The organism is Neptunicoccus cionae (genome assembly GCF_002860325.1).
GTDB classification, from domain to species: Bacteria; Pseudomonadota; Alphaproteobacteria; order Rhodobacterales; family Rhodobacteraceae; genus Amylibacter; species Amylibacter lutimaris.
On record NZ_PKOJ01000005.1, the window covers coordinates 227282 to 284952 of the forward strand.

Annotated in this window: 56 protein-coding genes (2 of these 56 running past the window's edge); 13 read left to right on the plus strand and 43 right to left on the minus strand. The window is 56.9% G+C overall.

From position 1 onward, the window contains the following. The 3 genes in view from C0U40_RS13565 to C0U40_RS13575 are tightly spaced (each overlapping or abutting the next) and all read right to left on the minus strand, a layout consistent with a single transcriptional unit that may run on beyond the window. On the minus strand, window positions 1–463 hold the 5' portion of the coding sequence (locus tag C0U40_RS13565) for a hypothetical protein (protein ID WP_101656332.1). It extends 53 nt beyond the left edge of the window; the window shows 463 of its 516 coding nt (coding positions 1–463); the start codon lies at window positions 461–463; its stop codon lies off the left edge, out of view. Further along, window positions 460–741: a rod-binding protein gene (locus C0U40_RS13570; protein ID WP_101656333.1), complete on the minus strand. Its 282-nt coding sequence runs from the start codon at window positions 739–741 to the stop codon at window positions 460–462. The genes C0U40_RS13565 and C0U40_RS13570 overlap by 4 nt, the downstream gene beginning before the upstream one ends. Then, window positions 741–1850 carry a flagellar basal body P-ring protein FlgI gene (locus tag C0U40_RS13575; RefSeq protein WP_101656426.1) on the minus strand — a complete coding sequence of 370 codons (1110 nt, stop codon included), beginning with the start codon at window positions 1848–1850 and terminating at the stop codon, window positions 741–743. The genes C0U40_RS13570 and C0U40_RS13575 overlap by 1 nt, the downstream gene beginning before the upstream one ends. Before the next feature lie 168 nt (window positions 1851–2018). Between C0U40_RS13575 and C0U40_RS13580 the strand changes: the two genes are divergently transcribed. Beyond that, the gene (locus C0U40_RS13580; RefSeq protein ID WP_101656334.1) at window positions 2019–2735 is read left to right on the plus strand and encodes a winged helix-turn-helix domain-containing protein; all 717 of its coding nucleotides are present in this window, start codon (window positions 2019–2021) and stop codon (window positions 2733–2735) included. Window positions 2736–2743: 8 nt separating this feature from the next. Here the strand turns inward: C0U40_RS13580 and C0U40_RS20110 are convergent, their stop codons facing one another. The 5 genes from C0U40_RS20110 to C0U40_RS13605 form a co-directional block, all read right to left on the minus strand. Continuing rightward, a complete protein-coding gene (locus tag C0U40_RS20110; RefSeq protein ID WP_145991940.1) occupies window positions 2744–3217 on the minus strand; it encodes a hypothetical protein in 474 nt (157 codons plus the stop codon). Window positions 3218–3641: 424 nt separating this feature from the next. Further along, on the minus strand, window positions 3642–4421 hold the full coding sequence (locus C0U40_RS13590; protein ID WP_101656336.1) for a GntR family transcriptional regulator: 780 nt from the start codon (window positions 4419–4421) through the stop codon (window positions 3642–3644). Next, window positions 4418–5914, minus strand: a complete 1497-nt coding sequence (locus C0U40_RS13595; protein ID WP_101656337.1) for a tripartite tricarboxylate transporter permease — start codon at window positions 5912–5914, stop codon at window positions 4418–4420. The genes C0U40_RS13590 and C0U40_RS13595 overlap by 4 nt, the downstream gene beginning before the upstream one ends. A gap of 10 nt (window positions 5915–5924) precedes the next feature. Continuing rightward, window positions 5925–6401 carry a tripartite tricarboxylate transporter TctB family protein gene (locus tag C0U40_RS13600; RefSeq protein WP_101656338.1) on the minus strand — a complete coding sequence of 159 codons (477 nt, stop codon included), beginning with the start codon at window positions 6399–6401 and terminating at the stop codon, window positions 5925–5927. Then, complete coding sequence (locus tag C0U40_RS13605; protein WP_101656339.1) at window positions 6398–7318, minus strand: tripartite tricarboxylate transporter substrate binding protein; 921 nt, start codon at window positions 7316–7318, stop codon at window positions 6398–6400. Before C0U40_RS13605 ends, C0U40_RS13600 begins: the two co-directional genes overlap by 4 nt. A gap of 235 nt (window positions 7319–7553) precedes the next feature. Between C0U40_RS13605 and C0U40_RS13610 the strand changes: the two genes are divergently transcribed. The 6 genes from C0U40_RS13610 to C0U40_RS13635 all read left to right on the plus strand — a co-directional run bounded on the left by C0U40_RS13610 (window position 7554) and on the right by C0U40_RS13635 (window position 17149). Further along, a complete protein-coding gene (locus C0U40_RS13610) occupies window positions 7554–9863 on the plus strand; it encodes a DUF3604 domain-containing protein (protein WP_101656340.1) in 2310 nt (769 codons plus the stop codon). 59 nt (window positions 9864–9922) lie between these two features. Then, complete coding sequence (locus C0U40_RS13615) at window positions 9923–11860, plus strand: S9 family peptidase (protein ID WP_101656341.1); 1938 nt, start codon at window positions 9923–9925, stop codon at window positions 11858–11860. Between the two features lie 84 nt (window positions 11861–11944). Then, window positions 11945–13471, plus strand: a complete 1527-nt coding sequence (locus C0U40_RS13620; RefSeq protein ID WP_101656342.1) for an ABC transporter substrate-binding protein — start codon at window positions 11945–11947, stop codon at window positions 13469–13471. A 42-nt stretch (window positions 13472–13513) separates the two neighbouring features. Continuing rightward, a complete protein-coding gene (locus C0U40_RS13625; protein WP_101656343.1) occupies window positions 13514–14434 on the plus strand; it encodes an ABC transporter permease in 921 nt (306 codons plus the stop codon). Window positions 14435–14474: 40 nt separating this feature from the next. Next, the gene (locus C0U40_RS13630; RefSeq protein WP_219619798.1) at window positions 14475–15314 is read left to right on the plus strand and encodes an ABC transporter permease; all 840 of its coding nucleotides are present in this window, start codon (window positions 14475–14477) and stop codon (window positions 15312–15314) included. Further along, window positions 15311–17149 carry an ABC transporter ATP-binding protein gene (locus tag C0U40_RS13635; RefSeq protein ID WP_101656345.1) on the plus strand — a complete coding sequence of 613 codons (1839 nt, stop codon included), beginning with the start codon at window positions 15311–15313 and terminating at the stop codon, window positions 17147–17149. Before C0U40_RS13630 ends, C0U40_RS13635 begins: the two co-directional genes overlap by 4 nt. A gap of 108 nt (window positions 17150–17257) precedes the next feature. Here the strand turns inward: C0U40_RS13635 and dmdD are convergent, their stop codons facing one another. The 12 genes from dmdD to C0U40_RS13695 all read right to left on the minus strand — a co-directional run bounded on the left by dmdD (window position 17258) and on the right by C0U40_RS13695 (window position 28459). Next, on the minus strand, window positions 17258–18067 hold the full coding sequence (gene dmdD, locus C0U40_RS13640; protein WP_101656346.1) for a methylthioacryloyl-CoA hydratase: 810 nt from the start codon (window positions 18065–18067) through the stop codon (window positions 17258–17260). 165 nt (window positions 18068–18232) lie between these two features. Continuing rightward, window positions 18233–18589 (minus strand): cupin domain-containing protein, encoded by a 357-nt coding sequence (locus C0U40_RS13645; protein WP_101656427.1) that lies wholly within the window; start codon window positions 18587–18589, stop codon window positions 18233–18235. Window positions 18590–18602: 13 nt separating this feature from the next. Further along, on the minus strand, window positions 18603–19991 hold the full coding sequence (locus tag C0U40_RS13650; protein ID WP_101656347.1) for an NAD(P)/FAD-dependent oxidoreductase: 1389 nt from the start codon (window positions 19989–19991) through the stop codon (window positions 18603–18605). A gap of 13 nt (window positions 19992–20004) precedes the next feature. Next, window positions 20005–21510, minus strand: a complete 1506-nt coding sequence (locus C0U40_RS13655) for an aldehyde dehydrogenase family protein (protein WP_101656348.1) — start codon at window positions 21508–21510, stop codon at window positions 20005–20007. Between the two features lie 14 nt (window positions 21511–21524). After that, the gene (locus tag C0U40_RS13660; protein WP_101656349.1) at window positions 21525–22559 is read right to left on the minus strand and encodes an aminoglycoside phosphotransferase family protein; all 1035 of its coding nucleotides are present in this window, start codon (window positions 22557–22559) and stop codon (window positions 21525–21527) included. After that, a complete protein-coding gene (locus tag C0U40_RS13665; protein ID WP_180957707.1) occupies window positions 22556–22885 on the minus strand; it encodes a cupin domain-containing protein in 330 nt (109 codons plus the stop codon). The genes C0U40_RS13660 and C0U40_RS13665 overlap by 4 nt, the downstream gene beginning before the upstream one ends. Window positions 22886–22912: 27 nt before the next feature. Next, window positions 22913–23275 carry a cupin domain-containing protein gene (locus tag C0U40_RS13670; RefSeq protein ID WP_101656351.1) on the minus strand — a complete coding sequence of 121 codons (363 nt, stop codon included), beginning with the start codon at window positions 23273–23275 and terminating at the stop codon, window positions 22913–22915. A gap of 2 nt (window positions 23276–23277) precedes the next feature. Continuing rightward, on the minus strand, window positions 23278–24558 hold the full coding sequence (locus C0U40_RS13675) for a nucleotide disphospho-sugar-binding domain-containing protein (protein ID WP_101656352.1): 1281 nt from the start codon (window positions 24556–24558) through the stop codon (window positions 23278–23280). A 53-nt stretch (window positions 24559–24611) separates the two neighbouring features. Next, entirely contained in the window at window positions 24612–25670 is a 1059-nt protein-coding gene (locus tag C0U40_RS13680) for an ABC transporter ATP-binding protein (protein WP_101656353.1), read from the minus strand. Beyond that, window positions 25667–26458, minus strand: a complete 792-nt coding sequence (locus tag C0U40_RS13685; RefSeq protein ID WP_101656354.1) for an ABC transporter permease — start codon at window positions 26456–26458, stop codon at window positions 25667–25669. Before C0U40_RS13685 ends, C0U40_RS13680 begins: the two co-directional genes overlap by 4 nt. A 1-nt stretch (window position 26459) precedes the next feature. After that, window positions 26460–27350 (minus strand): ABC transporter permease, encoded by an 891-nt coding sequence (locus C0U40_RS13690; protein ID WP_286134979.1) that lies wholly within the window; start codon window positions 27348–27350, stop codon window positions 26460–26462. 59 nt (window positions 27351–27409) lie between these two features. Then, a complete protein-coding gene (locus C0U40_RS13695; protein WP_101656355.1) occupies window positions 27410–28459 on the minus strand; it encodes a polyamine ABC transporter substrate-binding protein in 1050 nt (349 codons plus the stop codon). Between the two features lie 200 nt (window positions 28460–28659). Between C0U40_RS13695 and C0U40_RS13700 the strand changes: the two genes are divergently transcribed. The 5 genes from C0U40_RS13700 (at window position 28660) to C0U40_RS13720 (ending at window position 34683) form a co-directional block, all read left to right on the plus strand. Next, window positions 28660–29592: a GntR family transcriptional regulator gene (locus C0U40_RS13700; protein WP_101656356.1), complete on the plus strand. Its 933-nt coding sequence runs from the start codon at window positions 28660–28662 to the stop codon at window positions 29590–29592. Then, window positions 29589–30884 (plus strand): glycosyltransferase, encoded by a 1296-nt coding sequence (locus C0U40_RS13705; protein WP_101656357.1) that lies wholly within the window; start codon window positions 29589–29591, stop codon window positions 30882–30884. The genes C0U40_RS13700 and C0U40_RS13705 overlap by 4 nt, the downstream gene beginning before the upstream one ends. A gap of 266 nt (window positions 30885–31150) precedes the next feature. Further along, complete coding sequence (locus tag C0U40_RS13710) at window positions 31151–31927, plus strand: CmcJ/NvfI family oxidoreductase (RefSeq protein ID WP_101656358.1); 777 nt, start codon at window positions 31151–31153, stop codon at window positions 31925–31927. A gap of 44 nt (window positions 31928–31971) precedes the next feature. Further along, window positions 31972–32754, plus strand: coding sequence for an SDR family NAD(P)-dependent oxidoreductase (locus tag C0U40_RS13715; RefSeq protein WP_101656359.1), 783 nt, complete (start codon window positions 31972–31974; stop codon window positions 32752–32754). A 66-nt stretch (window positions 32755–32820) separates the two neighbouring features. Beyond that, a complete protein-coding gene (locus C0U40_RS13720) occupies window positions 32821–34683 on the plus strand; it encodes a sigma-54-dependent Fis family transcriptional regulator (protein ID WP_101656360.1) in 1863 nt (620 codons plus the stop codon). Between the two features lie 32 nt (window positions 34684–34715). Here C0U40_RS13720 and C0U40_RS13725 read toward each other — a convergent pair whose 3' ends face one another. The 6 genes from C0U40_RS13725 to C0U40_RS13750 form a co-directional block, all read right to left on the minus strand. Continuing rightward, window positions 34716–35018, minus strand: a complete 303-nt coding sequence (locus tag C0U40_RS13725) for a DUF1330 domain-containing protein (protein ID WP_101656361.1) — start codon at window positions 35016–35018, stop codon at window positions 34716–34718. 56 nt (window positions 35019–35074) lie between these two features. Next, entirely contained in the window at window positions 35075–35773 is a 699-nt protein-coding gene (locus tag C0U40_RS13730; protein ID WP_101656362.1) for a lipoyl protein ligase domain-containing protein, read from the minus strand. After that, a complete protein-coding gene (locus C0U40_RS13735; protein WP_101656363.1) occupies window positions 35770–36441 on the minus strand; it encodes a 2-oxo acid dehydrogenase subunit E2 in 672 nt (223 codons plus the stop codon). The genes C0U40_RS13730 and C0U40_RS13735 overlap by 4 nt, the downstream gene beginning before the upstream one ends. Then, a complete protein-coding gene (locus C0U40_RS13740; RefSeq protein ID WP_101656364.1) occupies window positions 36438–36671 on the minus strand; it encodes a biotin/lipoyl-containing protein in 234 nt (77 codons plus the stop codon). Before C0U40_RS13740 ends, C0U40_RS13735 begins: the two co-directional genes overlap by 4 nt. Window positions 36672–36742: 71 nt before the next feature. Then, a complete protein-coding gene (locus tag C0U40_RS13745) occupies window positions 36743–37762 on the minus strand; it encodes an alpha-ketoacid dehydrogenase subunit beta (protein ID WP_101656365.1) in 1020 nt (339 codons plus the stop codon). Between the two features lie 15 nt (window positions 37763–37777). Further along, window positions 37778–38767 carry a thiamine pyrophosphate-dependent dehydrogenase E1 component subunit alpha gene (locus C0U40_RS13750; protein WP_286134980.1) on the minus strand — a complete coding sequence of 330 codons (990 nt, stop codon included), beginning with the start codon at window positions 38765–38767 and terminating at the stop codon, window positions 37778–37780. Window positions 38768–39148: 381 nt separating this feature from the next. Between C0U40_RS13750 and C0U40_RS13755 the strand changes: the two genes are divergently transcribed. Further along, window positions 39149–39994, plus strand: a complete 846-nt coding sequence (locus tag C0U40_RS13755) for an enoyl-CoA hydratase/isomerase family protein (RefSeq protein WP_101656366.1) — start codon at window positions 39149–39151, stop codon at window positions 39992–39994. Between the two features lie 225 nt (window positions 39995–40219). Here C0U40_RS13755 and C0U40_RS13760 read toward each other — a convergent pair whose 3' ends face one another. The 17 genes from C0U40_RS13760 to C0U40_RS13840 all read right to left on the minus strand — a co-directional run. Further along, window positions 40220–41248 (minus strand): phosphotransferase family protein, encoded by a 1029-nt coding sequence (locus C0U40_RS13760; protein WP_286134982.1) that lies wholly within the window; start codon window positions 41246–41248, stop codon window positions 40220–40222. Between the two features lie 44 nt (window positions 41249–41292). Continuing rightward, window positions 41293–42063 (minus strand): SDR family NAD(P)-dependent oxidoreductase, encoded by a 771-nt coding sequence (locus C0U40_RS13765; protein ID WP_101656368.1) that lies wholly within the window; start codon window positions 42061–42063, stop codon window positions 41293–41295. Between the two features lie 39 nt (window positions 42064–42102). Further along, window positions 42103–43191: a CaiB/BaiF CoA transferase family protein gene (locus C0U40_RS13770; RefSeq protein ID WP_101656369.1), complete on the minus strand. Its 1089-nt coding sequence runs from the start codon at window positions 43189–43191 to the stop codon at window positions 42103–42105. Window positions 43192–43200: 9 nt separating this feature from the next. Continuing rightward, window positions 43201–44358, minus strand: coding sequence for an acyl-CoA dehydrogenase family protein (locus C0U40_RS13775; protein WP_180957705.1), 1158 nt, complete (start codon window positions 44356–44358; stop codon window positions 43201–43203). 51 nt (window positions 44359–44409) lie between these two features. Next, entirely contained in the window at window positions 44410–45234 is an 825-nt protein-coding gene (locus C0U40_RS13780; protein ID WP_101656370.1) for an enoyl-CoA hydratase-related protein, read from the minus strand. A 107-nt stretch (window positions 45235–45341) separates the two neighbouring features. Continuing rightward, window positions 45342–46121 carry an SDR family NAD(P)-dependent oxidoreductase gene (locus C0U40_RS13785; RefSeq protein WP_101656371.1) on the minus strand — a complete coding sequence of 260 codons (780 nt, stop codon included), beginning with the start codon at window positions 46119–46121 and terminating at the stop codon, window positions 45342–45344. Window positions 46122–46142: 21 nt separating this feature from the next. Next, on the minus strand, window positions 46143–46904 hold the full coding sequence (locus tag C0U40_RS13790) for an SDR family NAD(P)-dependent oxidoreductase (RefSeq protein ID WP_101656372.1): 762 nt from the start codon (window positions 46902–46904) through the stop codon (window positions 46143–46145). A 96-nt stretch (window positions 46905–47000) separates the two neighbouring features. Beyond that, the gene (locus tag C0U40_RS13795) at window positions 47001–48248 is read right to left on the minus strand and encodes an acetyl-CoA C-acetyltransferase (protein ID WP_101656373.1); all 1248 of its coding nucleotides are present in this window, start codon (window positions 48246–48248) and stop codon (window positions 47001–47003) included. 258 nt (window positions 48249–48506) lie between these two features. Continuing rightward, complete coding sequence (locus tag C0U40_RS13800) at window positions 48507–49811, minus strand: TRAP transporter large permease (RefSeq protein WP_101656374.1); 1305 nt, start codon at window positions 49809–49811, stop codon at window positions 48507–48509. After that, on the minus strand, window positions 49804–50352 hold the full coding sequence (locus C0U40_RS13805) for a TRAP transporter small permease (RefSeq protein WP_101656375.1): 549 nt from the start codon (window positions 50350–50352) through the stop codon (window positions 49804–49806). The genes C0U40_RS13800 and C0U40_RS13805 overlap by 8 nt, the downstream gene beginning before the upstream one ends. A 73-nt stretch (window positions 50353–50425) precedes the next feature. Then, a complete protein-coding gene (locus C0U40_RS13810) occupies window positions 50426–51583 on the minus strand; it encodes a C4-dicarboxylate TRAP transporter substrate-binding protein (RefSeq protein WP_101656376.1) in 1158 nt (385 codons plus the stop codon). A 131-nt stretch (window positions 51584–51714) separates the two neighbouring features. Next, window positions 51715–52875 carry an acetyl-CoA C-acetyltransferase gene (locus C0U40_RS13815; RefSeq protein WP_101656377.1) on the minus strand — a complete coding sequence of 387 codons (1161 nt, stop codon included), beginning with the start codon at window positions 52873–52875 and terminating at the stop codon, window positions 51715–51717. Window positions 52876–52913: 38 nt separating this feature from the next. Beyond that, window positions 52914–53705 (minus strand): enoyl-CoA hydratase-related protein, encoded by a 792-nt coding sequence (locus C0U40_RS13820; protein WP_101656378.1) that lies wholly within the window; start codon window positions 53703–53705, stop codon window positions 52914–52916. A 28-nt stretch (window positions 53706–53733) separates the two neighbouring features. Next, window positions 53734–55074: an acyl-CoA dehydrogenase family protein gene (locus C0U40_RS13825; RefSeq protein ID WP_101656379.1), complete on the minus strand. Its 1341-nt coding sequence runs from the start codon at window positions 55072–55074 to the stop codon at window positions 53734–53736. A 16-nt stretch (window positions 55075–55090) separates the two neighbouring features. Further along, complete coding sequence (locus tag C0U40_RS13830) at window positions 55091–55513, minus strand: DUF6285 domain-containing protein (protein ID WP_101656380.1); 423 nt, start codon at window positions 55511–55513, stop codon at window positions 55091–55093. Beyond that, complete coding sequence (locus C0U40_RS13835) at window positions 55513–56523, minus strand: phosphotransferase family protein (RefSeq protein ID WP_286134985.1); 1011 nt, start codon at window positions 56521–56523, stop codon at window positions 55513–55515. Before C0U40_RS13835 ends, C0U40_RS13830 begins: the two co-directional genes overlap by 1 nt. Next, a protein-coding gene (locus C0U40_RS13840) for a long-chain-fatty-acid--CoA ligase (RefSeq protein WP_101656381.1) crosses the window boundary here: on the minus strand, window positions 56520–57671 show its 3' portion. 417 nt of this gene lie beyond the right edge of the window; the window shows 1152 of its 1569 coding nt (coding positions 418–1569); the start codon falls outside the window, past its right edge — the gene reads right to left on this strand; its stop codon occupies window positions 56520–56522. The genes C0U40_RS13835 and C0U40_RS13840 overlap by 4 nt, the downstream gene beginning before the upstream one ends.

Sequence of the window (57671 nt, forward strand, 5' to 3'; positions counted from 1 at the left end):
GTAACTGTCCGGTTTTATCGTAAACACCTTTCAGACTCTGCCGGCTGCGCAGATGCTCAATCTCGCTCAGGATGGTGCGGGAGGCGTCGGCCATGCCCCGCAAAAGGTGCTCGTTCAGTTCCAGTTGTTCCGCCAGATCGCGTACCAGCTTGCGCAATTGGGCCACGGCGGGAACATCTACAGCCAGAAACGGCTCAACCGCAGGCTGCTTTCGCTCCAGCGTTTCCAGCAGCTTTGCCTTTTCTTCGAAGAAGGAGGCAACAGTCGCTACGTCTTTGGCTTCAAGCGCATCGTTCTCCCGACGCAAAAGGCCGAGCGTGTCCGAAAGCAGCCCCTCGAACCGATGAATATTCTCTTCGTCTTCCTGTGTCAGACCCGCATTATCCGGCCCGCTGCGGGCCTTGCGCTCTCCCAGACGGATACCCAGACGGGAAAGAGCGGATGTGGGGGGCACACCGATCATTTACTATAGACTTTCAACTGGGCCGCAATCGAACGCGCGATCCCTACACCACCGGAGTTTGCCACTTCCTGCGCCATCGCATTGGCCAGCAACCCGCGAAACATCTCTTCCCCGTGCCCGCCTGCCGGATCGGGAATGGCCTGCGCCAGCATCGCTGAAAAGGTGGTTCCCAGATAAGCCGCTTCAAAATCCTGCGCGGCTTTCTCGATGCTTTCCTGTTTTCCCAAATCTTTTGGTTCTGCCCGCAGGGTCTGAAAAAGGGGAATTTGCAAATCCATTATATGATCTCCAGTTCGGCATGCAGCGCGCCGGAAGCTTTGATCGCCTGCAGGATCGAAATAATTTCCTGCGCCCCGATTCCGATCGCATTCAATCCGTCTACCATTTCTCTCAGGCTAACCTGTCCACCGACCAGCGCGAAGCCCGAATTTTTCTGTTCGACCTGAATTTCAGTGCTGGGAACGATTACGGTTTCCCCGATGGAAATAGGCGCGGGCTGGCTGACAAAGGCGCTTTCCGAAACACTTACCGTTAATCCGCCCTGACTGATCGCCACTTCGTCAATGCGCACGTCAGCGCCAATAACAATCGTACCGGATTTGGCATCAATCACAACTTTTGCGGGGGTATCCGGTTGCACCGACAGATTTTCGATTGCCGCCAGCATCTCGGATATATCGCCCTTGCCCATCATGGACACTTCGATCGTTCCCGGATCAAGCGTGACCGCCCGTGCACCTTTGGCCTGCTCATTGATAACGTCTTTTATTCGCAAAGCTGTGGTGAAGTCAGGATTGCGCAGGGCCAGACGTATGCTGGCCATTTCCTGCAAATTAAAATCAATTTCCTTTTCAACAATCGCACCGCTTTCGATACGTGCCACGGTTGGCACACCGCTGGTTACTTCCGCCGCGGCCCCCTGAACCGAAAAGCCCCCGACCACAAGCGCACCCTGCCCGACTGCATAAATTGCACCATCCGCCCCTGACAGAGGCGTGACCAGCAGCGTGCCGCCCCGCAGCGATTCTGCATCACCCAAAGAGGCAACGTTTACGTCGATTTCACTGCCGCGTCGGGCATAGGCCGGCAATTCTGCCGTGACCATAACAGCGGCAACGTTTTTCGTGTTCAGGCCCTCGTCGCTCAGGTTGCCGACGCCCAAGCGGGATAGCATGCCTTCGATTGATTTTCGGGTAAACGGAGAGTTCCGCATACTGTCGCCCGTCCCGTCCAGACCGACGACCAATCCATAGCCGATCAACTGGTTCGCCCGAACGCCCTCAAAGCTGACAATATCCTTCAGCCTCACCTGCGCCTGCGCGCTGGCAGCCGCCAGCGTGAACGCTAAAACGAGAAATAACCTTGCGAGCATTGGGCAGCCATCCATTCCGGTTTCCGCAAATATCAATTCAGGGCTGGCATTCAACCTTCGACCCGAAAAACCCATTAACGGGATAGGGACGGAGATTTCTTTCCGATTGGTCCTGTATTGAAGCCGTTTGCCTTGCTACTGTAGTCTATAGTTATTTTTTCGCAAGTTCCAGAAAGAGACCGGATGCGCGTAATTCTACATGATCCCGACGAAAATCGCAGGTCGTCCTTAATCGCGGCTTTCCGGAAAAACGGGATCACCGCCGAGCATTTACCAGAGGCTGCCATACTTAACGGCAGTTCAGGGCTGGATGAGACTGTTGCGGTCCTTCTTCCGGTTGTTCTGGCCTTTGACGCGAACGACGATGCAAACGCTGCAATTCAGAAATTTCGCAAGTCCGGTGCGAAAAATCCGCTGTTGGTCTTGCAAGGCAATGTCAGCGCAGAGGGACGCGCAAGCATACTGGATGCCGGAGCCGACGATGCACTGAGCAGCCCGTTCAATTCCACAGAGATTACCGCGCGGCTTCGGGCTCTTGCGCGGCGCCAGTTTGGTGTCCGCACACAAGAAGTACAGGCCGGTGATCTGACGGTGTTTCTTGACGGTCGTCATCCGGATCTTGCCGGACAAACCATCAAAATTTCCGCGAGCGAGCAGACGATCCTTCGTATTCTTGCCCTTAATGCAGGTAAAGTCGTCCACCGCGAGGTTCTGTTCGATGCGCTTTATGCCCTGTCAGATTACCAGCCCTACGCCAAGGCGCTTGATGTTCATATTTGCAAGCTGCGGCGCAAAATTGAAAAGCTGTCCGGCAAGGGTGCAAGCGGTATTCACACTTATACCGGACAGGGTTACGCGCTGGAGACCCCTGCGCGGCGCGAAGAAACCCTAGCACTCTGATCCGACGTTCAGCTAACAACCGTAAGTTCGGTGGGCGTGGAAATACACAAGCACGTCCCGTCCCGCAGACGGTTGCGCAGACGGCTCCACCGTACCGAAACCCCGTCGTGAACCGCTGTCATTACGGTATTAATTCGCGTTTCATCGTCGGGATAGTAATACCCGTGAAGAGATACGGGATAGTTTTTCGGACAAGCATGCAACACGAAAGCATCGAGGGTTTCTTCCGAAGCTTCAAGTCCGTCACCTTCTGCGAAATACCCGCTTACATTCTGTCCGTATACCTCGATACGGGCCAGTTCGGCGGAAACAGGTATTATTCTGATCCGATTGTCTGCACCTGTCGTCAAATCAAAATCCTGCAGAATTTGGTGAATACGGGCAGCAGCGCTTTTGTGGACCGGCCCGAAACGCAACCGTCCCTCCTCTTGATCAAAGTCAACTTCGAAGAACTGTTCAGTGAAAACGGTTTGATGAAACATCTGCTGGTATTCCTTCTGAAATACGGTCGCGGTTATTAAATTTGATCATACGCTTGGTTGGTCAACGAATGGACGCAGCCGATACGTTCAATTGTATCGCGAAGGACACTGCCGACAACTCGCGTCAAGGTATAGAGATACGGGATTACTCCCGCTGCGGTGTTCCTGTCTTGTTAACCCGCTGCAAAGTTTCCCTCTAGTGGAATGTTAAATAACCCGACGACAAAAACCCTAAATGCTAAAGTTTCAGCCATTTTATTTTTAGAGTGTGTGCAAATGACATCATTTTATGCGGCCGCCGTTTTACCACAGCCTATCCGATGCGGAATCACTGACCTCAAAACCAGAAGTAGTCTCTCCTGAACCGGCGATTCTTGGCAGACCAGTTTCGAAATCCCATAGGCTGATGCCCTGAAACAGCCCGTTAAAATTCGAGCGTGACACGATCTGCAGGCACATGAAGCGTCTGGAAATAGAAAGGGCGCTGGTCGGACAGAAAGGTAGTGGCTTCGATTTTGAAAAACGGTCCGTCCATTGGCAACTCGAAGAGCGCCGCCTGTCTGACATCAATGTCCTCCAGCGACACCGAGCGTTTGCCCTGCACAGCCACAACGCCAAGGCGCGCTTCTAGAATTGTGCGCAGGTTGGACTGGCGCAGGGAATGCGCCGCAAGGCTCGCAGCGGGTACAAGCCGCGCGTCCAGGATCATCTCTGCCCCCACCCGCAAGTCATGGGTGCCGATGATGCTGCGGCGGATTACAGTATATTCCGGGCATGCCCCGAGATGGTCGCACCAAGGCCCTTTTGAATCCGTGCTGGCGATCTCGATTTTCTGGTTGATCATGCGAAAGGCATTTCCGGATTCAATATGGTGCATCCGGAAGTGCCAGATATTCGGGGGAAGGACCGAACAATCCAGCACGCGCGTTCCGTCACCGCGACGCCTTTTGATCAACCCGAGATCCTGCACCTGCCCCAAAGCGGTTTGCACCGTACCAAGGCTGACCCCCAGACTTTCTGCCAGATCCGTTTCCGACGGCAGCCGCAGACCCGGTGCAAGAGTCCCGCTATGAATGGCATTGACCAGCGCAACCCGAAGCGCCTGCCGTTTGGTCATGCCGTTCCGATCAATCTCTTGCAGCATCGCACGCTTTAAAGCCTTGTTGATGTCGGAGTCGGATTCGATCGTAGCCTGACGGTTCATGCGTTTTTCCTGCGCGCCATTATAAATGCGCGCACCATAACACCAATGGTCAGCGCCATAAACAGCAGCGCAACCGGAGACAGGATAGCTTCGACATATTTACCATTATAGAGCAACAAGGTCTGGCGCAGCGAAGTTTCAAACAGATCGCCAAGCAGAAAGCCGATCACCAGACATACGAGCGAAAAACCGGTCCGCGCCATTGCAACACCGATGCCCGCGAAAATCAGCATCACACCCACGTCCCAAAGGGATTGGGACGGCAAATAAACCCCGATGATACAGAAAAGGATCACCGGCGGAAGAATGACACCGCGGGGGATCACTGCAAACTGGACCCAGAGGTTAACCCCCAACCGCCCGACAACAAGATGGATCACATTGGCAATGATCATTGAGGCAAAAAGCCCGTACACCAGATCCCCGTGCAAGGTCAGCATGAATGGCCCCGGCACAATTCCATGCATCACCAGCGCTCCGATCAACAGGGCAGCGGCAATGTTACCGGGAATACCGAGTGCGATGGTCGGCACCAGATTGGCCCCCACAACCGCGCTGTTGGCAGCCTCGGTTGCAATGATGCCCTCCGGTTCACCGGTGCCGAACCTGTCACGGTTCGGTGATGCCCGCCGTGCGGCGCCATAAGACAGGAATGCCGCAAGTGTCACGCCCAAACCCGGCAGCATACCGACGAAAGAACCGATCATGGAGCTGCGCAAAATGGTACGCCAGTAAGAAAAGAACTCGCGGAATGGCAGGGCAGTTGCAGCCCCTGATCGCGGTTGTTCCAAGCTGAAACTCTCTCTGCCGCCGCTTCTGCCCAGCCCTAGCATCTCGATCACCACGGACGACAAGGCAAGTGCCCCGATTGCAAGGGACGTCAGGGACAACCCGTCGTAAAGGTTCACCTGACCGAATGTCATTCGCTGGCTGCTGTGAACAGGATCCAGCCCGACGGTTGCAAGGAAAACCCCCAGAAAAATAGCGATGATGCCTTTCAGGGGTGAATCTCCGGTGATGCCGGCAAGCAGGGCAAAGGCAAACAGCAAAACGCAGGTGTATTCCAGCGGACCGAATTGCAGGGCCACAGCGGCAAAAGGAACGACCAGAAGGATCAGCATGCCGTCGGAAATCATATCCCCTGTCACCGAGGAGAAAATGGCGAATTTCAGCGCGCGTTTGGCCTCGCCACGTTTGGCCATCGGATGACCGTCCAACGCGGTGGCTGCCGCCTCGGGCGTGCCTGGCGAGTTGAGCAGAATGGCCGGTATCGCCCCGCCGGAGGTACCGCCTTTGTTCACACCGACCAGAAACGCAATCGCGGCAAGCGGTGACATGTAGTAGGTTACAGGGATCAGCACCGCCATCGCTGTAACGCTGCCCAATCCCGGGATAGCCCCGATAACAATACCCAGAACAATACCGCCACAAATCGCGATAAGATTCCAAAGGGTGAATGCCGCTTCGAAGGCACTTGCAATCTGTTCGAGCATGACGGGTTCCTTAGGGGAGTTGGATCGAGAAAATCTGCCACACCAGCAGTTTCAGAAGGAGAGGCAGGCCAAGCGCGATGAGCCCAAGCAACCATTTGTGCTGGCGGTAGCGTGTAACGGCAATCGCGCAGAGGGTTGTGAACACACCGGCAGCAACAAAGCCGAGCCAGTCGAACAAAGCCAGCGTCGCAATGGAAAAGACAACCCAGCCCGCAAGCTCCAGCAGAATGCGGGAACCACCGCTGCTGGGTGTACTGCGATAGGCTTTCCAGTTGGTCGCCACCAGCGCGGTCGCGCAGGCCAGCACCACAAATGCCGTGATGTATGGGAAGGTAGAAGGTGCGATTTCGCCGCGACTTGCCGCGCCCGGAACGTTGCGGGGGATCAGCCAGAAGATCGCAAACAGACTGGCGACCATAAGGACAACGCCGGATTGGAAATCGAGGCGCCCTTTGGCGCCCCGATCTTTGTCAACTGCACGGGTCAATTTTGACCTGCAACTTTCTTGAGCCCCTCATAGGCCTTCGCAAGCTCTGCTGTTGCGCCTTCCGTACCAAGGAAGCTGAGCGGGAACAGAAGTTTCTCGGTCATAAGGCTCTGGAATTCGGCGTCTTCCATTGCTGCTTCTGCCTTTTCGGCCAGAACTGCGATGACGTCGGCAGGGGTACCGGCGGGAACGGCAAGAATTGCCTCACTTGGCATGGAGATTCCGTATTTTTCAGCGATAGAAGGAACATCCGGACTGGCCGCAAGACGGTCGGAGTTCATCGACAACAGCACTTTAATCGTATCGCCATACCGGCCGTGAACACCGCCGGACCATGCGAAATCAATCTTGCCGCCCAACAGGAACGGAACCATTTCGCCGCCCCCTTTTGTCGGGATGCCGTTCCACTCGATACCTTCCTGCTCGGCAATGTAATCGGTGAAGGCCCGCGAAAGCGTGCTTTGATCCCCATAGCTGAGCGTTTTGTCCTTGGAGTAGGAGATCAGTTCGTCCAGCGTATTAAAGGGGGCATCCGCCTTGGCAACGAGCGCCTGCTGGTAATTGGTGATTCTGGCGACAGTATCAAAACTGTCAAAGCTGTATTCCACATCCTGAGTCAGCGGCGGCCACATCAGGGAAGAAGATGTCGTGAAAATTACGGTGTACCCGTCAGGCTCTGCCTTGGAAACTTCGGTCGCGCCAATAGCGCCACCTGCGCCGGGACGCACACGAACAATAACGTTCTGCCCCAGTTCGTTAGAGAGGGATTTGCCGAACACCCGCGCCATGGTTTCAGTGGATCCGCCCGCTGCAAACGGAATAACAAGCGTGACCGGTTTGGAAGGGTAGTCCTGCGCGAATCCGGCAGTACCAGCCAGTACGCCAGCGACGGCAACAGCGATTATTTTTTTGAACATTCTGGAACTCCTTGTTGATGGCCTGACGTTACTATGGAGTTTTAAAAGCGCAAACAATTTCTCACCGACCCATCAAAATTGCAGCAGTTCTACTAAATTTGTCCAGTTATTATGCACCTTTAGTACAGATCCGGCTATTTCCACGGCGATAACGTAGTTCAAAAAATTACCCTATTGCTAAAACTATATAGGTATGTAACGCCTAAAGGAACAACACTACAGCGGAGAAGATTTCATGGCAGGCGACCTTAGGCCCGTTCGGCAAGACCTTATCGGAGAAGCAGTTTCAGCTACGATCCCGAGCGATGACCGGAGCCTCTACGGTTCAGCAGAGCTGTTTGGCCCGAAAACCGCTGAAGTGCGGACGTGGCAGACATTCCGGCTTGTTTATACAACTGGTAAACTGGGCATCGACGACACTGGCGGCATCCGCATCGCCTTCCGCTTTATTTCCGACGCAGGGTTCTTGCAAACAACCGATCCGGCGGCTCCGAACTATGTCAGCGCCCGCAGTACCGGCGGCGGAAACCTTGAACTTAAATACGACCGCATTGGCGGACAGCGTCCATGGAACGAAACCCTGACAGTCTACCAGCGGGGGGGCTACCTGAATCCGGGAGAGCAGATCGAGATCACTTTTGGCGAAACCTCGGGCGGATCATCCGGCCTGCTTATGCCAACGTTCTTTGATTCCGGTAGGGTCTTTCGGGTGATGGCGGATGTTCAGGCTACGGGCGTTTATGTGCCGCTGGTCGCCGATCCGCTCTATGTGTCGGTTGTTGCCGGTCCGCTGGACCGTTACCGCGCCGCCCTTCCGACCCTGCGTCGTCCGGATGAGACCTTCCACCTCGGGCTGAAAGCGGAAGATATTTGGGGGAACCCCACCTCCCAAGGGCCGACCCGTTTTTCTGTAAAGCCCAGCATGCCCGTCGAAGGCCTGCCCGCCCGGATCGATTTCAACCCCGATTCAGGCGCAATGACCCTTGAAGGATTGAAGTGTGCGCAGGAAGGCACGCTGACAGTGATCTTTCAGGATGAAGCCGGCCATGAAGTAACGGCGGGACCATTGGTCATCAGCAAGGGTGACGTCGCCCATTTCTGGGGCGACCTGCACGGCCAGACCGGCGAAACGGTCGGAACAAACACGGTCGAACACTATTTCGATTTTGCACGCAACAAGTCCTTTCTTGATGTCACCAGCCATCAGGCAAACGACTTCCAGATCAACGCAACCTTCTGGAAACATTTGAACGGACTTACAGCAGAGCTGAACGAACCGGGCCGGTTTACCGTTCTGCCGGGTTATGAATGGTCGGGCAATACTGCGGTGGGCGGCGATCACAACGTGTTCTATCTGGAAGAAGGCGCACCGATTTACCGGTGTTCCCATGCGCTGGTACAGGACCGCAACGATAGTGAAACCGACGCGCATACCCTGACGGAGCTTTATGCAAAGCTACAGGCCGAACCTACGGAAACGGTCATGTATGCCCATGTCGGCGGGCGCTATGCGAACATCTTCTTTGACCATGACGCTACACTTGAAGCGGCAGTAGAGATGCATTCGGCTTGGGGAAGTTTCGAATGGATTCTTACAGACGGCTTTCCCCTGCGCCGCCGTGTCGGGGTGGTTTGCAACAGTGACGGCCACAAGGGCCGCCCCGGCGCCAGCTATCCGGGCGCATCGGTCTTTGGCGCTTATGGCGGGCTGACCTGTTTTGTGACCTCAGAAAACACGCGCGAGTCGATTTTCGAAACGATCCGCCGCCGCCATACCTATGGCACTACAGGACCGCGGGTTTATCTTGATGTGTCCGCATCCCTGCCCGATGGCGGCACGCTGTTCCATCGCAATCCGGATGCGGTGCCAGATACGAAAACAGAACAGGTAGACAGCTGTATTCTGGGCGATATCGTCCGCTGCACCGGCGGTAAAGCAATGGTATCCGTAAACGTGAAAGCGCCGGTCGGCATCGTAAGCGTGGAGCTGCGGGACGGAACCGATGTGCTGCACAGCGAACGCACCTTTGGTGCCGATGATCTGGGATCCCGCTACAGGGTCATGTGGTCAGGCGCGGAATACCGCGGGCGGGGGCGCAATACAGCTTGGCATGGTCGGGCAACCCTGACCGGCGGGCGGATCGACGCGCTTGAGCCTGTCAACAAGCTGAACCCCGAAATGAAAATGGAAAAAACCGGATCGGCTGCGGTGGTCTGGCACGGCGTAACAACCGGCAACATGATGGGTTTTGATTTGCGGTTGGGTAATCTTACCGATGATGCGAGCCTGTCCATCGCAACAAATCACGGTAATCTGGACCTGTCGGTGTCCGAACTTGGATCAGACACGCAGGTGCTTGATGCGGGCGGACTGGAACGCAAACTCGAAGTCATGCGCCTGCCGGATGCACCGCTGGCACAGACTGTTTCCCTGCATCAAGAAGTTCGGATCGCACCCGAAGGAGATACCCCTGTCTGGGTTTGCGTGACCCTTGAGGACGGCAATCAGGTCTGGTCCAGCCCGATGTACCTGTTCCGCGACTGAACCGGCGAGATGAAAATGAAAGGCACCGCAAATATGCAACGAAAGAGGAAAACTTTGGGATGAAACCGGAAGACATCAAACAGATTCAGGCTCCCTCCAGACCGACGATTTCCCCTGACGGTAAAACCGTCGCCTTCGGAGAAAGACGGATCGAGAATGACAAGTATGTTTCCTCACTCATGATCGCCCCCACAGACGGGAGCGCACCGCCCTCTCCTCTGACAGACGGACCACGCGATATGTCCCCTGCGTGGTCCCCTGACGGGCAGAGGATTGCATTCCTGCGGACAGACGCTTCAAATCAGGCGCAACTGTGGACGGTTCAACCGGACGGAACAGGGGCCGTCTGCCACACAGACCACGCCGATGGTGTCGGCTGTTCGGTTACAACACGCCATCCACGGGGAATGGCCGCACCCGTATGGGCGCCGGACGGCAAACGCATCGCCTATCTGGCACGTACGCCGGATGCAAACGATACAGGCGGCAGTTACCGCCGGATCAAGCGGCTGCGCTACCGCATCGAACAACTCGGGTATGTGAACGACCGACGCGCACAGATCTATGTGCTGGATCTGGAAACCGGCGAGACAAAACGCGTCAGCGATCTGCGTTGGGACTATTGGGATGTCGCATGGCATCCTGACGGTCGCAAACTTGTTGCGGCAACCGAACAGCATGAAGACGCCGATCTCGACGAAGCAAATGATGTTGTGATAATCGATCTCGACGGTTCCGAAACCATCCCGACCGCGACATCGACAACGGTAAACCGCCCGACGTTTTCTCATGACGGTACAAGCGTTTACTTTACAGGGGTTGAATTACCGGACTCTGACCGTTCGGACGCCCGTGCCCGTAACTTCGGGCTGTGGCAGGTCGATCTGGCAAGCAAAAAACTGAAGCGTCTGACACCCGCGGAACCTTTCGATCTTGATGACGGCGCCACGCGGCCATTACCGCTGGACGCAAACGGTGTTCTTGTTGGCAACCTAGAACGCGGCGCGGTTTCACTGATGCGTTTTTCAAACGACGGAACCGAACCGTCCACAATCATCACGGGGAAACGGCAGGTCGGCGATTATGATCAGGCTGCCGGTGTGATCGTCACAACCATTTCAGACACGCAAACGCCCGGCGAAATTGTTGTCATTCGTGACGGCGTAGAGACACAACTGACCGACTACAGCGCGAAGATTGCGCCTTGCGGGGTTGTCGCACCGGAGGAAGTCGAAACAACGGCGCCGGACGGTTATCCGGTCCACGGCTGGCTGTACCTGCCGTCCGGTCCCGGGCCACACCCGTTGCTGGTCTACGTTCACGGCGGGCCTGATATACAACTGGGGCATACGCTTTCCCCTGATGCACAAGTCTTCGTCGATCACGGATTTGCTGTCGTCATGGGGAACCCGCGCGGATCAGCCGGTTACGGCGAAAGCCATGCCCGTGTGATCAAGGCGCAGGTCGGTACGGTTGATGCCGACGATGTCCTTGCACTGCACAAAGCAGTCTCTGCCCGTGCTGACATTGACGAAACACGAACCGGAGTACTCGGGGGATCTTACGGCGGCTTCATGACAGCATGGCTTGCCGCCCACCACGGTAGAAACTTCAAGGCCGCGCTGAGCGAACGGGGCGTCTATTCTTATACAAGCATGATGGGAACCTCCGATCTTGGCCTGTCTGGAACCAGTATGGTCGGGCGCGATCCCGAACAATGGATTGTGCAATCTCCGCTGACCTATGCGGACCAGATCGATATTCCTCTGATGATCATGCATTGGGAAGGAGACCGGCGCGTTCCATTCACACAATCGCAACAACTGTTCATGGCGCTGCGCGCAGAACGCAAGGACGTGGAATACATTGTCTTCCCCGGCGGATCACACAGCGCAGCCAAGAACGGCCCACCCCCGGAGCGGGTCGAGCGGCTAGAGGTTATAATCGACTGGTTTAACAGAAAAATACTCAATCCGGATACCGAGCTGGAAAAGTAACCCACAACAGAGCGCCGATAAATAAACCACAACAACCCAACGGCGCCGCATCCAACAGAACCAACAAGGAGCGAATGACAAGACATGTTTAAAAGAATGAAAACCGGTGCTTCCGCACTTGCGCTGCTCATCGGCATATCGGGCGCGGCTTTTGCACAGGATCGCGAGATCGTAGTCGCCCAAGGCATCGATATGCCCGGCTTTGACATCCACGACCACCGCAACACCGCTGTAGAAGCGGTAATGATCAATATGTTTGATTATTTGGTCATGCGGGATGAAAAAGGGGTGCTCCAGCCTGCGCTTGCAACAGACTGGGAAGTGATTTCGGACCAAGCCATCCGCTTTAATCTGCGCAAGGGCGTGTTATTCCACGACGGCACCGAAATGACAGCAGAAGACGTGAGTTTCTCGCTGGACCGAGTGACCAAAGATCCGAGTGTGCAGCTGAACCTGTTCTACAAGGCCATTTCAGATGTCGAGATTGTGGATGAATACACCGTCATCGTCCGCACCCACAAACCTGATGCCATCCTTCTGAACCGTATCAGCAATGTCGGCAGCGGTATCGTTCCAAAACACTATGTAGAAAAAGTCGGTTGGGAAGGTTTTGCCACAGCACCTATCGGGACCGGTCCTTTCAAATTCGTCGAATGGCGCCGCGATGATCGGGTGATCATGGATGTTTTCCCGGAACACTGGCGCGGGCGGGCGCATTGGGACCGGCTTGTTCACCGTACAATTCCTGAAAGTTCAACGCGTGTGGGCGAATTGATGAGCGGTGGCGTGGATATTGCCCTGCCGGTCCCCGAACAGGAACTTGCTCGGATCAATGCCACCGATGGGGTCGAAACAAAACCGTCACCCACCTCGCGGGTTATGAACCTGTTCCTCAATACCAAAGAAGGCTCGCCCCTGCATGATCCCAAGGTCCGTGAAGCCGTCGATCTGGCAATTGACGAACAAGGTTTGATCGATCTGGTTATGGGCGGCATGGGTGTCCCCACCCGCGCCTCTATTGTGCCCGGCATTACTGACGTTCCGATGGAACTCTTCGGGACCTATCTTTATGATCCGGAGCGCGCGGTGGAGCTTTTGAAAGAGGCAGGATACGGACCGGGCGAACTGACCATTCCCCTTGCAGGCCCGAAAGGACGCTATCCCCGTGATGCAGAATTGCTCGAAGTCATTTCGGTCATGCTCAATCAGGTTGGTATCAAAACCGAACTTTCCATTCTAGAGTGGAGCGCATTTCAGAGCCGTTACTGGGGCATCCAGAATATCGACGGAATGGTGCTGATCGGCAATGCGAGCCCGCTGGGCGACGGATATCAACAAACTTACCGGTTCGTCTGCGGCGCTCTCTGGAGCGAGATGACAGGGTGGTGTGACGAGCGGTTCAGCGAGTTGGTCCTTGCGGCAAGTACGTCTACAGATCGTGTAGAGCGTCCAAAGCAACTGGGCGAAGCCTACCACATCCTGACCGAGGGAAGGCCTATTCTGCCTCTGTTCCAGTTGGAAAATATCGTTGGCATGTCCAGTGCAATCGACTGGACACCTGATGCGAACGAGTCCCTGTGGATGTACCGCGCACACCCTAAAGGCAACTAACTTCGGGCCAGCCCGAACCCAGATGAAGCAAGGAGGCAACCGGTGGCAAAATATATCTTCTGGCGAATACTGCAAATGATCCCCATCCTACTGGGCATCACGCTGATTGTCTTCCTGCTGGTCCGTGTTTCCGGTGATCCGGTGCTACTAATGCTGGGTGAGGAAGCCACTGCTGAACAGATCGAGGCCCTGACAAAGAGCCTTGGCCTCGATCGACCCCTTTACGTCCAGTATCTTTCCTATCTGGGCGACGTCCTTCAAGGCGACTTGGGCATGTCCCTGCGTTATGTGAACCAGCCTGCGCTTGAGATTGTCATGGAGCGCCTGCCCGCTACGTTGACACTTGCCAGCACTGCCCTGTTGATCGCTATACTTATCTCGATCCCTGCAGGCATCATTGCTTCCGTAAACAGGCACGGATTACCCGATTATCTGGCCTCGTTCCTGTCCGTTTTCGGTCAGGCTATCCCCAACTTCTGGCTCGGGATCATGCTGATCCTGATCTTTGGTGTTACCTTGCAATGGCTTCCTGTTTCCGGATGGGACAACCCGTGGTCGGTGCTGCTGCCCGCTTTCACACTGGGGGCCAGTCTATCGGCGGTACTGACGCGAATTCTAAGGTCTTCCCTGCTGGACGTGATGGGGCAGGACTTTATCCGCACAGCCCATGCCAAAGGGGTCTCGCCGGTACATGTGATCTTCGGACATGCGCTGCGCAACGCCGCATTGCCCTATATCACGCTCATTGGACTGGAGGCCTCATCGCTTATGGCAGGGGCGGTTGTTGTCGAACAGGTCTTTGCATGGCCGGGCATCGGGCTTCTGGCAGTGCAGGCCATCGGCTCGCGGGACATGGCAGTTGTCCAGACCATCGTCCTGTTCGCTGCAGTCATCGTCATGAGCATCAATCTGATCGTCGATGTGCTTTACAGCTTTATTGATCCGCGGATTCAACATGGCTGATGTCACTCCCACAACGTTATTGGAAGAGGATCGCCTCAATATGCGTAACTGGCCTCGGATTAATCCGCTTGCAGGTGCCGGGATGGTTGTTCTCCTGACCATCGCACTGGTCGCAATATTTTCACCGCTGGTTGCCCCATATGATCCGGGTATGCCCGATCTGCGGGCTCGCCTGTCCCCTCCGGCCTGGACCGCTGAAGGGTCATGGGCCCACATTCTGGGCACCGATCATCTGGGCAGGGATATTCTGTCCCGCCTGATATTCGGTTCACGCATCGCCCTGACCGTTGGTTTCGGCGGGGTCTGTATCGCCGGCACAATCGGCGTCTTTGTCGGCCTTGTCAGCGGATACTTCGGCGGCAAAACCGACGCCTTCCTGATGGCTGTTGTAAATACCCTTCTGGCGATCCCGAACATCCTGCTTTACCTCACCGTGCTGGCAGTATTCAGCCAGAGTATCATTCTGCTGATTGTCGTGATCGGCTGCATCAACTGGACGGCCTTCGCCCGTGTGGTCCGAAGCGAAGTGATGAGCCTGCGCAGCCGTGCTTTCATCGAAAACAGCACAATCATCGGGCAGCGCGTTCCTGTCATGCTCTTCCGGCATATGCTGCCGAACGTGTTTGGGTCGGTCATCGTAATTGCAACGTTGAATGTTGCTACGATCATTATTCTGGAAGCTGCTTTGTCCTTTCTGGGGTTCGGCGTTCAGGCGCCTACAGTCACATGGGGCGGGATGCTGGCAGATGGTCGGGATTACGTGGCAACAGCTTGGTGGCTGGCCTGCTTTCCCGGCGTAACGATCACCCTACTCACACTTTCGCTGATTTTTATCGGTGACTGGCTACGAGATGTCCTTGATCCAAGGAGCAACGGATGAACCAGATCCTTCAAGACACCAAACCGATTGACGGGACAGGCACCGGAACAGCCGTGCTGCAGGTCAGCGATCTGAAGGTGTCCCTGCGCCTGAACCGCCATCGTAAAATTGATATTCTTCACGGAATCGACTTCACGGTAAATCAGGGCGAGACGCTCGCACTGGTTGGCGGAAGCGGGTCGGGCAAAAGTGTTTCGTCTCTCGCAATCATGCAGCTTCTTCCCGAAGGCACAGACATTACCGGTTCTGTCAGGCTGGACGGACAGGAGCTGCTAAATCTTGATACGAAGCGAATGCGCCAGTTGCGCGGTTCGCGGATTGCCATGATATTTCAAGAGCCGATGACATCCCTGAATCCGGTCCATACAGTCGGCCGCCAGATTTCAGAAGTGTTGCGGATTCACGGCGGGATAACCGCCAGTGCAGCCCGGACCGAAACCATCAGGCTGCTTGACCGTGTACATATTCCGGCGGCAAGTTCGCGGTTCGACGATTATCCGCACAATATGTCCGGCGGCATGCGCCAAAGAGCCATGATCGCAATGGCTCTTGCGGGCAAACCCCGTGTCCTGATTGCAGATGAACCCACAACGGCGCTGGACGTAACAACGCAGGCCCAGATACTGCGCCTTGTTCGGGAACTCCAAGACGATGAAGGCATGGGTGTTCTCTTTATCACGCACGATATGGGGGTTGTGGCAGAGGTGGCTGACAGTGTGGCAGTGATGCGCGATGGGCGCATCCTTGAAACCGGCACGACACCGGAACTGTTTGCGCATCCCGCCGACCCTTATACGCGCCAGCTTCTGAACGCCGTGCCACGGCTCGGGTCCATGGCCAACGAGCCTGCCCCGCTGCCCTTCCCCGATGAAACTGGTCATGTAGAGAGACCCGCCGTGGTGGAGAGCCCATCCGAGGCTCCGGTTCTTGAGGTGCGTAACCTTGTTACGCGGTTTGACAAACGCGCGGGCCTGCTGGGACGCGTTCAACAGCGGGTCCACGCTGTTGAGGATGTCAGTTTTTCCCTGAATCCGGGCGAAACGCTTTCGATTGTCGGAGAGTCAGGCAGTGGCAAGTCTACAACCGCCCGATCCATCCTGCGGCTCAACGAACCTACAAGCGGCAACATCCTGCTTCAGGGCACGGATATTTCTGCAATGCCGAAATCCCGATTGCGCACCATGCGGCGGGGCATGCAGATGATCTTTCAGGATCCTTACGAAAGTCTTGATCCCCGTGTCCGGATCGGGGAAACGATCATGGAACCGATGCTGACACAAGGCACCCATAACCGAAGCGAAGCCAGAGTCAGAACAGACGAGCTTCTTGAACTCGTTGGCTTGTCTGCGGGCATGAAAAACCGCTTTCCACACGAATTCTCCGGTGGTCAGCGTCAGCGCGTCAGTATCGCCCGTGCGCTGGCACTTGAACCCGCTGTGCTGGTTGCAGATGAGGCTGTGTCTGCCCTTGATGTAGCGATTAAGGGGCAGATCGTTAATCTTCTGCTGGACCTTCAGGCGCGGTTGGGAATTGCGATCCTGTTTATCAGCCATGACATGTCTGTCGTCGAACGGGTCAGCCACCGCGTTGCGGTCATGTTGTCAGGCCGTATTGTAGAGATCGGACCCCGCGCAAGTATCTTTGAGAACCCGAGCCACCCTTACACGCGCAAGCTGCTTGCTGCTGTACCTATCCCAGATCCCGCACTCAGAGGCACCCGCGCCATACCGGAAGAAGAAATCCGCAAAACGCCGTTGTATCCAATAGATCATATAGCGCCGCCGTCCAGATACACCCCTGTCGGGCCGGAGCACTTCATACTGGATGAAAGCTGACTGACGGGTTGCCGGTTGCGCAGGGCACAAATGGCAACCCGCCGTGGCCGGATCGAATCCTGACATGTACAGGACAACCAGCACAAAGGTTGCCCTGCCCCGCCGGCTTCAGGTATTTGGTCGCACGCGGGCGGCGGTTTTGTTTGCAAAGGCTTCCAGACGCTCCCGCGCGGCGGGCTGTGTGTTGACGACCCCGCCCACGAAAGCCTCAGCATAGGCCGCATCCATGCCCGACATATTGTTTATATGGCTCACCGCAGAGCAAATTGCGAAGTTTGTGAGCGGCAGGTTCTGCGCGACCTTTTCGGCCAGTTCCATCGCTTTGGTAAGGCTGTCGCCTTTGGTGGTGATGTATTGCGCCAACCCCAGATCAACAGCCTCCTGTCCTTGATAGACACGGCCCGTCAAAACCATATCGATCATCCGGTATTTGCCGATCATGTCAGACACACGAATGGTCGCCCCACCGCCCGTAAAAATTCCGCGCTGGCCTTCAGGCAGGGCAAAATATGTTGTGGAGTCGATCACCCTCACATGTGCCCCGCTGGCGAGTTCCAGACCGCCCCCAACGACCGCACCTTTCAGGGCAGCAATAATCGGAACCCCGCCATATTCCATCTTGTTGAAGGCTTCATGCCAGCGCAGGCAAACGTGCATGAACTCATCTGCGCTGCGGTCAGCTTTCCAATGCTCGACCAGATCAAGGCCCGCACAGAAATGCTCCCCTTCTCCGGTCAGAACCACAGCTTTTACACCAGCCCTGCGGGCGCCACCGAAAAAGCGGATCAGTTCCTCGATCGTGGCTTCATCCAGCGCATTCCGTTTGGAGGGCCGGTTCAGAGAAACCACAAAGAGACCATGGTCCCGTTCCGAAATAGCAAGGTTTTCATATGTGTCAGCGTTAACGACATCGTTCATCGGGCTGGTCCTTTCGGGAATTTTTTCTTAATCGCCGCGAGCAACGGCAATTTTGCTTTCGCGACATCCTAGCCTTCGCAAAATTGCATAACAGCTCATAAACTGCCAAATTATTATCCGATCACGCCAAACTGCATCGACGACAGTACCGGTTATGCCGTGGGCTTACGACAGAATGAAAAATACCTTTCGCACGTCGCTGAGGTTCTCCCACGTCCCGTTGAAACCGGCGGCCACAACAAAACTGTCCCCCGCACCGAAGGTTCGGGAGTTGCCGTCCGCATCGGTCAGGCGCACTTGGCCCGTCAGGATATGGCACATCTCGTCATAATCGCAGTTGCAGCGTTCCTTATGGGGGCCGGCCTCCCAGATACCGGAGATCGCGCCTTTCCCGGGGCTTTCAAAATGCCGCCAACTGCGGCTTTCATAAGGGGTGTCCACCACTGCGGGATCGTCGACAACCGAAATCTTCGGGGTAGACAGCGCATCGTCAAAGCCGATCACATGTTGTGGATTTTTCATGTTGTACCTCATTTCAAGAACCAAATCCGATCCGGAGCCTGTCGAGCGTGCGTAACACCAGGGAACGTTCTCCGGTTTCGTCCTCTCGTGCCAGATCCGCCTGCGCCCGTTTCACCATCCAATGGCGGAGCGGTTCCGGCGGAAATGGCACCGGTGTGCTGCGCAGCATCTTTAATCGGGTCCGCTCTGTGTCGCGCCCCGCCAATAGATCCAGCATGGTAAGGGCGCCGAACCGCGTGGCCGACACACCCTGCCCCGTGAACCCCATCGCATAGGCCATACGCCCCTGCATCGCAGTACCGGCAAAGGCGGTCAGCCGTGCGGAGGTGTCGATGATACCACCCCAGCGGTGGGTGAATCCGATGCCTTCAAGCGCTGGGAAGGCGTCAAAGAAATTCTGCTCCAGCCGGCGGTAGGTTTCGCTGCGCTCTGTCAGGTTCGGGTCTCTGTTGCTGCCATAGTAATAGACCGCATCATAGCCGCCCCACAGAATGCGATTGTCCTGTGTCTTGCGGAAATAGTGGAACTGGTTGCCGCTGTCGGCAATGCCGTAACGGTCCTGCCAGCCGATTGCTGCAAGCTGCGCGTCGCTGAGCGGCTCGCTCATCAATGAGTAATCCCAGATCGGCAGGATCGCAGGCCGCAACCGACGCAGCAGTGGCACGGCGGCATTGGTAGCAAGGATCACCTTTTGCGCTTTGACCACCGCCTGCGCGGTTGTCAGAACGATGCTGTCGTTGCGGTTCGTAAGCGCTGTGACCTGTGTGTCTTCGTAAATCTCCACACCGCGCGCAACGCAAGCTTTGGCCAGCCCGTCCACCAGTCGGGCCGGATTAACCAGCGCGTAGTTCGGCTCATACAGACCTGCCTGATAGCGCGGCGTGTTGAAACGGGCGTCCAGCGCTGCGCCTTCCAGAAAAGTCGTCTCGATCCCGAAACGGGCGTAGGTTTGTTGCATCGCGCGCAGCCCGTCCACTTGCCACGGGGTTGCGGCAACGTTCAATTTGCCGCTGCGCTCAAATCCGCCGTCGATAGCGTAGGTCTGCAAGTCCTGTTCCAGCCCGTCGAGGTTTTCCCGACCGAGCCGAACCAGAGTTTCGGCCTCTTGTGGCCAGCGTGCGACCGCGTTTGAAACCCCGTGAGAGATGCTCGGTGCGCAGAAGCCCCCGTTCCGCCCGCTGGCGGCATTGCCGATGCACCCGCCCTCCAGCAGGACGATACTGGCATCCGGAAACTGCTCGCGTGCTTTTAGGGCGGACCAGAGGCCGCTGAACCCGCCGCCGACGATGGCAAGGTCGCAGGTGGCATCCTGTTTCAACGACACTGCCCTGAAGGGCGTTGAAACAGTCCCGATCCAGAACGGATCGGGACTGGCGCTCTCATACCGGAAGCGGGTGCTCATGGCATTGTCTCCGTCAAACGTGCTTGCGACCGCCCGCGTCCAGAAACCAGTCATCATCATAGGGATACCACCAGTCATGGCGCACGGGTTTATGGTCCATAATCACCATCTTCGTGCGCCGGAAGGTATCAAGCCCCATGCGCCCCAGCTCCCGCCCGATGCCGGAGTTCTTCCAGCCGCCAAAGGGCAGCGCATCATTGTCGATCATCGGGTTGTTGATCCAGACCATCCCCGCCTCCAGCTTTTCATAGGCGTCATGGGCCTCGGCCAGATCGGTGGTGAAAACCGACGCGCCCAAGCCGAATTCACTATCATTCGCCATTTCAATGGCGGATTCGAAATCCGGCACGCGCATAATGCTGACGACAGGGCCGAAGACCTCTTGGTGCAGGATGTCCATTTCAGGGGTGCAATTGGTCAGGATGGTAGGTTCATAGAACCAGCCGGTGTCCTGATCCGCCGGAACCCGCCCGCCAATCTCTACCTTTGCCCCTTTTGCCACGGCGTCCTTTACCAAACGGGCAACCTTGTCTCTTGCGGCCTCGCTCACCAGAGGGCCGATTTCAGACCGCGCCAAGCCGTTGCCAATGCGCAAACGTTCGGTTTCCGCCTTGAATGCGGCGACAAAGGCATCATGCACGGCGTCCACCACATACATCCGCTCGGTTGAAGTGCAGACCTGTCCGGACATATGAAACGCCCCCGTCACGGCACCTGCGGCGGCAATTTCGATCGGGGCATGGGCAGAGATGATCATCGGGTCTGATCCTCCGGCCTCTATTACGGCGGGTTTCAGGCGCCGCGCCGCTGCTTCGGCCACCGCCTGCCCTGCCTTGACCGATCCGGTAAAGGCCACTGCATGGGTTTTGGGGCTGTCGACCAAGGCACGCCCAGTCCCTGCATCGCCGGGCACACAGGCGATCAGGTCTTGGGGCATGTCGCTGAACACTTTCATGAATTCCAGCGTAGAGAGGGTTGTCGCCTCGGCCGGTTTGATCACCGCCCCGTTGCCCGCCGCCAGCGATGCGGCAACCGTCCAGCACATCAGCAGGATCGGAAAGTTGAACGGCATGATATGTGCCGACACCCCCAAAGGTTCGTATCGCGCGAACTGGAGAGAACCGATTTGCGTTGTGCCTGCCACTTTTCCCGCCTCGTCACGGGCCATTTCCGCGTAATAACGAAAGATTGGTGCGCAATTGGCGACCTCTCCTATGGCTTCGGGATAGGGTTTGCCCATCTCGCGGCTCATCAGGATGGCGCAATCGGTCATGTCATGGGATTCAATCCGGTTGGCAAGTTGATGCAAACGTGCGGCACGGGTCTTGGCATCGGTCTGCGCCCAGAGCTTTTGCGCCGCATTCACGCGGTCTAACACGCTTACCAGTTCCGGTCCCGAGACAACCGCCCGCTGCCCGACCTGTTCCAGCGTTGCAGGGTCAGTCACATCGCAGGTCTCTCCCGCCGCGGCATGAAAGTCGGGGGTAAGAAAATAGCAGGGTTTGGTCACATCAGACATGGCGGGACTTCTTTTCAAGGGTTGAGACGGGTGGGGAGTGTCGCGGCTACACTGCGCCAGTCGCCAAGGGTTTGGTCGAGCAAAGTTTCGATTTCGGTCAGCTTGGCAGCCGTAAGCGCGGTCTGGAACTGCGCCAGAACGCGGCGCAGGAATTGCAGGTAGCGGGGCTTGGCATCGCGCTGGCAGAGCCGCACAAAAACGCCCAGAATGCGGGCGTGCCGCTGCGCGCCCAGCAGGTGATAGCGCCGCCGGATCGCATCCCCGCCGCCCAGAAATTCCGGTGCGCTGGCGATATACCGCTTGAGCATTTTGTCTTCCAGTCCGGCCCGAAGATCGCGTCTGGCGTCCTGCAGCAGCGAAACCAGATCATATTCGCAAGGCCCGATCAAAGCGTCCTGAAAATCCAGCAACCCGCAACGGGCAATACCGCTACGCCCCGCAAGCAGCATCAAGTTGTCCACATGGAAATCCCGCAGCACAAGCGTGTGCCTGTGCTCTGCAAGAGGTGCCAGTGTGACCCGCCACAGATTGCGCCACTTTGAGCGGAACGCGGCCACCTTTAAATCCGGTAGGACAGCGGGGGCGAACCAGTCCGTAAACAGGTCCAGTTCATTCAGAAAAACATCGGGATCATAATCCGGCTGGTCCACCTGTGCGGCGCGGATGTCATGGTGCAGGTGCAACAGCGCATCCACTGCCAGTTCGTAAAGCGCGGTTTCGTCCTGTCCCTGTGCCAGCGGATTGGAATAGGTACCGTCGCGAAAATCCTCGATCAGCGCCACGCCCTGCTCCTGCGCTGCTGCAATCACACGCGGGGCAGACAGGCCAAGGCCGTTCAGATGCGCTGACAGCCGCAGGTAGGCGGCAAAACCCGCCGGATCGGCGGGATCTTCCATCAGGATCAGACCCTGCCCTTCCAGCCGGAAATACCGGCGCGGTGAAGCGTCCGAGGCAAAAGCCGTCAGATGCGCCCCGCCCTGCCCCTGTGCCGCCAGAAGTGCCGCAGAGGCCGGAAGGATCGGAACCGCTGATCGCACGGGCTGGTTCATCGGATCATATAGACCTTTTTGATGGTCTCATGAACGGTGCAGACACCTTTCCAGTCCTTGGGGAAGAAGGCTGCGGTGTCGGGAGTGACTTCGATCACATCGCCGGATTCATGCACATAGGTGCAGCGCCCCTCCAGAAAGTGGCAGAATTCGTCGCTGGTGACGTGGCATTCCCACTTGCCGGGGGTGCAGATCCACAGGCCGCATTCGCTCTGCCCGTCCGGACCCTTGTGCAGAACCTTTCCCGACACATGGCTTTCGCCCTCGATCATCGTCGGGATGGTGCCCCAATCCGCCAGATCGCTCACGTCCAGCGGGTTTTTCATTACCGGTGCTTTCAACGGTCTATCCTTTCAAACAAGCATGTAGATATTGCGCAGGGTTTCGGTGATTTCGGCGGTGCCTTCCCAACCGGCGGGAAACAGGACACAGGTGCCCGGCCCCGCCTCGATCACCTCGTCGCTGTCCTTGCGCCGGTAGGTAACGCGCCCTGCAACAAAGTGGCAGAATTCGTCGCGCGGCACCGAAATTTTCCACGTGCCGGGGCTGCAGACCCAGATGCCGGTTTCCGGCGAATTGTCCGGCCCCTTGTGCAAAAGCCGACCCGTAGAATGGGACTGTCCGTCAATCATGTCGGGCTGTGGCCCCCAGTCTAGCAGGTCGTCATAGGTTGTCGCCCCGTGGATATGGGGGGCTGAGGATTTGAGATTTGCCACTGTCAATCCTCAACCAGACCGACAAGCAGCTTGGCCGCTTTTTCCTGACCGTTCTGCGATTGCATATGCGCCGAGGTCTTTTGCAGCCGAGCGGCAATGTCTTTGTCGTTCAGACAGGCCTCGATCTTATCGATCATCTCGGCGTCGGTCCAGTCATAGCGGTCAGAGCGGAAGCCGTGGCCGGTTTCTTCAACCCGCATAGCGTTGTCATGGCCGTCCCAGACATAAGGCATGATGATCGCGGGTTTTCCGAAATAAAGGCACTCGGTAAAGGAATTGTTGCCGCCGTGATGGATCACCGCATCGACCTGCGGGATGACCGAAGGTTGGGGGAACCAGCTGCCTATAACGATATTATCCGGAATGTCGGAATATTCGCTTTCGTAATCCCCCACATTCACCAAAGCGCGATAGCGGGTGGTGGCCAGCAGGTCGATGATCCGTTTCAACAAATCCGTATCCCCCGCGCCGAGAGAGCCGAAAGACACATAGAGCAGCGGGCCGTCGTTATTCTTTTTGAACGTCGGGATTTCGTAATCCTTGTCCTGCCGCACGCAACCCTCAAGATACTGGAAACGCTTTGGGTCAAGCGGTTCGGCCCGTTCGTATTTCACCTGCTCGGGGTACAGCAGCAGGTTCAGATAGGGGGATGCCTCAAAGAACTCGCCGGTTTCATAGGGCGCCTCATTGGCGGTTTTCAGGAATTCGTTAAAATCGTCGTGGATCGGTTTGATGACCTCATGAAACTTGTCGCGAAATGCTGCGTGGCCTGCTTTGTCATTGACGGACATGCCAGACAGATGGGGCGGGATCAGTTCGTCTTCGATCTCGTTTTCGGAACAGGAAATGATGCGCACCCAAGGCACACCGAACTGTTTGATGGCGGGAAACAGGATCACGTTATCCACTGCAATCACATCCGGTTTAATTTTCGCAAGGATGCCCGGCAGGTCCTTTTCGGCCCATTTTGCACTGTCCACGATCGCTTCCCAGCATTCCTTTACATAATTGTCGAGCTGGTCGATCGGGGCCTTGCGAAAGTTCGGGATATGGCTGTTGATGAAATCCTCCCAGAACTTTGCCATCTGTTCGGGGGGCATGGGTTCGCTCAGGTTTACCGGATAGGCTTCGAATCCGTAATCCTTATACACATCGACAAAGCCCGGATCGGACAGAAAGACAGCCTTATGGCCCATCCGCTCTACCGCTTGGGCGATACCGACCGAATTAAGTGCAGGGCCAAAGGCGGCCTCGGGGAAAAAAGCAAAGGTTTTCTGGGTCATATCTTGTCTCCTTGTTGTAAATCTGCGCCGCCTCCCGCGGCGCGCGAATGTGTTCAGACGGCAAAAACGCGGGTGTCTTTGGCCGCCCAATGCACTGTCAGACTGTCCCCAACGCCAATCGGCGCCTGTTCCGCAACATCGGCGGTCAGGCGGATCAGGACGGGATCGGGGGATGCGGGCGTGTTCAGGTGAACCTGCAAATCCAGCCCGTGATAGGCGATGGCGCTGACGGTTCCGGATATCGAATTATCCCTGTCGTTGCCGCCTATGTGCAACCGTTCGGGGCGCACCGCAGCAACGCCGCGCGCGGCGCTTTCTAACGGGGTGTTCGCGGTTATCGTGCTGCCGTCCTGCGCCCGCAGGACACCGTTTTCTTGCGTCACCGGAAAGAAATTCATCACCCCGATGAAATCCGCGGCAAAGCGGCTTTCGGGGTGTTCGTAGATCTCTTGCGGTGTCCCTGACTGCAACAATCGGCCGTCCTTCAGGATCGCCACACGATCCGCCATAACCAGCGCTTCTTCCTGATCGTGGGTGACGATAATAAAGGTGATGCCGAATTCGTTTTGGATGCGTTTCAGCTCCAGTTGCATCTCGCCCCGCAGCTTTTTGTCGAGCGCACCAAGCGGTTCATCCAGCAACAACAGACGGGGCCGTTTGACCAGTGCCCGCGCCAGAGCAACCCGCTGCCTCTGCCCGCCTGACAGTTGATCCGGCTTGCGGTTTGCCAGATGGGACAGCTGGATCACCTCTAGAATCTCGTCCACACGGGACCGGATTTCCGCCTTGGGCAGTTTTTCCATCTCAAGCCCGTAGGCGATATTGCGGGCCACACTCATGTTCGGGAACAGGGCGTAGGACTGGAACATCAGGTTCACGGGGCGGTGGTTTGGTGGCACCTGACTGACATCCTTGCCGTCAAGAATGATCTCGCCATCGTCAGGCAGTTCGAACCCCGCTAGCATCCGCAGAAGTGTTGTCTTGCCGCTGCCCGAGGCCCCGAGAAGGGCAAAAAACTCGTTCTCGTGAATATCAAGGTCGATCCCGTCGATTGCCTTAACAGAGCCGAAGTTCTTCCGGACATTGCGTATTGTGAGCAAGGGCTGGGTCATTGTCCCGGAAGGCCTCCACGGTTCAGGCGCTGGGACAGGGCAAGAATGACAACAGAGAGCGTCATTACAATGGCCGCGAGCGCATTAATTTCTGGGGTGACGCCAAAACGGATCATGGCAAAGATCTGCATCGGCAGTGTGATGGAATCCCGTCCGGCACCGGCGGTGAAAAAGGCGATGATAAATTCGTCCAGTGACAGGGTAAACGCCAGCAGCGCACCGGCAATTACCGCAGGCATCATCACCGGCAGCACAACCCGCCACAGCGTCACAACCATCGGCGCACCCAGATCGGTAGAGGCTTCGACAACGGACCAGTCAAAGGTTTTCAGACGCGCCCGCACCACCGAACAGACAAAAGCAAGGTTAAAGACCACATGGCTCAGGATCACGGTATGCAGGCCCAATGTGACGTTCAGCAGGGAAAAGAAGCTTAGCAGCGCGATGGCCAGAACGATATCGGGAATGATCATCGGCGCAAAGATGATGGTTTCAAGAAAGCGGCCCTTGCGCCGGCGGATTTCAACCCCGACCGCCAGCAACGTCCCGAGGATCGTGGCAAGAATGGTGGAAATCACCGCAACGACCAGCGTGTTCAGCGCCGCCCCCATGATGTCACTGTTGCGAAACAGCGCGCCATACCATTTCACCGAAAATCCGGTCCATGCGGTGGGCAGGCCGCCTTCGTTGAAGGACAGTGCAAACAGCACCGAAATCGGGATGTAGAGGAATGCAAAGACCGCAGAAAGGACCATCAGCATCAGGCGGGGATTTGCAACACTGCGCATGTTATTCCTCCCGCCCTGCGCCCGAGGCCCGCTCGCTTGCGTAGGTTTGCAAGGTCAAAAGCCCCATCATGATTGCAATCAGGAACATCGACAGGGCGGCACCAAAGGGCCAGTCGTTCGCCGTCAGGAACTGGGCATAGACAAGATTGCCGATCATCTGGAACTGCCCGCCGCCCAGCAAGGCAGGGGTCACAAAGTTCCCGATGGACAGGACGAACACAAAGACAAACCCCGTCGCGATGCCCGGAACCGTCATCGGCAGGATCACGCGGCGGAAGGTGGTCCAGCCGTTGCCGCCCAGATCACGGGAGGCTTCCGCAATTTCAGGGTTCAACCGTGACAGCGGCGCATAACAGGCCAGAATTACGAAGGGCAGATAGTTATAGACCAGCCCGATCACCACCGCCGTTTCGGTGTAAAGCATCTTGGGCAGTTCCCCGTCATAGCCAAGCCACTGGGCCGCGCCCGCGATCAGGCCCTCGCGGTTCAGCATGACGATCCACGCATAGGTGCGCACCAGATAATTCGACCAGAAGGGCAGTACCGCAAAAAACAGCAGCATGGCCTGCCGGTTGGCCGGAGCTGCGGCAATCGCAAAGGCGGCAGCGTAACCGATCACGACCGCAATTGTGGCGGACAGCCCTGCGATGAAGGCCGATTTTAGAAAGATATTCGCGTAAAGCGGATCAAACACCAGCGCAATGTTTTCCAGCGTAAACGTGTAATCGATACCCCCGTAAATCCCGCGCTGAAAAAAGGCGAGCGCGAGGATCATCAGACAGGGTACGACCATAAAGGCCGTCAGCCACGCCAGCGCGGGCGTCATCAGGTAAAGAGGTTTGCGGTCGATCATCCGGCGGGCCTGTATTTGAGGGGCGATGCGCCAATGCATGGCCCCTCCGTTAAAACTCTGCCTGCGGTCCGGCGCCGAAACGCCGCACCGTTACGGCTTTAGTTGCTGGCTTTGATCTCGGAGACGATGCGCGAATAGGCACGCTGGGATTCCCCCACATCGCGCAGTTGCTCGAACGCCATCAACTCGTCCGGTGCCATCCCCATGTTGGGAAACTGGGCGATAAATTCCTCAGAGAGCGTTTCCATCGCCGGTTTGTTCGGCACTTTGTAAAGAATGTTTTCCGCCGCCCAGCCGTGGTTTTCCGGTGCTAGGATGAAGTTCACAAAGGCGTAGGCCGCATCCTTGTGTTCGGAGTTTTTGAGGATCACCATCGTATCCGCCCAAAGGTCAGAGCCTTCTTTTGGAATGGTGTATTTGATGTCGGCATTTTCCGCGATGCCATAGTTGCACCAGCCGTCCCACGCATGAACCATCTCCGCCTCGCCCGACACCAGTTTGGCGTAGAATGTGGTGTCATCATAGGCCAGCAGCGTGCCTTTGGTTTCAATCAACTGGTCGCGCACGGCTGCCAGCTCCGCGTCGTCGGTGGTGTTGACAGAATAGCCTTTGGCCAGCATCGCCGCCCCCAGCAGCCAGCGGTCCGTGGCAAGCATGGTGGTCTTGCCTTTCAAATCATCGCTTGGTGCCAGCAGGTCCATCCAACTGTCGGGCGTGCCTTCCACCAGATCGGATCGATAGCACAGTCCCGTTGTTCCCCAAGCGTAGGGAATGGAAAACGTGTTGCCGGTATCGTGGCTCAGTTCCATCGCTTCGGGATAAAGGTTCTTGATGTTGGGAATCTTGGAATGGTCCAGTGTCTCTGCCAGCCCCAGATTGTTCAGCGCCTCGGCAAAGGGCGAGGATACAAAGACCACGTCATAGCCTTTGCCTTTTGACGCGATCAGCTTGCCCATGATTTCTTCGTTGGTCCCGTGCAGGACCAGTTCGGCCTCATTGTCGGTGGCTTTGTTAAAGGCGTCGATTGCGTCAGGGGCCATATAGCCGTCCCAGTTCGACACAACCAGCGTTTCCGCTGACAGCATTCCGGCGCTTACGGCAAGTCCCGCGGTCACGGCAACGCCGCGGAGGGTGAAGTCCTTAATCATCTTTGTACTCCCTTATGGGTTCTGTTGGTATCCTTGCCGGCTTTGGTATTGCCCGAAGCACTACTGCTGCATCAGGGTTGTTGCCGGTCTCTGCCAAACACTGTATTAAGACGATAGAAAGTACGTCAAACTGTATTAGATGTTCTTTTTCTCAAACACCTGGAACCTACAGGCATTACAACAAGACGGATCCACCCCAGATGCCAGAACCGCGCAAAAAAGTCAGACAAAACCACCTGACCCTCGCTCAGAAAATCCTGAGCGTTGCGCTGGATCAGGGCCTGCGCAAAGGGGATCATTTGCCGGAACAAAGCTTCTCGGATGCCTGCGGCGTGTCCAGAACCCCGATACGATCGGCATTTAGGCTGTTGGAAGAAAGGGATATTCTGGAATGGCGGGCTGATGAGGGGTATTTTCTGGCGCTCGATTCCGCCGAAGATGTCAGCATGACGATCCGCGCACTGGAAGATGCCGAACACTCCATAGCGCATCAGATCCTTTCGGACCGCGCAGAGCGCCGGATTGGCGCCGTGCAATCCGCAAGCGCGTTGATGCGTCGGTACAAGGCACCACGTACCGCTGTACTAAATGCGTTAAAAATACTGTCCAATGACGGACTCGTGCGGCAATTACCCGGTCGGGCATGGGCTTTCCAGCCGATGATAGACTCACCTGACGCCATAGAAGAAAGCCTCGACTTTCGTATTACGATGGAACGGCAGGCCGTTCTCGCCCCCGATTTCGTGCTCGATTCCCAGCGGGCGGGGCTGTTGCGCGAACAAATGAACAGCTTTCTGAACACGCCTCAGGGCGGGGTTACACCTGCCGGATTCCGGCGGATAGACATAGAATTCCATACGCTGGTGGCCGAATGTTCGGGAAACCGTTTCCTGCGCGGCAGCCTGACTGCGCATCACCGTTTGCGTCAGGCCTCCCAGAAGATCGCGCCCAGTCCGGAGTTCCGCCTGCGTCAGGCCATGATCGAACATCTGGAAATTCTTGACAGTCTGGAACGCAAGCAATTTGAACTGGCCGCCGACCAGCTTGTCGTGCATTTAAGGCGGTCACGCATTCGCAAGCCTCAGGCGGCGAACCGTGGCATTCCCCCGCTGGCGAAAGGACCGCGCCCATGAGACCGTCACCGGAAATCGCCTTCTTTCCAGAAGCCAGTTTCGGCGCCGCACTGAATTGTGTAGGCATCGCGCAGGAATTACAAAAACTGGGCGCAACGCCCGTTTTTATATGCCATCCGGGGTTTACCGGAGTGTTTGCGGAATACGGGTTTAAAGAATTTCACTTGCCCGAAAGCCCGTCCAGCAGCGATGAATCCATTGCAGACTACTGGCAGGACTTTACCAACACACATGTTCCCCATTTCAATCTGGACCCGCTGGCCCAACTGGACACTTATGTGGAGCCCACATGGAAGGCGATTGTGGATACGGCCATCGCGGTAGAGGATGATCTTGCAAGGCTTCTCGCTCAGATCCGGCCTGATGCCGTCGTTCTCGATAACGTCATTATGTTTCCTGCAATTGCACGGGCCGGTTGCCCGTGGATCAGGATTGTCTCCTGCGCAGAAACCGAAATCCCCGATCCGGCTGTGCCACCGTATCTGTCTGGGCTGGCACCGGAAAACAAAGCGGAAGCGGCGGCTTACTCCGAAGCCTATGAAACGGTCACAGCTGCAGTACACCGGCGGTACAACAGTTTTCGCAAAAAACAGGGCCTGCCTCCACTGCCCGCACCGTTGTTTCTTGAAAACTCGCCAGTTCTCAATCTTCTCCTTGCTCCAAGTGTTGTGCGTTACGAACGTAAGACACCCCTGCCGGAAGACCGCTTTGTATTCCTTGAAGGCTGTGTACGGCACGAAAGCCATTTCGAGATGCCCCGCCTTCCCGTCAGCGACGGGCCACTGGTCTATGTCGGGTTCGGATCTCTCGGAGCGGTCGATACCGGCATGATGAAACGGATGATCGACGTGTTTGAAGGGATACAAGCGCGGTTCCTTGTCAATGTCGGAGCGATGAGCGAAGCATATGAACGTGTCCCCGATAATGTGCATCTGGGAAGCTGGTTTCCCCAACCTTCAGTGATTGAACAGGCAGATCTGGTCATCCATCACGGCGGCAACAACACCTTTTGCGAAGCCCTTTTTCACGGGGTGCCGTCGCTGGTCCTGCCCTATTGCTGGGACGGCCACGACAACGCGCAGCGGGCTGAAACAGTAGAGGTAGGCAGGCACATCAACCGCGCAAACTGGACGGCTGACTCCTTGCGATCGGCAATTATTGAGACACTCACAGATACCGCGATGCGCCAAAAACTGAAAAAAGTCTCCGGAAAGATGCAGCAAAACCGGGGCACCGAACAGGCCGCGCGAAAAATTTTGGGCGCTCTCAACGGCAATAGCATCGCGCCATAGGTTTCAGCATCAATGCGGGGACAGGCGTTCCCTACACAAACGGCAGCCTGCAGAACAGGGGGCGGATCAACAATTCCGGTCAGCTTTTTGCAGACCGGTGGGATCACCCCCATTATATTGAAAACTCATAAAGTGAACTCGATTATCAGCGGTTTTTTCTGAAATCCGCAGACCATATCCTTTCAGACAGCGCAGCATTGCGTTTACGCGTTGAAATATCGCCCCCTGCCGTAATCGGGGGCATGTTTTCACAAAAGGAGTTTAGGATGTCTCAGATTGGAACTGTAAACTATCACGTGCACAAGCCGTTCCGCCAAGCGTTTGAAATCGACGCAGGCGGCATAGTTGGTAATCTTGTGTCCCCTGAACTCTCCCCCACAGAAGTCGCCGTGCTGGATCAGCGCGAAAGCGGTGTAACGGTGGATTTTGCAAGAGACGGTTTTGATTTTGCCCGCAGCCCTACCTTTGTGGAAGACTTTGAAACCGGCAATTGGCAGGCCCGCTATAACAGCGAACTGACGGATTTTTTGCAGCGGAAAACAGGTGCCAAAGACGTTGTGGTTTTTGACCACACTGTGCGCGCGGACGATCCGCACGCCGAACGGCGGCCGGCCCGTAACGTCCACAGCGATTACAGCCCCGAAGGGGCCGGAAAACGGATTGTCGATATTTTGGGTGAAGAAAAAGCCGTTGAATGGGCAGCGGGCCACTACGCATTTATCAATGTCTGGCGTCCCGTGGAAAATCCTATCAACTCTGCTCCTCTGGGCTTTGTTCGCCCCTCCAGCGTTGCCGCAAAAGACTGGATCGAAATTGACCTGCTCTATCCTGACCGCACAGGGCAGATCATGGGTCTGGCGGCGGGTGCGGCCCACGAATGGGTCTACCGGTCGCGGATGTCCCCCGACGAAGTGGCCTTCTTTAACATTTATGACAATTCGGGACGGCCTTCCGTCGGGCACAGTGCGCTTGATCTGATCGAAGATCCCGCTGTTACCACCATCCGGAAGAGCATCGAGAGCCGCACGCTGGTGCGGTTCTGACAACGGCTTCTACGCGCCGCCTTGAACCAACAGGAGAAGAACATATGACCAAGACCATTCTTATCACCGGCGCAACCGACGGGATCGGGTTATTGACCGCGCGGACTTTGGCGGCCGAAGGACACACCCTTCTTTTACACGGGCGCAGCACTGATAAACTGCAGGCTGCCGCGCAGCAGGTTGGAGGCAACCCCGAGACCTACCGCGCAGACCTTTCCCGGCCGGAAGAGGTTGAATCCTTGATCGGGGCAGTTCTTGCCAAACATGACCGCCTTGATGTGCTGATTAATAACGCAGGTGTGCTCAAGACGCCCGACACACGCACAGACAACGGGCTGGATCTGCGGTTTATGGTCAACACGATTGCGCCATGGATACTGACGCAAGGGCTGCTGCCGATTATCCCCAAGGACGGGCGGGTGGTAAACCTGTCCTCGGCGGCGCAAGCCCCTGTGGATGTGGAGGCGTTGCGCGGAACCGTCGGGCTGGGCCATTCCAGCGCCTATGCGCAAAGCAAGCTGGCCCTGACGATCTGGACCCAGGAACTGGCAAAAGCCCATCCTCAAGGGCCGGTTTTTGTTGCGGTCAATCCGGGGTCGCTACTGGCTTCAAAGATGGTGAAGGAATCTTATGGCATCTCGGGCAACGACCTAGAGATCGGCGCGGATATCCTGCGCCGCGCCGCCCTGTCCACTGAATTTGCCGAAGCCTCGGGCCACTATTTTGATAACGATTCAGGCCGCTTTGCACTGCCCCACGCAGCGGCCCGTGACCCGAGGCAGGTGGAACAGGTCATGGCAACTATCCGTGAACTGGCTAGCACCTAGCGGGAGTTAAAAAAGCTTTACCAATCGGGAGATCAGGCGATAGCATATAAAGCAGGAGGAGAACGGATGGGAGGTTTCGGAACCTCGAACCCGAAGGATGCGATTGCAGCGTCCTGGGATCGATGCGCGCGGCAGTATAAACTGCTGTCGGACACAGGTCGGCCTATCCTTCGCCTGCAAACTTCCGAAGTCACCCCACGCCTTGAACAAATCGTAGAGCGGACGGGCGGACGGCAGGGTTTCTTCCAGAGCCTTGCGTCAGTGGCAGGGGAGATCGGGCATTGTCTCGTTGTGACAGATGCAGATGGCGTTTTGGTTCGGCTTGAACACAGCGGATCCAGAGATTCTCTTGACGGTTGGAACGGCATTGCCCTTGGGTCATGCTGGAACGAGCAAGTAGCCGGAACAAACGGCGTTTCCATGGCACTTCAAACCGGTCAGGCCTTTACAGTGCGCGGGGCCGACCACTTTTTTTCAAAGCTGAGGCAGTTTGCCTGCACGGGCGTTCCGATGCTGGATGCCAATGGTGTTGTGATCGGCGCGATCAATCTGGTTTCTGTCGATCGGGGCCATCGCGCGGACTATATGTTCAGCCAGCAACTGCTGGAAAAAACCGCAAATCGCATCCAGAGAAACCTGTTCGAGAGGGAATTCAACGAGGCAATGCTGGTCACAGTATCACGCAGCGGAAGCCAGAATGTGCTTTCCGACGATGCTCTGGTTGCGGTCGACGACACCGGAGTGGTTCTTGGCGCGACCTCCACGATTGCCAACTTTCTTGAAAACGGGACCACGCAAAACTTAATCGGGCAGTCCTTTGAAGCTGTCTTTAACGTGGATAGCGGTATGCTGGTCAAGGTGCCCGAACGGGTACTTTCGATGCCCGGCAACAGGGGCGCAGCATTGAACCTGTCGGTGACGTTACCTGGCACCGCAGGGCCGAAACGCCCCGCCCGCCCCGTTGCTGAAAACGCGCCACGACAACGGCGGCTGCCCCCGTCCTTGCAGCAACTGGCCACCGGGAGCCGCAGCATGGCGGCTGCCTGCCGTCATGCACAAGAGGTGTTTACGAACGCCGCGGTGCTTCATCTGGAAGGTGAAACAGGCACCGGAAAATCTGCACTTGTTGCGGCTCTGTTGGATAAACATGCGCAGGGTGCCGCAGTGTTCGATCTTGATTGTGCAACCCTTGGTGACAGTGAGGCCGACAAAGACCACTTGCGCAGGCTGCTGGAGCAGGCGCGTGTCCTTTCAACACTCCCCGCTGCCGAAAACGAGGGTGCGGCGCTGGTTTTAGACAATGTAGATGAACTCTCCGGTTCCGCCCAAGCAGAGATCCGGCGCTTTCTGGACGCACAGGAAGAAGAACGGCTGCGTCAGGGGGCACTACCGCCCGAACACCGCCTGCGCATTGTGTCCACCTGTCGCAAACCTTTGATTGAAGCTGTTTACAGCGGCCGTTTTAGGGATGATCTCTATTATCTTTTGACAGCCGCAAGGATCGTGCTGCCACCCCTTCGGCAAAGAGAGCATCCCGAGGTGCTGGCGCAGGCGGTTTGTGCACAGATCACGGGGCGGACTATTGAACTGAGTGAAGAGGCCAAGGAAGCGCTCCGCAGCCTTCCGTTTCACGGCAATGTGCGCGAATTGCGCGGTATCCTCCAGAATGCCTTGATGTCCTGTCAGAACAGCCGGATCACCCTGCTTGATTTACAGCAGGCTGGGGGTTTTGCCCCCCTGTCCGGACCCGTAAACGCCACACCGGCAAGGTCAATGTCACCTGTACCTGTTTACGATGAACGGACTATGATCCTTGACGCTCTGGCCGGCAATCGCTGGAACGTCAGCGCAGCCGCCCGCGTGCTTGGAATGGGACGGGCGACGCTTAACCGGAAACTCAAAACCTACAAGATCAGGCGACCGGCCTAAACCGGACCGGTCCCCTGCCCTGCTGCGCTTGATCAGGTTAGATCGTCCTTTCCGTCAACGACAAAGTGAAAACTGGTCGAACCCTCGGTGCGGGCTTTGAGAAAGGGCGCATACTCGGGATCATTGACGAAATTGCGCGCGGCGTCTGCATCCGGCCACTCCAGAATGACCCGCAGCGCTGCGGGTTGGTCGGACCCTTCAAGCTGTTCGTGACTGGTGGTGCGGGCAATATACCGGCCACCGTGTTTTTCAATGATCTTGCCCACAGGCTCGATATAGGTGGGAATCCAGTCTTCGGACGTCGGTGTTACCGCGAGAATGGAATATGCAGTCATGGGTGTGTTCCTCCTGATTGGTCTATAGTGCCCGTGTGTGTCACACGAGTTCGGCTTCAGGCAGCAAGGCTACCGGAATGCGGGGTAACGCGGATGACTTCGCGCCGCGCTGCAATGTAAAGGGAAGCAGCCAGTGATTTCACCGTAGCGCGCGGTGTCGGAAGGGCTGTTTCCAGTGTTGTATGTACTTCGGCTTTGACCGGCCCGAGCCCGAGGTCGCGATGGAATGCCCCCACCGCCGCAGCCCCGGCAGGAATATCGCCTTCGACCAAGATCAACGCATGGGCCAGAATGCGCCGCCGCCCGCCGCCGATCGGGCGGATACGTTGTGCAGTGCCCACCACCTTGCGATCCGTCAGGGACATGTTCCACGCGCCATCGCAAAAGCTATAAGGTGTCGCACCGGTTGTCCATCCAGCAGGTATCGCATCGCAAATGACCCGCGTTATCAGACGGTATCCGTCTTCTATCGTGAATTTCCTGTCTGCGGTAAATGCCAGCGCTAGGTTCAATACACCCGGTCCCTGCGGCACGGCCCCGCCCCCTGTGGGGCGCAGATAGACCGGCCATCCATTGGCAGCGGACCTGTGCCGCGCTTTGTCAAATCCCTCTGAACGCCGCAGGTTTGCCGGACAAACGAGCGCGCGGCGGCGCGGCGTCCACAGTCGGATCACCGGACCGTCTGCGGCAAAAGCCGCTGCCTCAAGTGCCAGCCCGTCCGCGGCGCTGTCCACAGGGGTGAAGGCGCTGTTCACGCCTGCATCCCTTCGATTTCCTCGCAGATTGTCGTCAGAAGATCGCCTGCCGGTGCGCCATCCAGTGCGCGATGGTCAAAGGTCAGCGACAGGCCCACATGGGGGCGCAGTTCGATGCCGCCCTCCGCACTGCGCACGGCACGGTCGGTCATGCAACCAATGCCAAGAATGCAGATTTGTGATGCGTTGATAATCGGCGTGAAGTGTTCAACCCGTGTAAGACCAAGGTTCGAGACGGTAAATGTCCCGCCCGTCATTTCGGTCACCGTCAGCTTGTTGATACGGGCGCGGGCCGCGAGATCCTGACGCGCCGCGCGAAGGGCGCTGACGTCCATTGCATCCGCCCCGGTCATGGCCGGAGCCACCAGCAAATTTCCGGGCAGGGCAATGGCGACAGACAGATCAACCGTATCTGACAAATGCACCTCGCGGCCTTCGACACGGCCATTTGCCTCTGGGTGTTTTTTCAGCGCCCGCACCACGGCCAGCATCAAAAGATCCTCAACCGAAACCTTGGTGCCTTCCGCGCCAAGTCGCGCTTTTTCTGCCAATAGCGCGGTGGCATCGGCGCTGCCGTGATGGGTCAGCTGCGCACCGGTTGCAAGGCTTTTGACCATGGCGTCCGCGATCATGCCGCGCACGCCTTTCAAGGGAATGACCTCGGTCATTCGATTGTTCCGATCACAGCGCCTTTGGGCACAACGGCATCGGCGTCTTCCTTGATGCGCAAGATGCCAGAGGCCGGTGCGTTGATTTCATACTGTACCTTGGCCGTCATGATCTCAGCCACGAGCGCGCCTTCCTCGACGCTTGCCCCGTCATCTGCCAGCCAGCCGGTGATGACGGTTTCCTCGTCCTCGTCCCAGAGATCGGATGGTATTACAATATCGGTTGCCATTGGGTGTCCTTTCCCGTGCGGGGACGCCGTCCGCGCCCCCGTCTTTGTTGAAGTTCTGATAAGTGTCCGGCCTAGGCCGCTTTCATTTCGTCCCACGCGGCGACAATCTTGTCGGGGTTGGGCAGGCAGAACTGCTCCATCACCCGCGCAAAGGGGATTGGCACATCAGGGAAGGCCACCCGTTTGGGCGCGGATTTCAGGACGGAGATGTCATGCTCTGTAACGCTGGCGATGATCTCTCCAGACAGGCCGTAGCTCATGTAGTCCTCATCCACGACGATCAGTCTGCCGGTCTTGGCCACGCTGGCGCGGATCGTCTCGCGGTCCAGCGGTACAAGACTGACAAGATCTACAACCTCCGCGCTGACCCCTTGCGCTTCCAATGTCTTGGCCGCCTTCAGCGCGTTGTGAACACCCATTCCGACGCTCACAATCGAAACGTCCTTGCCCTCGCGCACGACCTTGGCCTTGCCGATTTCAAGGGTGTAGCTTTCTTCGGGGACATGCACGGTGGCGCCTGCTTCGGTCCCAAGCCAGCCCATCCCCTGAAGGCCCTTGTGATACATGTAAACAACAGGTGAGTCATCGCGCATGGCGGCAGTCATCAACCCTTTGGCGTCATAGGCGTTGGACGGTGCCACCACCTTCATTCCGGGCAGGTGGGCGAATGTACCATAAAGACATTGCGAGTGTTGCCCCCCGTCGGAATACCCGCCGCCGGTAGAGGTCATCAGCACCATAGGAACCTTGAACTTACCACCGGAAAAATAGGTGTTCTTTGCCATCAGATTGTAAATCGCATCGAAACAGACGCCAAAGAAATCCACGAACATCAGTTCCACCACGGGCCGCATTCCGTCCTGCGCCGCCCCGACGGCAGCTCCGATAAAGGCGGTTTCGGAAATCGGCGTATCGCGGATACGTTCGGCCCCGAATTCTTCAATCAACCCGCGGGTATTGCCGTAAACTCCCCCCAAAGGTCCGATATCCTCTCCCATAACAAAGACCTTCGGGTCGATCCGCATCTCTTGGGCCGTTGCTTCTGCCATGGCACGGGCGATGGTCAGTTTTCTCTCGTTTGATTTGGTCATTTTCTTTCCTCCCAATCAGGCCGCGAACACACGCGTCAGCGCGTCTTCGGGGGCTGCATCATCGCTCTCGCGGGCAAATTTGATCGCGGCGTCCACACGGGCCGCAGCTTCGGCTTCGATCCGGTCGAGTTCTTCTTCACTGGCCATGCCATCCCCGATCATGCGCGCCCGCATTTTCGGGATTGGGTCTTTTTCAAACAGCGCGTCTTTCTCCCCCTCGGGGCGATAGCCTTCGGCATCCCCCATGAAGTGACCGGCAAGGCGATAGGTCTCTACTTCGATCAGGGACGGTCCGTTGCCGGCACGGGCGCGGGCAATTGCCTCGCCGGCGGCCTCGTGGATTGCATAAGGATCATTGCCCTCGATCCGCTTGCCCGGAATACCGTAAGCTGCTGCGCGGTCTGCGTTATTCGCCACCGCGCTGGAGGTCTCCTTGGACACTGAAATGCCCCACGCGTTATCCTCGATCACGCAAACAAATGGCAGGTTCCATACCGCGGCTAGGTTCATCGCCTCGTGCCAGCCGCCCTGATTGACGGCACCCTCACCGACAAAGGCAACAGCCACACCGGATTTGCCCTGCATCTTGCGCGACAGGGCCGCACCCACGGCAGGCCCCATGCCTTGGGCGATGATCCCGGAACAGGCAAAGTTCACATCGGCATCAAAAATATGCATGTGCCCGCCGCGTCCGCCGGACAGCCCTGTTGCCTTGCCAAAAATCTCGGCGGCCATCTTGTCCAGATCAACACCCTTTGCGATGGCCTGATGATGCGGGCGGTGGGTGGCTGTGACCACATCCTCGGGAGTCAGGTGCGCACAGACCCCCACCGCCACCGGCTCCTGTCCGTCGGACAGATGCATTTCGCCCGGTATTGGCCCGTTGGCCATGTTGAAGGCAGGTGATTTGCCCTCGAAATAGATCTTCGCAATGGCCTCCTCGAACCGGCGGCTCGTGACCATGTTACAATACATCCAATGCTGGTCTTCGCGTGTTGGTGACATGAATTCCTCCTCCCATGTGAACGGCATACTCGCCGCTAGAAACACTGGGAGGAGCGTCGCGCCGGACCATCAGCAAAACAACTCGGGTTTTATCGGATAGCTGTGTGTCTGCAAAAACTGTCTCAACATGAGACAGTTTGAGACAGTTTCGCCCTTCGCCGAGACAGGCGAACAGCTGGAAGCCCGACTGACAGGCGGATCTTGAACGGGCTCGGAGCGCCGGAACCGACTCACACTATATGTAAAAACCGAATTATGAAGAAGCTTTCGCATAGTTTATTCGATTTTGAAATTCAATAAGGCTCTTGGGGGGAAGACCAGAGAATTTCCGGCCACGGCCCGAAACGCTGCGTCATCGCCAGATTGAAACAGGAGAGAACCATGAAGTACGAAAATTTTACAACATTCACCGTGGACGTCAAAGACGCCATCGCAACCGTTACCTTCGATTTCGGGGCGGTAAACGTTCAGGGGCAGGAGATGCTCGCCGATCTGAACAGCCTTGCCATGCGGCTTGAACGGGACCACACCACAAAGGTTGTCATCTTCCAGTCCGCAAATCCCGAAATCTGGGTTTGCCATTACGATACCGAATTGTTGAAGGACATGGCTATGGAAGCGGTCGCGCGCGAGGATGCCGTCCTGCTTGATCTGCAAGCGGTGTGCGAACGCATCAGCAAGGTGCCGCAGGCAACCATCGCCAAGCTGGAAGGTTTTGCACGGGGCGGCGGACATGAACTGGCTCTGGCCCTTGATATGCGCTTTGCCGCCCGTGGTAAATTCAAATTCATGCAGATGGAAGTGGGCATGGGTATCCTTCCCTGTGGTGGCGGCGCTTCACGGATGGCCCGCCAGACCGGGCTCGGGCGCGCGCTCGAAATCATTCTGAGTGCGCAAGACTACGATGCGGATGACGCGGAACGTATGGGCACCATCAACAAAGCTCTCGATCCGGAGGAAATCGGCCCTTACGTGTACGCCCTTGCAAAACGCATCTCCAAATTTCCGGCGGCGTCGATCAATGCCTGCAAGCAGATGGTCTACGAATCCATCGACAAACCGATCAGTGAAGCACTGAAGGCAGAGGCCTACTGGCTCTATCAGGCGACAAGCAAAACACCGGCCATTAAACGCTTCACCATCGCAGACGAGCAAGGGCTGGAACACGACATCGAGAACCAGCGCAACTGGAACGATTTGGTCATGAAAGTGCAAGACATCAACTAGTCTGGCATCTCACCGGAAATGAAGAGGCTTCCTTCCCGAATTTTAAGTGAAGGAAGCCGCAGTAAGGAAATCAAAACTCTTTGGTCAGGCCCTCTGCCAAGGATACGTCCTTTTGAAACCCGCCTTGCATGTGCCTATTAAGAGCTTGCGCCGATCCCGATACGGTGTGGCCGATGCTGGAAACTGCAACGCACAATTGCGGCACATGGCGTATTGGTGTTCGGGTTAACTTTGGGTGATTACATCCAGTCCACGCCGCGCGAAGCATCTGGCAAGATATTCGGGGTCGGCACCATCCGCACCGGCCGCATTACCGGCGCGCACGCGATCAGCGATTCCAACCCAGATGACCGAAAACCGGAATAAGGCAAAAGCCTTGTGAAACGGGGTTAAGGGCGGCAGGTTGGGACATTTTGACATGTAGCGCTCTACGAACGCCTCTTCGGTCGGCAAGTTCTCTGCCGCCAGATCAAGCCCGAGGATTCCACCGTATTCTTCCGGTGCCGTGTGCCATGCCATGCAACAATAGCCAAGATCGGCCAGCGGATGCCCCAGTGTCGAAAGTTCCCAATCCAGAATGGCCGCAACACGTGGTTCTGTCGGATGAAAGATGACGTTCCCCATCCGGTAGTCACCATGAGCCAGACTAACATGACCGTCATCCTGTGGTTGGTGTTCGACAAGCCAAGCCGCCAATTCGTCCAACTCGGGGATCGGTTCGCTCTGGCTTTCCTGCCATTGCCGCGACCAGCGTGCGATCTGTCGGGCGAAATAGTTCCCCGGCCGGCCGAAATCTTCCAGCCCGACGGCTTCGGGACGGACATTGTGCATGGCGGCCATTGCATCTGCCAGCCCCATCCACAGCGCGTGACGGTCCTGTTTATCCGCCGCGGCCAGAGCACCATCTGCAAAAACCCGTCCCTCGATCCGTTCCATAAGATAAAACGGAGTGCCTAAAAGATCGGGATCGCCATTATACAGAACCGGACGCGCCACCGGCACACCTTCGGGGTAGAGAGCTTCCAGCACGCGGTACTCGCGATCAATGGCATGAGCCCCGCGCAGGATCGGCCCGCCCGGTTGTTTGCGCAAAACCAGCCGCGCGTCGTCACGGGTAATGAAATACGTCGGATTTGATTGCCCGCCAGCGATCCGCTCTATCGTAACCGGCGCCTTGCCACCGAAAGTGTCAGCCAGATATTCGGCAAGGACCTCCGGCTGGAAATCAATTGCACCTTTAGTAATCGTATTCATACACGCCCCCATAGGCCGGAACCCCGACAGTCTGCGACAATTCTTCAGAACACCATATAACCGCCGTCAATGATGAACTCCTGACCGTTATGCCATGCGCTGGCATCGCTCATGATGTAGGCGGCAATTGCGCTGAAATCCGATCCCTGCCCTAGACGCCGCACCGGAATACGGGGCAACACCTTGTCGGCAAACGCCTTGGAGGCAAAGCTTTCGTCAGTCAGCGGTGTTTCAACAAACCCCGGCAGGATGCTGTGTGCGGTCACACCGTAACGGGCATATTCCACCGCCAGTGACCGGATCATGGAAATCAGGGCGCCTTTGGCGGCTGCATAATGCTGGTTGCGCGGCATACCGCTCAGCGCACCGATACTGGATGTGCCGACCAAACGACCGAACCGATCACCGTTTTCTGCACGCTCCCGCATATGGCCCGACGCCGCCCGCAGGACGTAATAGACACCGTTGAGGTTGATGTCGATCATCTGGTGCCAATGCGCATCCGTCGATTTGTCAAAACCGGCGCTCGGGGTGGAAAATCCGGCATTCGCGAAGCAACCGTCAACGCGACCATGATCTTCCAGTGTGCGCGCAAACGTATCGTTTACGGCCTCGGCGCTGGTCACATCACAGATATAGGCGCTGACCTTTGTGCCGTGGGCAGACAGCGTTTCCAACGCTTCTGCGTTCTTGTCAGCGTTCCTGCCCCAAATCGCAATGTCGCAGCCGCAACGGGCGAGACCTTCGGCCATGCCCAGACCGATCCCGCTGTTGCCGCCTGTGATCAAGGCGGTTTTTCCTGTCAGATCAAACATCTACCGACTCAGTTCTGCATAAGTTTGCCGCCGTGATATTCATCCGGACTTCTTAGCCTCATCCAGCGCCCGACGGATTTCGGCGGTATCCCCACCGATTGCACGTGGCGTGTTGATCCCCGCAGGTTTGCTGCGAGAGAACCGTGGAGCCGGCGCCGCTTGCAACACGCCGTCAACCTCGAAAAGTGTTTGACGCGCCGCCATGTGAGGATGGGATGCCGCCTCGGTCATGCTCAGCACGGGGGCTACACAAGCATCCGTGCCCTCGAATATCTCCGACCACTCTGCTTGTGTCTTACGTGCGAAAGCCTGCGCATAAAGCTCCGCACGCTCGGCCCAGTTTGAAGGGTCGTTCTGATCCGCGCCATGTTCGGCAGGCAATGACGCTTTTTGTAGCAGCAGCGCAAAGAACTGTGGCTCCAACGGGCCGACGGACATGAAAAGATCGTCCTTGGTCCGGTAGCACCGGTAGAACGGGGCACCCCCGTCCAGCAGGTTGGACGCACGATTTTCATTCCATGCTCCGCGTGCTTTGAAGGTGTGAAAAAGCCCCATCATCGCACTTACGCCGTCGATCATGGCGGCATCAACCACCTGACCTTTGCCGGATGTCTGCCGCTCGTACACAGCGGCGAGTATCCCGAGCAACAGGAACATGGTGCCCCCGCCATAATCCGCAACCAGATTTAACGGTGGCGGCGGCGGGTTTTCCACGTTGCCCATAGCAGCCAGCGCCCCTGTCAGGCCGAGGTAATTAATATCGTGACCTGCCGACTGGCTGAGCGGGCCGTCCTGCCCCCAACCGGTAATCCGGCCGAAAATGACAGACTCGTCAAGATCATCCGGTCCCAGACCCAGCCGTTCCATTACGCCCGGTCTGAAGCCTTCAATGACGATGCCTGCACGGTTGATCAACGTCTGTGCTGTGCTGCGCCCCTCTTCGGATTTCAGGTCCAGACAGACCGATCGCTTCCCGCGCCGGTTTACATCCGTTTTATCGGCAGGGGCTTCGGTGCGATCAATAACGATAACATCCGCACCCAGATCGGCAAGCAACTGTCCGGCAAGAGGTCCGGGACCAATCCCGGCCATCTCGATAACATCCAGCCCGTTTAATGGTCCCGACATATTCACCCCTCAGCTTTTGACGCGATCGTCCAGCCCAAGGCCGCGACCGATGATTTCACGCATGATTTCGGACGTGCCAGCGTAGATCCGGCTGATCCGCGCATCGACATACAGGCGCGAGATTTCATATTCTTCCATGTATCCCGCCCCGCCGTGCAATTGCAGGCACGCGTCAATGATTTCGCCTTCGATTTCCGAACAGAACAACTTGGCCTGAGCCGCCATTTCCGAGGTACACTCCCCCTCAACATGGGCCATCGCGCAATGGTCCAGAAACGCCCAGCCAACATCCAGTTTGGTCCGCACGTCAGCCATCACGAAGCGGCTGTTCTGGAAGGTGCCCACCGGTTTTCCAAACGCCTTGCGCTCTTGGATGAACTCCATCGTAATTTCGAATGCACGTTCCGCACGGGCCAGATAACCGTCGGCACCAATGAGCCGCTCTTCGGCCAGATTGGTCATCATCAGTTTGAAACCGTTGGTCCCGTCGCCCACCAGATCCGAAGCGGGCACCTTCACGTTATCAAAGAACAGTTCCGAGGTGTCTTGGGCCTGTAGCCCCATCTTCTTGAGGTTCTGCCCCTTAGAGAACCCTTCCGCGCCTTCTTCCACCCAGAACAGGCCGATAGAGCGCGGATTATCAGGGTCCGTTTTCGCGGCAATCAAATAGAGCCCCGCGATCTGACCGTTTGAAATAAAGGTTTTGGACCCGTTAAGCACCCAGTGGTTCCCCTGCTTTTCAGCGCGGGTTTTGATAGCAGCCAGGTCAGACCCACATCCCGGTTCCGTCATCCCGATTGCAAGGATGGTGTCCCCCGAAACGATACCCGGCATGTACCGGTCCCGCTGGTCGTCTGTCCCGAAATTCTGCAGATAGGGCGCTACGATGCGATTGTGCAGAGGAATGAAAAAGGAACTTTCCACCTTGCCCAGTTCTTCGTTGAGAACCATGTCAAAGCGGAAATCATCAAGACCCATCCCGCCGTATTTTTCGTCAGCAAACATCGCCAGAAAGCCGTTTTCACCTGCGGATTTCCAAGCCTCTTTGCTGACCTGCTTGTTCTGGCGCCAGCTTTCGGCATGGGGGGCGATTTCAGCGGCGATCCATTTGCGAACACTGTCGCGGAACATCTCGTGCTCTTCTTCAAAAATGCGTCTTTTGATCATGGGACATCCCTCATTTGTCTGGTGGGTCTGGGCATCAGTGGCGCGAATGGTTTAGCTGTTGGTCCAGTTGGGCGCGCGCTTCTCGACAAAGGCTTTTACGCCTTCCTTACCGTCGTTGGTTTTCAGTACGGCATCGAATTCGGCCATGTTGCCTGCAAAGGCTTCGGGCAGACGCTCGATGTCTTCTTCAAGATTGTTAAGCACACGTTTTGATGCCCTGACAGCGGTGGGCGACACCATCGTGATTTCTCTGGCGATTTCGCGCGCAATATCCATCGCCGTTTCACCTTCGCCCGCGACGCGGTTAATGATGCCAAGCTCGCAGGCACGTTCGGCTGTGATCGTGCGGCCGGTCAGGATCAACTCCATCGCTGCTTTCCGGCCAATCTGACGGGACAGGCGCTGCACCCCGCCTGCGGCAGCGAACAAGCCGACTTTAACCTCGGGCAGCGCGAATTTGGCATGTGCGTCCGCCACGGCAATATCAGAGGCCAGAACAATCTCGCATCCGCCGCCCATAGCAACGCCATTCACTGCAGCGATAACCGGCTTTTCACGGCCCCAACGCTGGGTGATCCCGCCAAAGCCGGAGCTGGCCATTTCGATATCCTGACCTTCGCTCGTTGCTTTCAGATCGTTGCCCGAACAGAAGGCTTTTTCACCGGCCCCAGTGACAATGGCGACCCAAAGATCGGGATCCTGCTCATACCCGTTGAAAATGTCGTGCAGTTCCTGATGTGCCCCGCCGTGAAGGGCGTTGTAGCGATCCGCTCGGTCGAATGTGACCTCAAGAATATGCCCGTCCCGCTTGACCGAAATGTATTCGAAGTCGCGGGCCCAGATATCGCTGGTATCTTTTGTTTTTACGTCAGTCATTCCGTTCTCCTGTTTCTCGCGGCGCCGTCAGGTTTCCGCTGTAGCCTTGGCAATGTCGTCAATGTCGAGGGAGGAAACGCCTTCCCCCCAAGATGTCCAAAGACGGATCAGCGCGGTGCCATCCGGATAGACCCGTCCAGACGGATGTCTTCGCCGTTCAGGTAGGGGTTACGCACCATCTCCAGCGCCAGAGACGCGTATTCTTCCGGTTTTCCAAGCCGCGCCGGATTTGGCACCATAGCCCCGAGGGACTGGCGCACATTTTCGGGCAGGCTCATCAGAAGCGGAGTCTCGAACAGACCGGGCAGGATTGTATTGACGCGAATATGCTCGGCTGAAAGATCACGCGCGATCGGCAGGGTCATACCGACAATTGCCGCTTTGGACGCCGAATAGGCCACCTGACCGATCTGCCCGTCTTCTGCCGCAACGGACGCGGTCGAGATGATCGCACCCCGTTCGCCATCTACGGGATCAAGCGTCATCATTCCGGCCGCCGATTTCACGGTGCAGATGAACGTCCCGATCTGGTTCACTTCGATAATCTTGCGGTATTCGGCGATGGGAAACTGAGAGATGCCGCCGGTTTTGCGATCCCGTCCAGCGGTCTTGAACGCATTGCCGATGCCTGCGCAATTGACCAGAATACGTTCCTGTCCGTTGGCCGCACGTGCCTTTTCAAAGCCTGCCTCAACGCTGGCCTCGTCTGACACGTTCACCTTGCAAAACACGCCGCCCAGTTCGGATGCAATCGCTTCACCGGCTTCCTCGTTCAGATCAAACAATGCGACCTTGACGCCTTGCGCCGACAAAGCGCGTGCAGTGGCAAGGCCAAGCCCGGAAGCGCCCCCGGTGATGACTGCCGAAATTGAGCTATCTAGTTTCATTTACGTTCTCCGTGTTTAATTTCAAAGGGCGTTGATACTGTGGCCGCCATCGACCGTTAGTGTCGCGCCGGTCATGTAGGTGTTCTGATTTGCAACCAGCATCAGCAAAGGCAGGTTCAACTCTTCCAGCCTGCCGAACCTGCGTTGTGGAACGCGTGCAGCCATACGCTGGCCTGCTTCGGATGCCAGAAAATCCGCGTTCAGCTCTGTCTGGAAATAGCCGGGAGCCAAGGCATTCACACGAATGCCATCGCGCGCGACCTCTATCGCAAGTGATTTGGTCAAATGGGTGACACCGGCTTTGGTCACGGCATATGCACCGGACTTAAGCGCCGTTCGCGACCCCGTAATCGACGCAATGTTAAGGATTATTCCGGCGGTCTTGGCCTGTCGAAACATCGCGACGGCCTGTTTGGACACCCGCCAGACACCGCTCAGGTTGATGTCGACCAGTTGCTGCCATTCGTCTTCGTCCATGTCGGCAAGCCAGGAATTCTGGCCGATGCCCGAATTGTTGATGACGATGTCACAGGAAGGCATGTCTGCAAATGCCGCTTTCACTGCATCCGTAGAGCCCACATCCATTGAAACGACATGCACATCGCGCCCCATTGCACGCAAGGGTTCTGCCACCGCTTCGAGCTTTTCAATGCGTCGCGCGGCAAGGACCAGATCGGCCCCCTGCGCCGCGAGAACAGAGGCAAAATGTTCACCCAGACCACTGGATGCGCCTGTGACAAGGGCCCGCTTGCCGCTCAAGTCAATGCTCAGTGGTTGGGTCATCCTGCTTCTCTTCTTCGGGTAATGGGGTTCTGGGAGGAAAGATTTTTACAGAAGCCCGTCAGTTGCGACCGGTCGGGCCCCTGTTTTGGTGCGGGTTTAAATCCGCTCGATGATGATCGCGGGGGCCATGCCACCGGCGGCACACATTGTGATCAGCCCGTAACGACCACCTGAACGTTCCAGTTCATCCAAAGCAGTGCCGATCAGAATGGAACCTGTCGCACCGATCGGATGGCCAAGCGCCATCGCGCCACCGTTGATGTTCACTTTGAAGCGGTCCAGTTTAAGATCGCGAATGAACTTTTCCGCAACAACGGCAAAGGCTTCGTTGATTTCATAAACATCTATATCGTCGGTTGTCAGGCCCGCTTTTTCCAGAACCTTGCGGGCCGCTGGCACAGGTGCATTCAGCATCAATGTCGGGTCATCGCCGATGTTTGCAGTCGCCACAATGCGCGCACGGGGCTTCATGCCTGTCTTTTTCACATAGCTTTCCGACGCCAGCAAAAGCGCCGCTGCGCCGTCAACCACACCCGAGGAATTGCCCGCATGGTGGATGTGCTGCATCTTACCCTTCAGTTCGGGATACCGCGCGTAGATCATATCGCCGTAGGTGGTACCTTCGTCGTCAATCGGAAATTCCATGAACTTGTCGAATACGGTGTTGAGCGTGGAAAGGGATTCAACCGTCGTTCCGGGACGCGGAAACTCTTCCTTGTCCAACACCAGTTCGCCTGTCTCTGGGTCACGAACCGGTACAATCGAGCCGTCAAAACGCCCTTCGGCAATGGCCTTGGCCGCACGTTCCTGACTGGTCACGGCAAGCTGGTCTGCCGCGGCGCGGTCAATGCTTTCAATCGTTGCGATGGCGTCTGCACTACATCCCTGCTGTGTCTGAGGATGCTTCGCGCGCAGGCTCAGGTTGCCGGCATCCATCATGAAAGGCTTTTTCGGGTCTGCGATCTGGGCCGTGTAGCTCATCATTTCGGTGCCACCGGCAATCACGACATCTTCCATACCAGACATGATCTGGGCGGCAGCCAGTGAAACGGTTGTGATACCGGAGCCACAGAAACGGTCCAGCGTGACACCGGACGCCTTGATGTCATAACCTGCATCAAGCGCGGCCATACGTCCAAGGTCGCCGCCCTGTTTGTCTTTCTGGGTGCTTGTTCCCCAGATGATATCGTCAACATCGGCAGTGTTCAGATTGTTGCGATCCCGCAGCGCGGCAAGCACCGTCGCCCCCAGATGTTGGGGATGCAGGTGTGCAAGCGCACCCTTGCCGACTTTTCCAACGCCGCGAGGAGTGCGGCATGCGTCAATGATATAGGCCTCTGCCATTGGGGTATTCCTTCTGAAAGTCCGAACAGCCGGCGTCGGTGCTACATGCAGCCGAAGGCCTGCCAGTTCGCGTTCGCAACAGCATCTGACAAACGATGCCGTTTCTTTTGATTTGCTGCTTTCGATATTCCACCGGCCAGTTAGTTAGTCAAGTAGTTAATTAACTAACTGGCCGATTAATCGCACAATTAATTTACCCTTCGATCCTTTCTTGCCCTTGCACCCGGCAAGGTCACGTTTCGAATTCCGGTTTGCAGATCAGTTCATTATCGCAGGCAGGAACAGGGTGATCGAAGGCCAGATGGCCAGTATCCCCAACACAATGAGATCCATGAAAATAAACCACATAACCCCACGGAAAATCTGCGTTGTGGTTGCGATATTGCCGACCACGCCCTTGATGACAAAGATGTTCATCCCGATCGGCGGCGTCACCATTCCGATCTCAAGCAGTTTGGTCAGCACGATTCCGAACCACAGCAACGACCAGTCCAGATCCTGCACAATCGGCAGCACAATCGGCATCGTCAGCAACATCGCGCCAATCGGTTCAAGGAACATCCCCAGCAGGAGATAGACCAATATGATACCAAGCAGGATGATGGCCGGATTGGCTGACAGCCCGATAATGGAGTCAGACAGGAAGTCTCCGGCACCCGATAGGGTCAGGAATCTTGTCAGCAAGGTTGCACCCACGCCAATAACGATCAGCGCGGCGGTTGTGATCATGGTTTCTTCGACCGCAAGACGGAACCGGCGCCAGGTCAGCGTCCGGCGCGCAAGTCCGACAAGACAGGACAAAAATGCACCGATTGCGCCCGCTTCGGTCGGTGTGAATGCGCCCGAGAAAAGCCCGCCGAAAATCCCGATCATCACCACAAGAATTGGCCAGGTGTCTTTCAGCGCCGCGATACGCTCGGACCAAGGGGCCCGGACCCCGACAGGTGCCAGATCGGGGTTGATCTTGACCCTGATGAGGATGACCAGACAATAACCTATCGCGGAAATAAGCCCAGCCGTTATTCCGCCAAGGAAAAGTTGGGGCACCGATACCTGTGCGATCACGCCGTAAAGGATCAGAATGATCGAAGGCGGGATCAAGGCTCCGATGGTCCCCGCGACAGCAACCGTACCTGTCGCAAGTTCGGCATTATAGCGCGCGCGCATCATCTCGGGGACGGCGATGCGCCCCATTGCGGCGGCACAGGCGACGGATGATCCACACACAGCCGCAAAGCCGGCGGACCCGAAAACAGCTGCGATAGCCAATCCACCGGGAAGGGCCGATGTCCACACCCTTGCGGCCCTGAACATCCCTTGGGTCAATTCCGCATGATAGCAAATAAATCCGAGCAACAGGAACATGGGGACCGAGCTAAGCACCCAGTTCGCCGAGAACTGGTAGGGCATCACCGCAAGCGCCCCCCATGCAACACGCCAGCCCAGCAGAACATAAAGACCCGCAAAGCTGACGCCGATCAGGGAAACGCCAATCGGCACGCGCAACGCGATCAGGACAAACAGCAGCCCAAGTCCGCTCAGACCAATTCCGATATCATCCATTGCTAAGTTCCTCTGCGCCGAGTTCGTGATCAATTTCAGGGCCAAAAGTCGACTTTGCGCCCTTTGAGATTGCCCATGCACGCCACAACGCGGTCACGGCCATCAGGCCACAGCCTACGGGCAGTGCAAAATAGCTGGGCCATACAGGAATAGTGAGCGACCCTTGCTGGATCGCCGCGCTGATTTCCATTTTGTGGATCGCCTCCAGCCATGTGCGCACGGCAACAAAACCGAAAACAATAGCCGCCAGAAATCCGGCCATCGCCGCTAGCCCGCTTTGTACATTGCGAGGCATCAGTTCGGTAAAGACCTCGACCGACACATGAGCATCGCGTGATTCAGCAACCGCAAGCGAGCAGAAGCCGAGTATCACCATGTAATAGTGAGACACGATGGTGATCGTGCCCCTGATTGGCGAGTTGAAAACAAATCGCAAAACCACATCAAATGTGATGTGCAGCATCATCAGCGTCACACAAATTATTCCGATCAGCCCCATCGCCAAGACCAACGGTTCAAGAACGCGTTGAAAAAACTTCATGTAACCCTCACGATTCCAATAAAAACGGTGCTGCACCGGACACGCTGGCAGCGCATCCGGTGCAACAGATTACTCAATGCCCGTAGGTAGAAACATCGACCTTGGAGAGAACTTCGGTCCAGTACAGGTCAGCAAGCTGTTCGGCGGATTGAACGTCTTTCACCAGCGCCACCCATTTGGTCATCAGCTCGCGAATTTTCGCGGCGCCTTCCTCACCGTTTCCGACACCACGTTCTGCATAGATCGCTACCAGATTCTCCACATCCTTGCCGATCCATTCCACGCTTTGGCTGCGCAAGGCTGCATCGGCTTCGCGGAAGGTGATGCCCCGCTCTTTGGCTTTGGCAATGTTGTCCCGCGCCTCGTTGTAATAGGCATAGCTCATTTCAGCAGCAGCAACGGCCGAACCCTTCAGCAAAGCCGTACGGCCCGCGTCATCCAGCCCGCGCCACGTGTCCCCGTTCACATTGGTCAGCGCGGAAACAAAGGACGATCCCGGCAGGTTTGTGGTCACGTCGGTAACAACGTCGATGAAGCTGAAATTGGTAAGCTCTGACGCGGAAGACGCGGTACAATCAATGACACCTTGGTTAAGGGCTTCGAATGTCTCGTTGATCGAAATGGATACAGGGATGGCGCCCATTGCTTCGATCCAGCGGCTCCAGAACGCGCCGGGCGTGCGAATCCGCGTCCCCTTCAGATCCTCTTCCGTGGCAACAGGTTTGGTACACTGAAGCATATAGGGAGGTGTACCGGCACCGGCCGTATAGACATGGTTTTGTGCTGCGAATTCGTTAACGCAATCTTTGCAGTTGAACATGACGTAGTCCATGATCGCGCCGGAAAAGGCGAAGGCCATGCGGTCTGCGTCCCCCTCAACCAGCTCGCTCAGGCTGGCCAACTCGGTTGCAAAGTTTGTCGCCGGAAACTCGGACAGGAAATAGGGTGTCAGGACTGTCGTCATATCCGCGATGCCATCGCGCACGCCGGATGTCGATTCCAAAAAGTTAAGCAGTGAAAGCGGGTAAACCTTGACTGTCACATCACCACCGGACGCCTCCCCGACTTCACTGGCATATGTCTCGATCACTTCAGTCGGCAGCGCACCGGCAGGCCAGCCAATCGCATAGCGCAGATCACGTGCTTCGGCTGCTGTCGAAACCATACCTGCGGATGCGACAGCAAGAACCAACGCGGATGCGCTGCTTTTGAAAAATTTTGAAACCTTCATTTAACTTCTCCCTTTTCGTCAATCAGTTGCCGGGTAACACCCGACAGTTTCGGTAATCGTCTGTGCTCTTTCAGTGTTCGGAAAGAGCGATGATCGGACTGCCCCCGTTTAGAGGGCAACCCGAATTCCGGTCAGAGTGCTTCTACGATCGTGACGTTCGCCACCCCGCCGCCTTCGCACATTGTCTGCAATCCGTAGCGTTTTCCCCGCGCGCGCAATCCATGCACCAGCGTAGCCATGAGTTTCGTCCCCGAAGCACCCAGCGGATGCCCCAAGGCAATAGCGCCCCCATTAACGTTCATTTTTTCAGGATCGGCACCTGTGTGCTTGAGCCAGGCAAGCGGTATCGAAGCAAAGGCTTCGTTGACCTCGTAAAGGTCGATTTCATCAATCGACATACCGGCGCGGGACAGTGCCCGATCGGTGGCGAACAGTGGCTCTTCCAGCATGATCACCGGATCACCGGCAGTCACCGTCATCGACCGGATCCGCGCAAGGGGTGTCAGTCCGTGGGCTTTGACCGCTGCGGCACTGGCGACCAGAACCGCCGAAGCGCCATCACAAATCTGGCTGGCGTTGCCCGCAGTGATAACACCACCTTCCTTGAGAACCTTCACGCCGGCGAGCGCTTCCATAGAGGCATCGGTTCGGATGCCTTCATCCGTCCGGTGAATTTCACCGTTCTCCAGATCAAGCGGCACGATCTCCTGATCAAATGCTCCCTCTGCTGTAGCCTTGGCCGCACGCTGGTGGCTTAGCAGGGCGTAGGCGTCCAGATCCTCACGGCTGAAATTATGCTTGCGTGCAATTGCTTCCGCGCCGGAAAACTGACTGAAGGCAACACCGGGGTATCTGGCATCCAGTCCCGGTGATTTTGGTGAACCGGGCTCGAATTTTCGTGAAAACGCGCCAGTCGTTCCCATCGGAACCCGCGACATGGATTCAACACCTGCCGCAATCACAAGATCCTGCGTGCCGGACATGACAGCCTGCGCTGCAAACTGAATGGACTGCTGGGAAGACCCGCATTGGCGGTCAATTGACACCGCTGGCACGCTTTCGGGCAAGGACGAGGCCAGAACTGCATTACGACCGATGTGAAGACCCTGTTCGCCGCTTTGGCCGACACAGCCCATAATGACATCTTCGATGGCGGATGGATCAACGCCGGTATTCTGCACTGTGGCGTCCAGCACACGCGCGGCAAGATCAACGGGATGCCACCCTGCAACCTTGCCACCTCGGCGGCCACCGGCTGTACGCAATGCGGAACAAATATAAGCTTCAGACATAGTTTTACCTTCCTTTTCGACTGGCGTGTAACGCCTGCTCAGCTGCCAAAGCGGGCAGCGCGCTTTTCTTTGAATGCAGCAACGCCTTCTGCGAAATCGGGATGGTTGCCCGCGTCCCGTTGCAAAATACGTTCAAGTTGCAGGCTTTCGGTGAAACTGGAATCCGCCGCCGCCCATGAAGACTGACGGATCAGCGCCAGAGCCTGCGTAGGCCCTGCTGCCAGTTTCTGCGCGATCTTCATCGCTTCCGCCTCTAGGGCGTCATCTTCCACCAGTCGGGTGATCAGCCCCCAATCCAACGCCTTTTCCGCCGGTAGTTTCTCTGCCAGCATCATCAATTCCATCGCCCGCACCCGTCCGACAGAACGGGTCAGAAACCAAGCAGCACCGCCATCTGGGATAAGCCCGATCCGCGCGAATGCCTCCAGAAAATAAGCCGATCGACCACAGACGATGATGTCCCCTGCCATCGCCAGAGACGCGCCGACCCCGGCGGCCGCGCCGCGCACCGCCGTGATAATGGGCACCGGCAAGGTTCGGATGGTTTCAACCAAGGGGTTAAAAGCGTCTTCCAGCGCCAGTCCGGCATCGAGCTCCTGATCACCGGGTGCGAGATCACCGGACAAGTTGGCACCAGAGCAAAATCCGCGCTCTCCGCCAGCCAGAATGATGCAGGAAGACGTTTTGGCTGCGGCCCGCAATTCGTCGCGCAAGGCCAATGCCATAGGCATATCCATCGAGTTCATGGTTTTAGGATCATGCAAACGCACAGTGCTGACCCGCCCTTCGCGGGTGATTACCAGACGGTCATCAAGTGTAGAAATTGTCATGGGAAAAGGGCCTTTGTGGTCATTGGTTCTACTTGGTCACTGTCATTCCGGACAGGGGCGCCGCAACGCTGCGCGGGGTCGGGTCTGGAATGTTGTCACGACGCGGGCCGAGGTAACCGAAAAGCCACGCACCCACCTTGCGCATCTGGATCTCTTCCGATCCTTCGGTAATGCGGTAGCGGCGGTGATGACGGTAGATATGCTCGAACGGTTTGTGCCGGGAATACCCGATACCACCGTGAACCTGCATGGCGCGGTCTGCGGCTTCACAACACAGACGGTTGGCCTGATAATTGCACATGCTCACCTTGTCAGAGAGTTGTTTGGCTACCTCGGGATGGGGCATGCGGTCCATCTCCCACGCCGTCTTGCGAATAAGCTGGCGCAGCATTTCTGCCTGCGTGGCCAGTTCGACCAAGGGGAACTGGATCGCCTGATTGGCAGCCAGTTCTTTGCCAAACGGTTTGCGCGCGCGGGCATAGCGCACGGATTCCTCGATGCAATAGACCGCAGCGCCCAGCGAACTGGCTGCCTGCCGGATACGGTTTTCATGCACGAACGCCTGCGCCAGTGCCAAGCCGCCACCCTCTGGTCCGAACATCAGATCATCGGGCACCCAGACATCATTGAAACTGATCCGCGGGTGGTCGGTGGGCATGTTGAAAGTCCAGAGATATTCTTCGATCTTCAGCCCCGGTGTCGTGGCGGGAACCAGAAACGCGGTGATCCCGTCCGCCGCGCCATCCTTTCCCGATGTGCGCGCGAAGGTCACGCAATGGGTTGCGGTGTGCATCCCCGTGGTCCACATCTTCTCGCCGTCAATCCGCCAGCCGGACACACCATCCCGTGTCTCGCGCACTGCGCGGGTTTCCATATGGGTGGCGTCAGATCCGTGCGCTTCCTCGGTCAGGCCGAATGCCATGCGTATATCGCCATCCAGCGCTCCGGAAATAAATGTCTGCTTTTGCGCCTCTGTCCCGAAATCGCGCAGCATGACAATCACCGGAAAGTTGCCAACCACGGAATGTTCCGACTGCAGGTCATTGAAAAGCCCCAGCCCTTTGGCCGCCATATGTTCGCGCAGAACAGCCATTGCCAGATTGCCCCCGTCCTGCCCTCCGAATTCAGCGGGAAGGGAAAAACGGTAAAAACCGGCCTTATCCGCACGCCTGACCGCTTCGGCCATAAGGGCTTCCCATTCGGGTCGGGGCAGCCCGCCGTTCTCGAAGTCGGTGCGTGCATATTCGCGGCGATGGTCAAAAAACCGCTGGTTATCGTTTTCAGCCTGCAACGGTGCAATTTCCGCTTCGATGAAAGCATCAAGGCGGTTCAGCATGTCGGTAAGATCAGGTGGTAAATCGAAGTTCATAATTGCGTGTCCCTTGCTACGGTTGGCGGCTGTTGAGGTTGGTCTGCAAAGGCACCCCTCGCCTGCGCTGCGCCAATGCCCGCAGGCGCGCTGCTGCGGAAAACTCCGGCTGGTCGATCTTGATCTTGTTGAGTGTGGTTTCGATCAACAGCTCCGCCAGTGCCGGAGTCGACAGATCGGTTTCGCCACGTTCGATCTGCGCACAAAGACGTTTTGTCAGCGACTCCTGCTCACCAGTTTCACCCAGAATTTCCGACAGTATTTTTGTCTCGTCATCTTCGGACGGTTCCGCAGCAATCTGGCGCCGCACGAGGTCAATCACACCAGCCGCAACCTTTGCTTCGAACTTCGCATGGGGAGGCAGGGCCGCAGCAGCGGTGCCGCGCAACCATGTGGCAACAGCGGCAAGAATTGCATCAGGGCTCGGTTGATCCTGCATCACGGGGCCCCTTCCAATAGATGAAGCAACAAAATAGTCTCTGTTTCCGAGGCGCGGCGGGCGATTACATGACGTTCCACGCTGGTATCTGTGCCGTCGCGCACCCAAGAACCCATTTCTTCGATAATGACGCCCCAGCGCAGCGCCGAGAGGATTTCCCACCAACGAACGGTTTCCAGATCGACAGGGTCTCCGCCAGCCGCTTCGTACCCTGCAAACAAATCCTCCCGACGCCCCAAGCCGCCAACTGGATCGGCATTTCCAAAGCGCCAGCTTTCCATACACAGCCAGCCCATATCCGCCATCGGATCACCGACATGGGCCAGTTCCCAATCCAGAACGCCGCGTGTCCCATCGGGGCCAAGCATTAGATTTCCCATGCGAAAATCACCATGCACCAGCTTGGGCGCGTTTTGATCAGGGGCATGTTCGGCCAGCCAGCGCAAGGCCAGTGAAAAAACAGGCCGTGCATCCCCGCAGGCGCTGTGTCGCTCCGCCAGATCGGCCAGAACCTCTCGCGGGGACAGAACAGGGACGGGCAGACCGGTCGGGTCGGTCTGATGGATTTTGGCAAGTATTTCGCCTGCCTGACGGGCGAATATCTTTCGCGCAGGGGCGTAGGTTTCGTCGCGCAAAATGCGATGGGGCAGCGCCTCGCCTTGGATCCGCGTCATGATAAATCCGGTTCCAATCCCGTCGTTCGGGGTCAGTTCGTATTCGATCCGGGGTGCGGGAACGCCCGCGTTAACCACGCGGTTGATGACTTGGGCTTCAGCCGCCATGCCAATACCGGAGCCACCCGCCCGCACCGCGGAAGGTTCCCGCCGTAATATCAGGTGCTGGCCTTGCCCGCCGTCCATGCGAAAAGACCAGGTTTCCTGACTGGCGCCGCCCGACAACCTTCGCAAGCCCGTAATACCCTGCGCGGCAGGGTCAAGGGTGGGCACCAGCCGCGCCAATCCGTCCTCAAGGGACGTCTGGTGATGCAAGATGCCTTGTGCTGCGATCAATTGACTTGCCGCTCACGGCCCTCCCAAAAAGGTGCGCGAAGATCCCGCTTGAGAAGTTTTCCCGATGCGTTGCGCGGCATCACATCAATGACGTCTATTGCTTTGGGGCATTTGAAGGCAGCCAGCTTTCCGCGCATCCAGTCCAGCACCTCTGCTTCGTCAATGGTGGTATCGGGCTTTAAAGTTACAATTGCCCTGACAGCCTCGCCCCATTTCGGATCGGGTACGCCAATAACGGCTGCCTCGCGGATAGAGGGATGCGCATAAAGTGTACTTTCAACTTCTGCGGGATAAACATTTTCTCCGCCGGAAATAATCATGTCTTTAATGCGGTCGTGGATAAACAAGTAGCCGTCTTCATCCAGATAACCCGCGTCTCCGGACAGCAGCCATCCATCGTCACGCAGGGTCTTTGCCGTCGCATCCGGATTGTTCCAGTATCCGATCATATTGGCAGGAGCGCGTATGGCGATTTCGCCAATTTCCCCTGTCTTGACAGGCTGTCCTTCCGGATCGAACACGGCGATTTCACACCCCATCGCAGGCCGACCGGCACTGCGCATCCGCGTCGATCCCTCCGGCTTGTGATCTTCCGGCGGCAGGATAGCGATTGTACCCGTCGTTTCCGTCATTCCATAGCACTGGATAAACTTGCAGCCGATCACCTCAATCGCCTCCTGCAAGAGGGGCAGAGGCATCGGTGCGGCACCATACATCACGGTCGAGATGCAGGAAAAATCCACATCCTTCGCTTTAGAGTGCTGGATGACGATTTGCAGGGCCGCAGGCACGACGAACAGCTTCGTTACCCGCTCCTTGTGTATCGCGTCCAATGCGCCAACAGGGTCGAATTCCCGTTGGATGACGCTGGTGCAACCGTTGACGAAGGAAATTACCCAGAAACCGATCCCGCCGATATGGGCCAGCGGCATCGCAACATATCCGATGTCATCATTATCCCAGTGATCATAGATGTGTTTGACCGGTAGGGAATCCAGCTTGGGCTGAAGCAGGTTGGCGTGGCTTATCAAAACGGCTTTCGGCACACCGGTGGTACCGGATGTGAACAGCACCACCGCCGGATCGCCGCTGGATGACCGATCTTCAAAAGCTGCATCCGGTTGGGCGTCCCGCCATTCTTCATAAGT

Coding starts and splice junctions, on each gene's coding strand:
- C0U40_RS13570 (WP_101656333.1), bottom strand. CDS start 741: ATGGATTTGCAAATTCCCCTTTTTCAGACCCTGCGGGCAGAACCAAAA.
- C0U40_RS13575 (WP_101656426.1), bottom strand. CDS start 1,850: ATGGATGGCTGCCCAATGCTCGCAAGGTTATTTCTCGTTTTAGCGTTC.
- C0U40_RS13580 (WP_101656334.1), top strand. CDS start 2,019: ATGCGCGTAATTCTACATGATCCCGACGAAAATCGCAGGTCGTCCTTA.
- C0U40_RS20110 (WP_145991940.1), bottom strand. CDS start 3,217: ATGTTTCATCAAACCGTTTTCACTGAACAGTTCTTCGAAGTTGACTTT.
- C0U40_RS13590 (WP_101656336.1), bottom strand. CDS start 4,421: ATGAACCGTCAGGCTACGATCGAATCCGACTCCGACATCAACAAGGCT.
- C0U40_RS13595 (WP_101656337.1), bottom strand. CDS start 5,914: ATGCTCGAACAGATTGCAAGTGCCTTCGAAGCGGCATTCACCCTTTGG.
- C0U40_RS13605 (WP_101656339.1), bottom strand. CDS start 7,318: ATGTTCAAAAAAATAATCGCTGTTGCCGTCGCTGGCGTACTGGCTGGT.
- C0U40_RS13610 (WP_101656340.1), top strand. CDS start 7,554: ATGGCAGGCGACCTTAGGCCCGTTCGGCAAGACCTTATCGGAGAAGCA.
- C0U40_RS13615 (WP_101656341.1), top strand. CDS start 9,923: ATGAAACCGGAAGACATCAAACAGATTCAGGCTCCCTCCAGACCGACG.
- C0U40_RS13620 (WP_101656342.1), top strand. CDS start 11,945: ATGTTTAAAAGAATGAAAACCGGTGCTTCCGCACTTGCGCTGCTCATC.
- C0U40_RS13630 (WP_219619798.1), top strand. CDS start 14,475: ATGCGTAACTGGCCTCGGATTAATCCGCTTGCAGGTGCCGGGATGGTT.
- C0U40_RS13635 (WP_101656345.1), top strand. CDS start 15,311: ATGAACCAGATCCTTCAAGACACCAAACCGATTGACGGGACAGGCACC.
- dmdD (WP_101656346.1), bottom strand. CDS start 18,067: ATGAACGATGTCGTTAACGCTGACACATATGAAAACCTTGCTATTTCG.
- C0U40_RS13645 (WP_101656427.1), bottom strand. CDS start 18,589: ATGAAAAATCCACAACATGTGATCGGCTTTGACGATGCGCTGTCTACC.
- C0U40_RS13650 (WP_101656347.1), bottom strand. CDS start 19,991: ATGAGCACCCGCTTCCGGTATGAGAGCGCCAGTCCCGATCCGTTCTGG.
- C0U40_RS13655 (WP_101656348.1), bottom strand. CDS start 21,510: ATGTCTGATGTGACCAAACCCTGCTATTTTCTTACCCCCGACTTTCAT.
- C0U40_RS13660 (WP_101656349.1), bottom strand. CDS start 22,559: ATGAACCAGCCCGTGCGATCAGCGGTTCCGATCCTTCCGGCCTCTGCG.
- C0U40_RS13665 (WP_180957707.1), bottom strand. CDS start 22,885: ATGAAAAACCCGCTGGACGTGAGCGATCTGGCGGATTGGGGCACCATC.
- C0U40_RS13675 (WP_101656352.1), bottom strand. CDS start 24,558: ATGACCCAGAAAACCTTTGCTTTTTTCCCCGAGGCCGCCTTTGGCCCT.
- C0U40_RS13680 (WP_101656353.1), bottom strand. CDS start 25,670: ATGACCCAGCCCTTGCTCACAATACGCAATGTCCGGAAGAACTTCGGC.
- C0U40_RS13685 (WP_101656354.1), bottom strand. CDS start 26,458: ATGCGCAGTGTTGCAAATCCCCGCCTGATGCTGATGGTCCTTTCTGCG.
- C0U40_RS13690 (WP_286134979.1), bottom strand. CDS start 27,350: ATGCATTGGCGCATCGCCCCTCAAATACAGGCCCGCCGGATGATCGAC.
- C0U40_RS13695 (WP_101656355.1), bottom strand. CDS start 28,459: ATGATTAAGGACTTCACCCTCCGCGGCGTTGCCGTGACCGCGGGACTT.
- C0U40_RS13700 (WP_101656356.1), top strand. CDS start 28,660: ATGCCAGAACCGCGCAAAAAAGTCAGACAAAACCACCTGACCCTCGCT.
- C0U40_RS13705 (WP_101656357.1), top strand. CDS start 29,589: ATGAGACCGTCACCGGAAATCGCCTTCTTTCCAGAAGCCAGTTTCGGC.
- C0U40_RS13710 (WP_101656358.1), top strand. CDS start 31,151: ATGTCTCAGATTGGAACTGTAAACTATCACGTGCACAAGCCGTTCCGC.
- C0U40_RS13715 (WP_101656359.1), top strand. CDS start 31,972: ATGACCAAGACCATTCTTATCACCGGCGCAACCGACGGGATCGGGTTA.
- C0U40_RS13720 (WP_101656360.1), top strand. CDS start 32,821: ATGGGAGGTTTCGGAACCTCGAACCCGAAGGATGCGATTGCAGCGTCC.
- C0U40_RS13725 (WP_101656361.1), bottom strand. CDS start 35,018: ATGACTGCATATTCCATTCTCGCGGTAACACCGACGTCCGAAGACTGG.
- C0U40_RS13735 (WP_101656363.1), bottom strand. CDS start 36,441: ATGACCGAGGTCATTCCCTTGAAAGGCGTGCGCGGCATGATCGCGGAC.
- C0U40_RS13740 (WP_101656364.1), bottom strand. CDS start 36,671: ATGGCAACCGATATTGTAATACCATCCGATCTCTGGGACGAGGACGAG.
- C0U40_RS13745 (WP_101656365.1), bottom strand. CDS start 37,762: ATGACCAAATCAAACGAGAGAAAACTGACCATCGCCCGTGCCATGGCA.
- C0U40_RS13750 (WP_286134980.1), bottom strand. CDS start 38,767: ATGTCACCAACACGCGAAGACCAGCATTGGATGTATTGTAACATGGTC.
- C0U40_RS13755 (WP_101656366.1), top strand. CDS start 39,149: ATGAAGTACGAAAATTTTACAACATTCACCGTGGACGTCAAAGACGCC.
- C0U40_RS13760 (WP_286134982.1), bottom strand. CDS start 41,248: ATGAATACGATTACTAAAGGTGCAATTGATTTCCAGCCGGAGGTCCTT.
- C0U40_RS13765 (WP_101656368.1), bottom strand. CDS start 42,063: ATGTTTGATCTGACAGGAAAAACCGCCTTGATCACAGGCGGCAACAGC.
- C0U40_RS13770 (WP_101656369.1), bottom strand. CDS start 43,191: ATGTCGGGACCATTAAACGGGCTGGATGTTATCGAGATGGCCGGGATT.
- C0U40_RS13775 (WP_180957705.1), bottom strand. CDS start 44,358: ATGATCAAAAGACGCATTTTTGAAGAAGAGCACGAGATGTTCCGCGAC.
- C0U40_RS13780 (WP_101656370.1), bottom strand. CDS start 45,234: ATGACTGACGTAAAAACAAAAGATACCAGCGATATCTGGGCCCGCGAC.
- C0U40_RS13785 (WP_101656371.1), bottom strand. CDS start 46,121: ATGAAACTAGATAGCTCAATTTCGGCAGTCATCACCGGGGGCGCTTCC.
- C0U40_RS13790 (WP_101656372.1), bottom strand. CDS start 46,904: ATGACCCAACCACTGAGCATTGACTTGAGCGGCAAGCGGGCCCTTGTC.
- C0U40_RS13795 (WP_101656373.1), bottom strand. CDS start 48,248: ATGGCAGAGGCCTATATCATTGACGCATGCCGCACTCCTCGCGGCGTT.
- C0U40_RS13800 (WP_101656374.1), bottom strand. CDS start 49,811: ATGGATGATATCGGAATTGGTCTGAGCGGACTTGGGCTGCTGTTTGTC.
- C0U40_RS13805 (WP_101656375.1), bottom strand. CDS start 50,352: ATGAAGTTTTTTCAACGCGTTCTTGAACCGTTGGTCTTGGCGATGGGG.
- C0U40_RS13810 (WP_101656376.1), bottom strand. CDS start 51,583: ATGAAGGTTTCAAAATTTTTCAAAAGCAGCGCATCCGCGTTGGTTCTT.
- C0U40_RS13815 (WP_101656377.1), bottom strand. CDS start 52,875: ATGTCTGAAGCTTATATTTGTTCCGCATTGCGTACAGCCGGTGGCCGC.
- C0U40_RS13820 (WP_101656378.1), bottom strand. CDS start 53,705: ATGACAATTTCTACACTTGATGACCGTCTGGTAATCACCCGCGAAGGG.
- C0U40_RS13825 (WP_101656379.1), bottom strand. CDS start 55,074: ATGAACTTCGATTTACCACCTGATCTTACCGACATGCTGAACCGCCTT.
- C0U40_RS13830 (WP_101656380.1), bottom strand. CDS start 55,513: ATGCAGGATCAACCGAGCCCTGATGCAATTCTTGCCGCTGTTGCCACA.